Below are 57,671 nucleotides of genomic sequence, written 5' to 3'. Positions count from 1 at the left end.
CGTCGCCATTTTAAATACCATCGGGTTGATGATTATGGGTATAGACTATGCATGGTTCTTTGGAACATTGGCATCGCTTCTTATGTTACTCCCTTATATCGGAATTGCCATAGGCTCGATTCTCCCTGCTTTATTTGCATTGGCTGTCAAGGACAGTGCTTGGTATGCCGTAGGGGTAATTGCTTGGTTTCAGGTTGTTCAATTTTTGGAGGGAAATATCATTACACCGAACATTGTGGGCAGCAAAGTGAGCATAAACCCATTAATGGCCATTATAGCAATTTTATTGGGGGGTATGCTTTTTGGATTACCTGGATTAATTCTAGCGCTACCACTTACGGCTACCATCAAGGTCATATTTGACGCTATCCCTTCTATGCAGGCTTTTGGCTTTTTGATTGGTGAGCCGGAAAAAGAGCACCTGAAGATTAATGCAACACAAGAGCTACTGATCAAATGGGGCATTGTCCGAAAGCCAAAAATGGAGAAGAAAGTGAAGATCGATATTGAAATCGATAACGATGAGCCTGCACCGACAACAACTGTGCGCTATAAGGAGATTCATGAGGCGGAGAACAACCCCTATGAAAACCTACCGCAGCAAGATGTACCTAAGAAAAATAGAGACAATAATTAGTTAAGAATTTTATAAACCAGTTCGCGGAGGATATCGGCGCTGTCCGTATACGGCCCAATATCCATCCCTTTGGTTTTTAAATCATACGCGCTTAAATGATGGATGATATCAAACGTCTTTTTCCGATTGAAGTTTCGAGCCGCCGCTTCATATTCCTTTAAAAAGAACGTGTGCACCCCGAGCTGCTTGGCCGCAACCTGTGGCGCTTTGTCGGGCAGATAATGATACTTCAGGATCTTTGTAAAATAGGTACCCAAATTTCCGATCACCATAGGTAAAGGATTGGACTTGGGGTTGGCAACAAAATAGTCGACGATCTGTATCGCTTTCAAGGCATTGCGTTTGGCCAAAGCTGATTGGAGTTCAAACACATTAAAATCCTTGCTTATTCCAATGTTTTGCTCAATGTGAATAGCTTGGATCTCCTCTTCTTTGGGCACGTTCAGCAGCAGCTTGTCAATCTCATTGGCTACTTTCGCAAGATCTGTCCCCAAATAATCCCCCATCATCGCTGCAGCCTGTGGATGTATACTTCGATGCGCCGCGCGAAACTGATCCATAATCCATTCACCCACCTTATTTTCATACAACTTGGCAGATTCAACGACCGTCCCCACCTTTTCAAAGGCTTTGTATATTTTCTTCCGTTTATCAAACTTACCATACTTATAAGCGACGACCAGAATAGTGCTCGGGGTGATGTTTTCCAAATACCTCAATAACAATTCTTCCTCCGACTTCCACTTCAAATCCTGTGCCTCCTTGATCAGGATTAGCTGATGATCGCTCATCATAGGATAACGTTTAGCCGCGCTCACAATATTTACAATACTGCTATCCTTACCGTAAAGAACGGTTTGGTCAAACCCTTTTTGTGCTTCGGTTAATACCTGTTGCTCAAGGGCAGTACTAATCAGATCGATGTAGTAGGATTCGTCGCCATGCAATAGGTACACGGGACTGAATTTTCTTTTCTTGATATCGGCAAGGATCGTACTCACATTCATAGCATACGAAAGTACAATTTTTCCGTTGTACTTACACGGATGAACAAATTTTGTTAGCACACCTAATTATCGTATTTTTGTACATGTTTGAGCCATTTCCGTTAAACTTACCCCCCTATCTAACGAAAATTACCCAAAAAGCAGACAAGCTCTTTATTTTCGACGAATTGAGAAAGAAAGACTTGGTACTGACACCAGAAGAGTGGGTGAGGCAGCATTGGGTGCATTACCTGCACACCCATAAACAATATCCGAAAGCATTGATGCAAATCGAAGGAGGGTTGAAATTAAACACCTTAAGGAAGCGTAGCGACTTATTGATTTACAACAACGGAGGGGAAAAGATACTTTTGGCAGAGTTCAAGGCACCAACTGTCAAAATTACCGAAAGTGTTTTCCATCAAATCGCGAACTACAATAGTATCCACAAAATACCATTGCTTTTGGTTAGTAACGGTATGGAGCACTATTACTGCAAAATCGACTTTGTAAAAAGCAGCTTTTATTTTTTAAAGGAACTGCCAAATTACAATTCGGCAGTTAATTTGTAGGTTAGATTGAAATTATAATTTTATATTAGTCTTTTAGAAAACTGAAAAACAACAGCGATGAACATAGATAAAAACGAATTCAGAAAATATGCCATTCAACATCACCGTATTGGCAGCCAGCACGTAGATAGTTATATTTCCCGTGTTCAACGAAATATGCCAACAAACCTGACGCCCTACATTATCGAAGAGCGCCAAATGAATGTGGCGCAAATGGACGTTTTTTCGCGGTTGATGATGGATCGTATCATTTTCTTGGGTGACGGCATCAATGATCAAGTTGCAAACATTGTGCAGGCGCAGCTTCTTTTTTTGCAATCCACGGACGCGCAACGCGATATACAGATTTACATAAATTCGCCAGGAGGAAGTGTTTACGCCGGTTTGGGTATCTATGACACGATGCAGTACATATCACCGGATGTGGCAACGATCTGTACGGGGATGGCTGCTTCAATGGGTGCTGTCCTTTTAGTTGCCGGAGCGAAAGGGAAACGCGCGGCGTTAAGACATTCTCGCGTCATGATCCACCAACCTTCCGGCGGTGCACAGGGTGTAGCGTCCGATATGGAGATCAACTTGAGAGAGATGCTGAAACTAAAAGAGGAATTATATAGCATCATTTCCGCACACTCCGGACAGTCGTACGAGTGGGTAGAAAAGTCATCCGATCGAGATTATTGGATGAAAGCGGCTGAAGCAAAAGAGTTTGGTATGATTGATGAGGTATTATTGCCGAAAAAAGATGTAAAATAACAAATTAATCAATGAGTAAGATTAATAACAGAGACATCCGTTGCTCATTCTGCGGCATCAGTAAGAATGATGCGCAGATGCTTATCGCGGGCGATGGGGCTCATATTTGCGACCGATGTGTGACGCAAGCCGGTGAGATTTTAGCAGAGGAGCTGAAACAACGCAAAAGCAAGTCACTACAAACTACGTTGAAACTTGTGCGTCCGATGGAGATCAAGCAGCATCTAGACCAATACGTTATCGGTCAGGATGACGCAAAGAAGGTCATATCGGTGTCTGTATACAACCACTATAAACGGTTGAACCAAAAAGTCGACAAAGATGAAATCGAGATTGAAAAATCAAATTTAATTATCGTTGGTGAAACCGGTACGGGCAAGACCTTACTGGCGAAAACGGTAGCGAAGATCCTTAATGTCCCTTTTTGTATTGTCGACGCCACGGTGCTAACGGAGGCGGGATACGTTGGTGAAGATGTGGAGAGTATTCTTACCCGCCTACTACAGGCTGCCGACTATGATGTTGCAGCAGCTGAACGTGGGATCATATATATCGACGAAATTGACAAGATTGCACGCAAGAGCGATAATCCTTCCATAACACGCGATGTATCAGGCGAAGGGGTGCAACAGGCGCTGCTAAAGATCTTGGAAGGAACCAATGTAAATGTGCCGCCACAGGGAGGACGTAAACATCCGGACCAAAAGATGATATCCGTAAACACCAGCAATATTCTATTTATATGTGGTGGCGCTTTTGACGGCATACAGAAAAAGATCGCGAATCGCTTGCGCACGCAAACGGTAGGATATAAAATGAAGGAAGATGATGAGGAAATCGATTTAACCAATCTGTATAAGTACATCACGCCGCAAGACCTTAAGAACTTCGGCCTTATCCCCGAATTGATTGGTCGTTTACCCGTACTTACCTATTTAAATCCTTTGGATAAAGGCACATTGCTGAACATATTGACAGAACCAAAGAACGCTTTGGTTAAACAATATATGAAGTTGTTTCAGTATGAAGGTGTCGAACTTGTTTTCGACAAGGATGTATACGGATTTATCGTAGACAAAGCTTGGGAATTTAAATTAGGTGCCCGTGGCTTGCGCAGTATTTGTGAGGCCATTATGTTGGATGCCATGTTCGAGATACCGACGACGAAGGATGAGGACGGTGATAAAGTACTGCATATTAATTTGGAATATGCCAAGAAGAAGTTCGCAAAATCAGATATTAAGAAGCTCCAAGTAGCTTAGTACAATCCCTCAGCGCGCTGAGGGATTTTTTGTATCGTAGCAAATGGAATACGCGCTTGGGCTATTCCGAAGGTTTAACATAAACAAGTCTGTATGACAAAAAAGAAAACTGTAGAAACTCCCATTACACCGGGGTTAAAGTCTAAAAAGGACATTGTGAACAATTGGCTACCCCGCTATACGGGATGCCCGCTGGAAGAATTCGAACCCTATATCTTGCTCACCAACTTCTCAAAGTATGTCAAGATGTTTTCTGAAATGAATGAGCATGCCCCAATTTATGGCGAGGATAAAGCCATGCAGGCCTGTACGGCTGGTGGTATAACCATAATCAACTTTGGCATGGGCAGCCCGATGGCGGCAACCGTCATGGATCTCCTTTCGGCAATCAATCCAGAGGCTGTTCTGTTTTTAGGGAAAACCGGCGGACTGAAAAAAAAGATTCCTGTTGGCGAACTGATTCTCCCCATTGCAGCCATCCGTGGAGAAGGGACATCAAACGATTATTTTCCTCAAGAAGTCCCCTCTTTACCGTCCTTTGCTTTACAGAAGGCAATTTCAACAACGATACGTGATTATTCAAGGGATTATTGGACAGGAACGGTATATACCACCAATAGACGCGTTTGGGAACACGACAAAGCTTTTAAAAAATACTTAAAGTCTATACGCGCAATGGCGGTGGATATGGAAACCGCAACGATCTTTAGCGTGGGCTTTGCAAACAAAATACCCACCGGTGCGTTACTACTGGTATCTGATCAACCCATGGTGCCGGAGGGCGTAAAAACTTCGGAGAGTGATCTGGCAGTTACTGCAAAATATGTAGAAACACACCTCAACATCGGTATCGATGCGCTCAAACAACTCATTAATAATGGGTTGACGGTAAAACATCTTAAATTTTAACAAGAAAACAGCGTGTTGCGTTTGTCATGATGCAACCTTCTTTCATGGTATGTGGTACAACAACATTTTGGAAACGATAGGCGATACGCCTTTGGTTAAGCTAAACAAAGTAACAAGGCATCTGCAAGGTACCATCCTTGCAAAGATAGAAACGACCAACCCTGGAAATTCCATCAAGGATAGAATGGCGGTCAAAATGATCGAAGATGCGGAGAAATCGGGGTTACTCAAACCTGGAGGAACCATTATTGAGGGCACATCCGGAAATACCGGCATGGGTTTGGCTATGGCTGCAGTCGTGAAAGGCTACCGCTGTATTTTCACTACAACGGACAAACAGTCCAAAGAAAAAATCGACGCATTGCGTGCGTTTGGTGCTGAGGTGATCGTATGTCCCACCAATGTTGCGCCAGATGATCCCCGCTCCTATTATGCTGTTTCCAGCAGATTAGCAGAAGAGGTGCCAAATGCATGGAAAGCAAATCAATATGACAATCCTTCGAATGCACAGGCACACTACGAGCAGACAGGACCCGAAATATGGGAGCAAACAGCAGGTAAAATTACGCATTTGGTCGTAGGCGTGGGCACAGGCGGTACAATATCGGGTGCAGCGCGTTATCTACGCGAGAAAAATCCACATATCAAGGTATGGGGAATTGACACCTACGGCTCTGTATTTAAAAAATATAAAGAAACAGGGATATTGGATAAGGATGAGATATATCCCTATATTACCGAAGGGATTGGCGAAGATTTCCTACCGGCAAATGTTGATTTTTCGGTAATCGACCTATTCGAAAAAGTAACGGATAAAGATGCCGCGCTCATGACACGCGAGCTTGCTCGGCAAGAGGGGATCTTTGCCGGCAATTCCGCTGGATCGGCTGTAGCTGGATTACTCCAATTGGGTCATTCCTTAACCAAGGACGACGTGGTGGTGGTTATATTCCATGACCATGGTTCGCGCTATATGGGGAAGATGTACAATGAAGACTGGCTTCGGGAACGGGGATTCCTCCAAGATAAAAAACTGACTGCCCAAACGATCCTCAACAAGCGCGGGAAGCAGGAAACGGTTACAGCTGATGTACAACAATCTATCATGGAGACATTCAACATGATGAAAACCTTGAATATATCCCAAATCCCCATAACGCAACAGGGCATGGTCATCAGCAAAGTAACAGAATCTGATATCTTAAATGCATTGTTAGAGAATGCAGCGTTAAAATCCGCTCCCGTGGAAACCATCGCCAGCAAAAGTTTTCCCTTCGTTGACCTAAAAACTTCCATTGATAAGATTTCTACCTTAATTGACAAGGACAACCAGGCGGTACTCGTAGAGGATACATCCGGAAAAATAAATATCATCACGCAATACGATATTATCAACGCAATTTCCGAGATTTAGCCATAATAAGATAAACAGAATACGCATACCAGATTTATCCGAATTTATGGAAAGAAACAGTAAACTGAAGCGATTTGAATATTGGATTAAAGCACGAATTGGCAAGATAGCGTTTATCGATATTGAATATCGCCTAGCTAAAAAATGGTATGGCAGCGACTATGGGGGGTTTTATGTACATCCCGACGTGCTCGATCAGCATGCCATCGTATACTCTTTTGGGATAGGCCAAGACATTTCTTTTGATAATGCGATGATACAGGCACACCAATGTCAAGTTTATGGTTTTGACCCCACGCCGAAGTCTATCGAATGGGTAGGCGGACAGTCAACCCCTGCGCAATTCCACTTTTATCCTTACGGTCTGGGAACTAAAACAGAAACCGTGAAATTTCATTTACCGAAAAACAAAGAGCATGTTTCAGGTAGTGTATTTGATCATAATCTGGTGAGTGAAGATGACTATGTCGAGGTTCCGCTGAAAAGTTTTGCTGATATTCTCAAAGAGACTGGACATACGCACATTGATGTATTAAAAATGGATATCGAGGGTTCGGAATATGTCGTTATCGATAGCATATTGAACGCAGGAATCTCAATCAAGCAGTTGCTTTTGGAGACACACGAACGTTTTTTTGATGATGGAAAAGAAAAAGGTAGACTTTTTTTTCAAAAGCTATATGATCGGGGTTACCGAATATTTGCCATTTCGGACACCTACCAAGAAATTTCGTTAATTAAGGTAGCTGAGTAGGGTATCGGGCTGGGATATATTGAAAAGTATCCATTTTCGATATCGCATTTAATTTTCTTTCGGTTCTAATTCTTGGATAACGTAAACATCTTCGTTATCCTTTTTCATTTTGTAGCGCTCCCGTGCTATTCGTTGGATTTCACTTGGATTATACTGTACGTCCTTGATGGACTTTGTCATTTGTTCGATCTCGGTTTCGTAAAAAGCCTTTTCTACTTCTAGCTTATTCTTCTCCTGTTGATAGGCAAATTGCGTACTGACGTCGTAGCGATCGAAGAAACACATCCACACCAAGAATGCAACACCTGCGATCAGATACTTATTTCGGATAAGTGACAAAAATCTCTCCATATAACAAAGTTAAACATATCTTTTGGAAGTTGAACAGAATTTTGCATGGTTTCTTCGACATGCCAAGCATGGAGATAAAAAAGAAAAGCGTCCCCAGCACCTGCTGCTAAATGAGCAGCTACTAGGGACGCCTGCTAAGCGCGTTAAATTGTGCGCGGGTAAATTACTTTTTGATCGCGTACTTAAAGTTTTTACCAATGAAACGAGCATTCCCGCCCAATTCCTCTTCGATACGCAACAACTGGTTGTATTTTGCCATACGGTCAGAGCGCGACGCAGATCCGGTTTTGATCTGTCCGCAGTTTAACGCAACAGCTAGGTCAGCAATAGTAGCATCCTCTGTTTCGCCGGAACGGTGAGACATCACCGAGGTATAACCAGAGTTCTGTGCTAGTGTTACGGCGTTAATTGTTTCTGTCAAGGAGCCAATTTGATTCACTTTTACTAAAATAGAGTTAGCAGTATCGTCATCGATCCCCTGTTGAAGACGTTTTGTGTTCGTCACAAATAAGTCATCACCTACCAGCTGAACACGATCACCTATCTTTTCAGTCAATGTTTTCCAACCGGCCCAATCATCTTCTGCCATACCATCTTCAATAGAGATGATTGGATATTTTTCCGTCAGTTCAGCAAGATAAGAAGCTTGCTCTTCACTTGAACGAATAGCACCTTTGTCCCCTTCAAACTTCGCATAATTGTACTTACCATCTTTGTAAAACTCCGACGATGCACAATCTAACGCCAAACATATATCTTGACCAGGAGTATAACCTGCTGTTTCGATAGCTTTCAATACGGTATCCAACGCATCCTCGGTACCATCGAAAGTCGGTGCAAAACCACCTTCGTCACCCACGGCTGTAGACAAATTTCTGTCGTGGAGAAGCTTTTTCAACGTATGGAAGACCTCTGTACCCCAGCGTAACGCTTCGGAAAATGAAGGTGCGCCCACAGGCATAATCATAAATTCTTGGAAAGCGATGGGCGCATCGGAGTGCGAGCCGCCATTGATGATGTTCATCATCGGAATAGGCAACGTGTTCGCGTTTACCCCACCAATGTAACGATAAAGTGGTTGATGTGACTCTTGGGCTGCCGCTTTAGCCACAGCCAAAGAAACGCCAAGAATCGCGTTGGCTCCCAATACACCCTTATTCTCCGATCCGTCCAGATCAATCATCATCTTATCGATTGTATTTTGCTCGAACACATCCACACCCTTCAACGCGTCCGCGATTGTGGTATTTACGTTGTCAACGGCTTTCAAAACACCTTTACCGAGGTATTTGCCTTTGTCGCCATCGCGCAATTCAACTGCCTCGTGGATGCCCGTTGAAGCTCCGGAAGGAACGGCTGCACGTCCAACAAATCCATTTTGAGTGGTTACATCTACTTCGATCGTAGGATTACCGCGCGAATCAAGAATCTGACGCGCATGAACATCAATAATTAAACTCATTTTTTTATATTGTCTTTTTCAATTTCCCAACTTAGTGTATAATCAACACTAAGATAACATTTATACTTAGTATATTCAAACTTACCGAAAATTTAGCTACAATTATATGATTCCCTGCAAATTTGTAAAGCCGTAGGTACTTACCGTTTTCGGCTGGCGTACTGCATCGGTTTTCTGATAATTTCCGGCGGCTAAAAAAAAGCTAAACATTGATGTTCAGCTTTTTTACAAATTGCTATGCCTTGATCATAGCTATAAAATCGTCAAATAAATAGCGTGAGTCGTGTGGACCGGGCGAAGATTCGGGATGGTATTGCACAGAGAACGCTTTCTTACCTTTTAAACGGATCCCCTCAATCGAATTGTCATTGAGGTTGATGTGCGTTATCTCAACTTTGTCGGAGTTTTTGATATCTTCGGCGACTACACTAAAACCGTGATTTTGGGAAGTGATCTCGCAGCGATTAGAAATCACGTTTTTCACAGGGTGATTTATACCACGATGACCATTGTGCATTTTCTGCGTTCGGATCCCGTTTGCCAACGCAAGCATTTGGTGACCTAAACAGATTCCAAACATTGGTTTCTCTGCATCTACAATTTCTTTAATTGTCTCGATGGCATAGTCGATTGCCGCCGGATCCCCAGGTCCATTGGAGATAAAGTAACCATCCGGATTCCACGCTTCCATTTCCTGAAACGTTGTCTTCGCTGGAAATACCTTAGCATATACTTGACGCGCATCGAAATTGCGTAAAATGTTCTTTTTGATACCCAAATCTAGCACTGCAACCCGTGTGGGAGCACTTTCTTCACCATAAAAATAGGGTGCTTTTGTAGATACGACGGATGACAGCTCTAGACCTTCCATTGATGGAACCTTGGCCAATTGGGCCTTAAGTTCTTCCACATCTAGGTTTTCGGAAGAAATGATAGCATTCATAGCTCCTTTATCACGGATATGACGCACTAAAGATCTGGTGTCTATATCGGATATACCAACGAGATTTTGCTCTTCGAAATAAGTCTGAATCGATGAATCCGCCATTTGCCGGCTATAGTTGATATTATAGTTTTTGCACACCAAACCGGCAATCTGAATCTTTTCCGATTCTGTATCATCTTCGTCGATACCATAATTACCGATATGCGCATTGGTGGTCACCATAATCTGTCCGTAATAGGACGGATCTGTGAAAATTTCCTGATAACCTGTCGTACCTGTATTGTAACAGATCTCCCCTGTTGTCGTACCAATTTTTCCGGCGGCTTTGCCGTGATAAACTGTTCCGTCTTCAAGTACCAAAATAGCCGGTAATTTACTGTAGTTGGTCATTCTTGTATGTTAAAATAATGTGTTTCTAATGCTAAAATATCTAGATATAAAAAAAGCCCAACTGGGCTAAAATAATATCAAATATCCTGTATACCAATGCTTGCATTGGATCTTTGCTTCGTTGCAACGAGATATGTTACCCCATTTTTCACGAGAGACAAAGGTAGATATTAAATGTATAAAGGCAAAATTAAATAGTAAAAAAGTAGCGGGTCGACACATTAATTTTGCCGGCCCGCTTCGCATGTTTTCTACGCGCTTTCAGAAGTCATCTTCTACAATTTCTTGCACTCGACCAATCTGCCCGTCCTGCAGCCGCACCTTAATACCACGATGGTGAAAGGCTGCGGAGGTCAGCAGATCTTTAACAATACCTTCCGTTAATGTACCACTGCGTTGATCCTTCTTCAACACAATGTTGACCAACATTCCCGGCTTTATATTTGCCCTTGTTTTTCCGTCCATATCATTAAGTCATACTAAGGGACACTTCCATAGTCCCGTTACCAAGTTTTACCATTTAAGAATATCATTACCCAAGGTAAAGAGAATGAGCGCAATAAGAATAAAAAAGCCTATCATTTGCGCTTTTTCCAAAAAGTTATCGCTTAGGGGCTTTCCCTGTATCATTTCGACAAGCAAGAATATTACGTGACCGCCGTCTAGCGCAGGGATAGGCAGCAGGTTCATAAATGCGAGTGCCATGGACAACATGCCCACTAAACTCCAAAACTTGATCCAATTCACTTCGGCACCAAACATTTTGGCTATTCCGACAGGACCGGAGATTGCCTTGTCGGCTCTTACATCTCCTTTAAAAATCTTACCAAAACCTTTGATGTTGTCCGTCACTACCGAAAACGCCTTATTTGCTCCTACCGGCAACGACTCAAAAAAACCATACTGTTGTACGATAACCGGAAAATCTGGCGCACCGAGATTCAGGCCAATAGCGGCAGTTGAGTCAATATTACCCGTCAATTCGAGCGGCTTGCCCTGCCGAACTAGTGACAACGCCACAGTTTTGCCAATGTTGCTGCGCAATGCGCCTGTAAATTCATCATAAAACCTCGTTGGGGTTCCATTTACAGCGGTGATACTGTCGCCTACCAAGATTTTCATCCGCTCCGCTTCCGATCCCTTATCTACCTCCTTGACACTATTCAAGGTATGACGCGGGCTAACGAATTCATTTTTCTTATGTTCCGCCACGGCATTTAGAATATCTGCAGGGACCTTCAGTTCCTGTTTGCTTCCATCGCGTTCGATCGTTAAAACCGCGTCGCCCATCAGCACTTCAGAGCTCATCACATCCCCCAAAAATTTAACTGCCGGCTTACCGTTGACCGCCAAGATCTTGTCGCCAGCTTGTATGCCAATTTCTTTACCAATAATACCTGGAACCACTCCATATGGCAATTTCGAGTTATCGATATCGTTTTCACCATAGCGAAACGTCATCATCCAAAAGATAAAAATACCTAAGATAACATTGACGATAATACCGCCCAACATCACAATAAGACGTTGCCAAGCAGGTTTCGAGCGAAACTCCCAAGGCTGTGGCTCTTGCTTCAACTGCTCCGTGTCCATAGACTCGTCGATCATCCCAGCTATCTTCACATACCCGCCCAAAGGCAACCAACCGATACCGTATTCGCAATCCTTGTAGGTAAACTTAAACAGCTTAACGCCCCATGCATCAAAAAAAAGGTAGAACTTCTCTACTTTGATACCGAAGGCCCTTGCTGCAAGAAAATGTCCCAATTCATGCAGTATGATTAAAATTGACAGGCCCAAAACTACCTGCCCGATCATCACTAATGTTCCCATTAAAAGTCAAAATTAAAAGTAAAAAGTCAAAATTTGCATATCGACTTATATTTAAAAGCCAAAATTAAAAAACAAAATCCAAAAGTTAAAACTTCGATATATTACAATTGCCTAGATCAACAACAATCAACCGAATAACGTCTGTTGTCTTAACCTATTAAATTCTGTGCCACGAGGCGAGCTTGCTGATCAATTGCCAACAGCTCGCTTAACGAAGGCTTTTGGATCCAATTTTGCTGACGCAATGTCGCTTCAATCAGTTCACTCATCTCCAAAAAGGAAATACGGTCTGCCAAAAATGCGGCTACTGCCACTTCGTTCGCCGCGTTCAGCACACAAGGTCGGTCTCCCCCTTCTTGTAAAGCCCGATAGGCCAAATTCAAATTTCGGAAGGTTTGGCTATCTGCCTGTTCGAAGGTAAGCGATGGATAGTCCAAAAAGTTAAAGCGCTCGAAATCGTTCGCTTTGCGAAGCGGATACGTGAGCGCATGCTGAATCGGCAGTTTCATATCAGGCAGTCCCATCTGCGCTTTCATGGATCCATCCAAAAACTGTACGATAGAATGGATGATGGATTGCGGATGAACTATTACATCAATCTGTTCTGCTGCAAGATCAAAGAGCCATTTTGCCTCAATCACCTCCAACCCCTTATTCATTAACGAGGCCGAATCAATTGTAATTTTGGCTCCCATAACCCAATTGGGGTGTTTTAGGGCCTGACTTTTCGTGACCGTTGATAAGAACGCACGGTCTTTTCCACGGAACGGGCCGCCAGACGCCGTTAAGTAAATTTTCTCGACAGGATTCTGTTCCTCGCCCATCAAACACTGAAAGATTGCAGCATGCTCAGAATCTACCGGCAGCATGGATACGTCGTGCTTTTTGACCAGGTCCATAATCAACTCTCCTGCCACGACTAACGTTTCCTTATTGGCCAACGCGATATCCTTGCGTTGTTGGATTGCGGCTACAGTAGGCTTTAATCCAGCAGCGCCCACTATGGCATTTAAAACGATGTCTATGCGGGGCAACTGAACCACTTCTTGAAGCGCTTCTTCTCCAGCAAAAACCTTTATACCAGCTGGCTTCAAGGCGTCCTGGACTTTACGAAATCCACTCTCGTGGACGATAACGACCATCGCGGGTTTGAACTCCAGTGCTTGGGCGATCAATAAATCTGCGTTGCTGCTCGCTGTCAGTACAGAAACCTCAAGAAAATCGGGAAAGGCCCTTACCACGTCTAATGCCTGTGTTCCTATGCTACCTGTAGCGCCCAGGATGGCGATATTTCTTTTTTTCAAATTTTATACTCTTAAATAATATTCTTTAGCAGTTCCGGGTCGTCACCGCCTCTATAATCTTTCATCATGTCATGATATGCTACAGCCATGACTAAACTGACAGATGGTATGACAACAAAGGTGTTGATGAAACTAAAGACTTTGGCAATGATAAAATATCCAAAATAATCAAAAGAGACCTGCATAATATAAGCCATGCCCATCGCCAAAACGAGTAGAATCAATCTGAACATATTCCCGCGCGTGAGCGCGACGCTCAACTTAAACGAACGAAAAAGGTGAAATTCTTTGTCCACAATGAAATAGGGAAAGAACGTTATTCTTGTCAATACAAATAGCATGATGACACCGGTTAGAAAAGGGTTTATCTCATAACTTAACGTTTCCATTTCGACGCCCAGATATAGAAATGGAAAAGTGATGACGGACGTAAGCAAGTAAAATAAGCCTACTAAGACGGAATAGCATACCAATCCTAAAAGAAAATTAAAAAACTGCTTTGCTGATGGTATGTAATCCGTAAAAGCCGCATGTTCAATACCGCGCGCCAAGAGTAGCGAGCGTTTAATAAGCACCAACTGCGTACCAAAAAACAAGATCGGAAAAACCATACACAATAATACCTTAACAAAATAGATACGGCTATCATATAACGTAAGTGCTAAATACGAAGATAAGTTAGAGGTTACGAAAAGCAGAAAGCATAGCCCTGCCATAGAAAAATAATGGCTCCTCAATAGTGAAAATGCGCGTAGCACGACGTCGTTCGCTTTAAATGTGCTCTCCTTTAGATACTGTAACATGTTGACAATAATTATGCAAATATGAGATTATTTTTGGTAGCCGCCGAAAATAATCGTTCTATCCTATTTAAATGTTGCAGGCACAGGTTTCTCCAAAAGATATTGGTAGTAAAAACGCACACGCTCTTTAAAATCGTAAGCTGATTTAGACCTTGCAAACCCATGTCTACTACCTGGATAGATCATCAATTCAAAGGGAACATCACGATCCGTTAGGGCGTCGACAAGCTGTGTGGTGTTCTGCAAATGCACATTATCGTCCAGATCACCGTGCATGATCCGCAACCTTCCCTTGTATTGATCGACATAAGTCAATACAGATCCGGCTCGATATCCCTCTGGGTTATCCTGTGGTGTATCCATCCAGCGCTCGGTATAATGCGTATCGTACAGCTCCCAACTTGTCACTGGTGCACCTGCGATTCCGTAATCAAAGTAGTCTGCTCCCTTTGTCAAGGCCAAACAGGTCATGTATCCGCCGTAACTATGCCCTGTGATGAGTAGCTTGTTTTTTGCTACCCAAGGCTTTGCCTTGAGCCATTTTGCAATAGTCGTATAATCTATCATCTCCCACTTTCCCAAATTTCGATGCATAAGTGCAACACCTTGCTTGCCAAAATGTCCGGAAGCACGGTGATCGCACGTTATCTGTATAATGCCGGCTTGTGCCCAGTACTGATTTCCTGTACCTTTCCACGTGTTGCGTACACTCCCGGCATCAGGCCCACCATATATGCTCATCACTACCGGATAAACTTTGCTTTCATCAAAATCGACTGGATAGGTGACGACTACTGGCAATTGGTACTGACCATCTTCCGAGGGAATAGTAAAATATTCCGTTTTTCCAAAATTATATTGGTCAAATTCAACAGCCTTACTGTCAGCCAATGTCTTCAACAATCGTCCATTATTATCCACTAAGGCTACTTGAGGTGGGGTATACACATTAGCATATGTGGTAAGAAAGTGCTTACCGTCTGGGGATACCTTTACCTGATGGGAAAAATCTCCAAACGTCAAACGCTTTAAATTTTTTCCGCTGTAATCCACCCGGTATAAGTCGACCGTAGCGGAATTTTCTTTCCGTGCAGTGAAGTAGACCTTTTTATTTTTTTCATCAACGAGCTCTAAGGAATTTACCTGCCATTCGCCCTGCGTAATGGCATTTATCATCTTCCCGTTAAGGCTATATAAATAATAATGAGCCCATCCACTACGATCCGATTTTAGGATATAATGTTTGTTATCGGCCAAATAAGTAATACGCTCATCGTGATCCAAATTGATCCAGCTATCTTGATGCTCATCATAGGTTTCCTGCTTGCTCCCATTTGATGGATCAACAGCATAGAACTTTAAGTTATTCTGGTCTCTATTCATCCACTGCACCATGATCGATTGGCTATCAAAGCTCCAATATGGCTGACCGAAATACTGGTCGTCATCCGCATTAAAATCTGCCCAAACGATCGGCGACCCACTGACGGATACAAAACCAATTTTTACGGTTGGATTGGGATCTCCCGCTTTTGGGTAGCGTGTTTCTTCGAGATATCCGTGTTGACCACTAGAAACATAGATGGGAAACATCGGCACCTTTGTGTCATCAAAGCGCATAAAAGCAATTCGCTTGCTGTCTGGTGACCACCAAAAAGCTTTATAATTGGTCGATCGTCCCAATATCTCTTCGTAATATACCCAAGAAGACCAGCCGTTGTATATGACGTCTGTCCCATCACTGGTGTGGCGTATTTCTTCACCGGTTTGTATATCTATGCTATACAGGTCATTTTTCCTCGTGAAGGCAACAAATTTACCGTCTGGGGACAACGTCGGATTGTTCTCTTCCACATCCGGAGATTGCGTCAGCTGCTTCGTTCCCTGTTCCCCATAGCGAATGAAGACATCCTTATCCTTTACAAAAACAGCGACGTCAGCTTTTGGGGGCGGTGTATAGGGACGTCTCGCGTAAGTATTGATGTTTACCGCATAAAGCATTCCATCTACGGCATCCTTTTCGATATAGTGCACATTATCAGCCCAGCCAACGTACTGGTTGATAGGCCTGGTGAGCGAAGCTTCCTGTCCCCAAGCTTGCGCAAATGAAAGCGCTTTTTGTTGTGCGTGTAATTGTGCGATAAACAACGTCGCCAGCAGCGAACTTGCTAAAATTCTATTCATAAAAGCTAATTGATAAAGCCACGAAATTAACAATATTTAGATGATTGATAAGCGGTAATCTGTAACATATTTAATAAAAAAAGCCACTTCGTAGTGGCTTTGATATCTTTTGATTTAGAATACCCTAGAAAGTGAAATCGTCTTTTCTTGCATACGCATTGCTCTCATAGGCAGAATCCTCTTGATTAGGCTCATACCGTTTTTCCACGACGTCTTGATTGGCTTTAATGTAATCAACCACCTCTGTCAACCCTTCAGCAAACTTCTCAAAATCTTCCTTGTACAAAAAAATCTTGTGTTTGATAAACTGACCATCCTCAAAACGTTTTTTGCTTTCCGTGATGGTCACATAGTAATCGTTCGAACGAGTTGCTTTCACATCAAAAAAATAAGTACGTTTGCCCGCTCTCACCTTTTTTGAAAATACTTCTTCGCGCTCTTTGTTTTCAAAATCTCCCATTAGTATTGTAAGTATTTAAGTTTAAATCCTTTTTCAGTTATAAATATATAATTATTTAATTCAATAGCCCAAATTTTTATAAAAAAAGTTTTTTTTTGACTTGCCATTTTATAAGCTGTATCTCAGATAGTTTGGGCAAAGCGTTATATAGGGCAGAATTTTCACCGAAAAATTAGTGGCATTTACCGAAAAAGTGCGATGTATTACCTATTTTGGCTTATTGATTTTGATGTATTGCGCTACTTTTGAATCAAATAAATAAATACACATCGTAATGGAAAGAGAAAGAGAATATAAAGCAACAACACCACCACCCATTCCGCCTAGAAATAACAAAAGCGCGAACATTGTCGGAGCGGTGATCGTTTTCTTAGGTTTGGCTTTGCTGTTAAAAAACCTTAACCTAGGTATTTGGTTTCCGCGTTGGATATTTGGTTGGGAGATGATCCTTATTATTATAGGTCTAGTTATCGGCGTTAATTCGCAATTTAAGAAAAAGTCATCCATTATTTTGATCTGTTTGGGTAGTTTGTTCTTGCTAAAAGACTTAATGGATCTTTCTTTAGGACGCGTCATTATTCCATTAGGTGCGATTATTTTAGGCATTTACTTAATTATGCGTAATCGCAGCCATACGCCGCCGCCAATTTCACCGGATTTTACACCAAAACCCGAGAAAGATGAATATGATTGGGATGCCCGTGTGGATACGGAAGCGGAATCAGCAACTACTTTTCAATCACCATTCGATCGTCCCGAAGCTACTTCCTCGCAGCAATCATCCTACGGTGCTTACCAAAACAAGGGCTATTCCTACGAAGGTGAAAACTACATTAAAGTAGACTCTGTATTCGGCAATGCCAAAAAGATTATTTTTTCAAAAAACTTCCTTGGTGGAACGATGACCAATGTGTTCGGCAGTACAGAAATAAACCTATTACAGGCTGATATGCAACAGCCTATTGCGTTGGATGTTTTCCAGCTGTTTGGCAGCACAAAGATTATTGTTCCTCCGCATTGGGTAGTAGCGACGACCGTTTCTTCTATTTTGAGTGAAAACGACGATCGGCGGGTCATACTGACGAACATTATCGACCAAAGTAAGTGCCTGTATATCACCGGGACATCCATTTTCGGAAATATTACCATCAAGAATAGCTAAGTACGGCGTACATGATATTTAAATTGACTTCTAAAAACCGGCTGATCCACGTGACAACGTGGACCATTTGCGTTTTATACTTTTTTCTTTCCTATTTCTTGCTGTGGTGGGACTGCCGACCAAAACCTGTGACACCATACGAACCTATTATTGGCTCCCTATCTATCACCATTTGCTGTTACCTGATTTATAGTACGCTGCAATATTATCTACCACGTAAGAATCAATATCTCAAAATAACATTGATCTGCATCGTTCTGACCATCATGAGCGTTGGGCTATCCATATTTCTATTGAATCAATTCTTTGACGATTTTTCATTGACGCATTTCTATGAAGTGCTGCCCTATCGATTTATCATCAACTTTTTGTTGCTGCTCTGTGTTATCATCATTAACATTTTTTGGAATATCCAAGAAGAATACCAAGAAAATAAACGTCGTAAAGAGGAGTCAGAACGGATATTACGCGATGCAGAGCTTTATAATTTACGGCAGCAGCTGCAGCCCCACTTTTTGTTCAACAGCTTAAATTCCATTATCGCCCTTATCGGTATCAAGCCGGATGAAGCGCGCAACATGACTTTCCAACTATCGGATTTCCTACGGGGAACCATGCGTAAGGACGACAAACAATTGATACCCCTCGCCGATGAAATAGCCCATTTGCGGTTGTATCTGGACATTGAAAAAGTGCGCTTTGGACATCGCCTATCGACGACCTTTGCCCAACAAGAAGAATCTAGCCGAGCGAAAGTTCCCTCCATGATTATACAGCCTTTGTTAGAAAATGCGATCAAATTCGGTCTTTACAACGTGGTTGGCAATGTGGAAATAACGATTGATATCCGCATGGTTAACTATATGCTTCATATCACGATTACGAATCCATTTGATTCCGACCAATTCGAAACGAAAAAAGGGACCGGTTTTGGGTTGTCCAGCATAAAACGACGTTTATTCCTGCTCTATAGCCGTACTGATCTTTTGGATACTTCAATAAAAGACAATATATTTACATCCACCTTAAAGATCCCGCAATATGATTAAAACCATTGTTATTGACGATGAACCGTTGGCACGCATGATTATCATGGAATATCTGAAGCAACATTCCGACATACAAATTGTTGCGGAATGCGGAGATGGTTTTGAAGGCGCAAAGGCGATTCAGCAGCATGAACCTGATCTCGTGTTCTTGGATATTCAGATGCCAAAGTTGACCGGGTTTGAGATGCTGGAAATTGTTGATGAAATGCCAAACGTGATCTTTACGACTGCCTTTGATGAATTTGCGATCAAGGCTTTTGAAAAGAACGCGATCGATTACCTGCTAAAGCCGATCAGCAAAGATCGTTTCGAACAGGGACTGGCCAAATTCCGGAATAGCTTTGTGAGCAACGCTGCTCCGCTATCGGCAGAACAAACATCAGGCAAGATCGCGGCAATCACGGAAGCAGAATCACTCGAGCGTATTGTCGTAAAAAACGGTACGCAAATCAAAATTATTCCTGTACAGCAGGTTAATTTTTTAGAGGCGTATGACGATTATGTAAAGATCCATACGAAAGATGGTGTATTTTTGAAAAATAAAACGATGAGTTCGTTCGAAAAACAGCTTGACCAAAAGCAGTTTGTGCGTGTGCATCGCTCGTTCATTGCGAAGGTCGATCAGTTGGCTAAAATAGAACCTATGGAAAAAGAGAGTTATATTGCAACCCTGCTAACCGGGCAAAAAATCAACATCAGTAAATCGGGCTATGCCAGATTGAAACAAATAATTGGCTTATAAGTATTTGTTTCTGTAATTTTGCGGACATGAGTCGCAATTTATTATGGATGCTGTCCATGCTTTTCGCCGTGCAAGCTGTGGCGCAGAGCAAACCAGAGATGGTAAACAAAGCCCTTTTCAATAAGTTAGAGTTTTTCATTAACACGCAGATGACCGACTCTATTTACAGCCTAGCTTCCGAGACATTCAAAGCGCAAATTCCCCAAGAACAACTTGCTTTCGTGCTGAACAACCTATATCAACTCGGGCAGATTCAGCAGGTTGACGTGGTAAACTTTAGCCAAAATACGGCAACGTATCGGTTGCAGTTCGATAAACATGCATTACATGCCAGGTTAGCTGTAGATAGCACGCTGCACTATGAACTGTTAGCCTTCACAGCAGCAGAAAAACCAGCGCTTCAGAAAAAAGAAAAAACGGAAGTGATCAGTCAGGCGGACAACGTGTCGCCCTTGGATTTTTATATTGATTCGCTTGCAAATAGGTATGTTAAAAAAGGTAATACACAATCTCTGGCCATTGGCATATTCCATCAAAACAACTACAAAACATTTTTCTATGGCGAAACAGCGCCAGGAAACCAAACGCTGCCCACCGAGGCGACATTGTATGAAATAGGATCTTTAACAAAGGTCTTCACAGCAGTGCTCTTGGCAGATTTAGTAACCAAAAACATTATACAGCTCGACGATTCTATTGCAAAATTTCTCCCCGACTCCGTTGCATCGAATCCGGCGATCCAGGGTATCACCTTCAAGGAATTGGCCAACCACAGTTCCGGCCTTCCTCGCATGGCCGATAACTGGAACAGCATCGCTGGCTTTCAGGCTAAGGATCCCTACGCGGCCTACGATCGCAGTGCATTGTTTGCTTACCTCAAGGCCTTTAAAGCTACACGGGAGCCTGGCGAAAGCTATGAATACAGCAACATTGGTTTTGGTTTGCTCGGTGAGTTAATCAGCATCATCACGAAAAAGCCCTACATGCAATATCTTCAAGAAACGATTTTAACACCGCTACAGCTGGTGAACACCACCGAAAAACCGGACGCAAAAAAACAACAGGTTCTAGTGAGCGGATATGATGAAGATGGGAACGACACCCCTAGGTGGAATTGGAAAGCATTGGCAGCTGCTGGCGGACTGAAATCGACGGTCAAGGACCTTACCTTATTTGCCACTGCGCAATTTAAGATGCCACAGGATGAACTTCAATACGCCATGGCGCTCACCCGTCAATTTACCTTTTTTACGCCAGAGAATATGGATATTGGCCTCGCGTGGCACATGAGCATGCTGGATGGATTAATTTATTTCCACCACACGGGTGGAACGGGTGGTAGCAGTTCTTTCATTGGAATTTCTCCAGACACCAAAACAGCTGTTGTGGTGCTGTCCAACGCGGCGGAAAGCGTAGGAAAAATGAGCACAGCGATCATGGAAAAGCTGCTGCAACAACAATAATTTTTGAAAATTCTGCAGTGAACCTTGCGGATAATAGCGGTTTCGATCGGCTGAAAGCTGGTGCCAGGCTTACTTACTGCTGTTGGATAAATGGCATAATCTTGGTTATATCACTTTCGCCCTGAAATGACTTGATCATTTTTTTCGTACGCCCATCATAAATATAGCTTGCGGGATAGTTTTCAGGCACCATCTTTTCTATAAATTCGACGCCATGATCCTTCCAGAACGATACGTTTTTCTTACCCTTTAAGCCTTTTGCAAACATATTGATGAACCCGTCCACATACTCTTTATCATGCATACTGATAAAGAAAAATGAAGCGTCTTTGAGCTTATCTACATATTTACTGACCCCAGCTCCCAATTGTTGGCAATGTCCACAACCTGGGTCATAAAATATGAGCACGATCTTTCCTTTGCTGGGCAACTGTTCTTGTAGGATTAGCTTGTCATCGTAGACCGGATAAATCGATGAAAACGAAGGCAAGCTGGAAGGCATCTGCTGGGCGTTGCAGCAGTTGAATAAGGCTATAAAAAATGTAATAAATCCTATTTTTGTCATTATTTACTTCTTGATATTATATTTGAGGTCAACAAGTCCGCAAAAGCGCGGAGATATCCGAAAAATACCATATATTTGGTTACAAATCAATATTTAAAAGACAAAAGATTCAATATTGTGAAAAAACGCATCGCTATCTTTGCTTCAGGCTCGGGTTCAAATGCACAGAAAATCATGGAACACTTCAAGTATTCCAGCTTGGCCGAAGTGGCATTGGTGTTGAGTAACAACGTCGACGCCTATGTTTTGCAGCGAGCAGACAACTTTGAAATTCCATCCCATGTATTTGATCGCAAGACGTTTTACGAATCAGAGGAAATTATCGATATCCTGAAACGTTTGGAAATTGACTTAATTGTATTGGCAGGCTTCTTATGGCTTGTACCAGAAAACCTACTTAAAGCCTTCCCAAATAAGATTATCAATATCCATCCCGCACTATTGCCTAAATTTGGTGGCAAAGGGATGTACGGCGATCGCGTGCATAAGGCCGTCTTGGAAGCCGGAGTAGAGGAACACGGCATTACCATCCATTTTGTCAATGAAAATTTCGACGAGGGCGAAATCATCCAGCAAGCAAAATTCAAGGTCGAAGCCGAAGATACATTGGAAACGATTAAATTTAAAGGGCAACAATTGGAACATCAATATTTCCCGAAAGTAATCGAAAACCTCCTAAAGAAATACAACTAACGAAAAGGGAAATCCTAGATCTCCCTTTGGATTAGATATCACGAGGCTAGTTGTTGCGAAAAAGCTTCGGTAAAAACTCCGTCAAGTACAGTCGCCAGTTTGACCAAGTATGGCCTCCTTCACTTTCATAATACGTGTATTTCATCTGTTTGTCGTCCAACAATTCACGATACTGCTCGCCTGTTTTGTATAAAAAATCTTTTTTGCCCATTCCGATCCAGTAAAGCTTATAGCCATCGTCTCGCTGTCGAACTAGATTTTTTTCAAAATCACGAAAGACTGGATTCTCCGCATTGTCGTTCATTTTAAAAGCGGCAGAGAAAAGACCAATGTAGTCAAATGTCTGGGGCAGATAAGACGAGATAAACAATGTGTGCGAACCTCCCATGGACAGTCCTGCAATAGCCCTAGCAGCTTTCTGTTTTTTCACGCGATAATTACGTTCGATAAAATCTATGATATCGGAGAATGACTCTTCCATTTTTCCACTTCCCACATCGGGGGTGAAGAAGTCTATTGGGTATTGCCCTCTCGACGATTCGCCGGGTGCAGCAGTATTCGAAACGTGTCCATTGGGCATGACCACCAGCATAGGCTTAACCTTCGCGGAGGCGATCATATTATCGAGGATCTGCCCCACTCTTCCCAAAGACGGCCAAGCTTCTTCATCGCCGCCCATGCCGTGCAATAAATAAAGTACGGGGTATTTTCCCTTTCCAGCTTCGTAATTGGGAGGCGTGTATACCGTCAAACGCCGCGTCTTATCCAACGTAGGTGATTTGTACCATCGTGTCGACATGGTTCCGTGCGGAACATCGTACACTTTGTACCAGGCAGCTTGTTCGCCTCCCGTCAAGAAATAATTGAATGTATTGTTAACGTCCCTTATTTGATAGACATTCAATGGATCATTAAACACAGCGCCATCCACGTCAATTTGATACAGGAATAGATCCGAAGGCAACGCTCCTGTTGTGTAAGACCAATAGCTTCCCTCCTTTTGCATAGCTTGCTTTCCGGCTCCTGCTGTGGCATTGCGATCCATCCAATTACCAACAACGGACAATCGCTGCGCATGGGGCGCATAGACGCGAAATGTTACGCTATTGTTGGCATGAACCTCCGGTGATATCATGCGTTTCTTTTCTGTGGGGTGAATGTTTTCCTGCGCTGCAATGTGCTGCAAGCCGAGACTGCCTAACCATAGGCTTATAATTATTATGTTTTTCAGCATATAACATGAGTTATTGGTCGTTATTAAAGATACGCAAATATCGTGTGCAACTACCCCTATTAAAAAACGAAAAAGTGAATTTTATTTCGCCCAATATTTGTATCTTTGCCGCTCCAAACATCATACAATGAATCATCCTGTTAAGATTAAAAATGCTTTGGTGTCAGTATATTACAAAGACAACCTAGCGCCACTCATTCAATTGTTAAACAAATACGGAGTTACTTTCTACTCTACAGGCGGTACGGAAGCGTTCATCCGTGAACAAGGCGTTGACGTCGTACCTGTAGAAGACCTGACAAGTTATCCTTCTATACTGGGAGGGCGAGTAAAAACCCTGCATCCAAAGGTTTTCGGCGGTATATTGGCACGCCGTCCGCTAGAAGATGATCAACAGCAACTGAACCAATATGAAATTCCAGAAATCGATTTAGTTATTGTGGATTTATATCCTTTTGAAGAAACAGTAGCATCTGGAGCGGCATCGCAAGATATCATCGAAAAAATCGATATTGGCGGTATCTCATTGATCCGTGCAGCTGCGAAAAACTTCAATGATGTCGTCATTATTTCTTCAAAGAATGACTACAAGGAGCTTGAAACGTTACTAATAGAACAGGAAGGACAAACAACACTCGAACAGCGGAAGGAATTTGCAAGACGTGCATTCAATACATCTTCACATTACGATACAGCTATCTTTCATTACTTCAATCAAGACGCTGAAGTACCGGTATTTAAGCAGTCTGTCCAACAATCTCAACCCCTACGTTATGGTGAAAACCCGCATCAGAAAGGCACGTTCTTTGGCGATTTGGAAGTCATGTTTGACAAGCTAAACGGCAAAGAACTATCTTACAATAATTTAGTTGATGTCGATGCGGCGGTAGCCATTATTGACGAGTTTTCTGATCCAACGTTTGCGATCCTGAAACATACCAATGCCTGTGGCGTTGCCTCAAGACCAACAGTAAAGCAGGCTTGGATCGATGCATTGGCTTGTGACCCTGTTTCGGCATTTGGAGGTGTCTTAATCACCAATGGCGAAGTGGATAGCGAAACTGCTGAGGAGATCAACAGCTTATTTTTTGAAGTGCTTATCGCTCCTTCTTATACAGAAGATGCCCTAACGGTACTTACTGCGAAGAAAAACCGCATTATATTAAAGCGTAATCCCGTCCAACTTCCAGGCACGCAGTTCAAAACCTTATTAAACGGTGTCATTATGCAGGACAAGGATAATACGGTTGAGGGGCCCGAAGCAATGACAACAGTAACTGCCGTTAAACCAACTGCTGAGCAGCTAAATGATCTATGTTTCGCAAATAAGATCGTTAAACATACCAAATCGAACACCATTGTGTTTGCAAAAAACAATACGTTAATAGCATCGGGTGTGGGCCAAACATCTCGCGTGGATGCGTTGAGACAGGCGATTGAAAAAGCGCAGTCGTTTGGTTTTGACGTAAAAGGCAGCGTGATGGCTTCAGATGCATTTTTTCCGTTTCCGGACTGCGTGGAAATTGCGGGAGACGCAGGCGTTGCGGCTGTTCTGCAGCCCGGCGGATCAATCAAAGATCAATTATCGACCGATATGGCCAACGAAAAAGGCATAGCTATGGTCGTCACCGGCGTAAGACATTTCAAGCATTAATTGTAAGTGCTTGCCGCTTAAATATGAAAAGGAGCCGATTGTGTACGATCGGCTCCTTTTTTATTCGCCGTAAATTTTGTTTGGCCGGCCAGCATCGCTAACACTCGTTAGCGGCTCTAAAAGAAGCCTAGCAACCAATAGATAATAATAAATGCGATCACTGTCCCCAGGCATCCGAAACCTAACTTTCTCGCGCCCCAACCAGCGATCAAAACTTTGAAAAACTTGTTCATATCCCTTATTTATGCTCCTTAAAAACATGCTTGTGCATATCCAACATTCGCTCTGCAAGAACAGTGCCGAGCATTAACCGTTAGCCGTTAAAATATCGCGAACCAGCAACCTTTCAGCAAAATGTCGTTGCAAAAGACGCCCGTCTCCGTGAACAGTCCATACCTGCCGAGGTTGCACCTTATCGATAAAGTGAAGGAGATCTTTCCAATCGACGTGATCGGATATATAAAGTTCGATATCGTTTTGACGCTGCAATCGTTCCCAACCTGATGCGAACGCCTTGAGGACATTTTTTGCTTTGAAATAACTGTTGAAGGTCAACGGGGGAACCAAATAAATCTTATTGGCGGGACCTTCCTTCATGGCTTTGCGGTTATACAGCTTGTATGTCAGACGAGCCGGCCCAAACTCTTCATATAGCCGGTGTACAGCATACATCTTGTGGTGCACCAACACCTCACACTCTGGCAGATACGTGTTGATTAGCGCAGTCAAGCGCTGGGCCTTACCAAGTATGTAACACCCGAGCATAATGTTGCTCGATCGATTTTTCAATTGCAGAATCTCTTTCTCTGCTTCCGGATGCTGTATCGCGGGGTTGGCAAAGGTTGATTCTGTAATCAAGACATCTGCCGGCACAATCTTAAGCGGTTCACAAGTTGGATCCAACTGCAGTTTAAAATCGCCGGTATATAGGTATGCCACCCCCTGATATTTCATCAGTACCTGAGCAGATCCGAGCATATGGCCAGCGGCAATGAAGGTGATTTCAACATCTCCAATCAGGAAGGCCTCTTGCAAAGCGACGATATGCGTACTATCTGATCGCATCTTCGGAAATTTGTGTCGCATAAAAGCCAGCGTTGCAGCTGTGGCGTAGATGCGCTGGTGTCCACTTGTTGCATGGTCGCCGTGAGCATGTGAAATCAAATTGCATGCGACCGGCATGCGAGCGTCAATAAAAAATTTGCCATACCTGCAGTAATAGCCTTCGTCGGTTTTTACCAAAAAGTCTTCTAGAATCATAGGCTGTCTGCGGACGCTTTCAAAAAATAATTGTGTAATTGTAAAATCTGTGGCAACAGCGGCTGGCTTTCGTCGTTGATAATCACAAAGTCTGCCAGCCGACACTTTTCATCATCGGACATTTGCTTGTCTATTCTTTCCACTACCTGCTGTTCGGACAAACCATCGCGTCCCGTCACCCGCTTTATACGAACCGCCATTGGTGCTGTCACCAACAGCGTATAATCTAATGTTTTATACGAACCACTTTCGAAAAGTAAAGCAGCCTCTTTGAGCGAATAGGCAGACGTTTGCTGGTTTGCCCAATCGGAAGCATGTTTAATAACAACGGGGTGCACGATAGCGTTCAGCTGTGCCAACCTTTCTTTATCTTTGAACACCAATGCAGATAAATAAGCTCGATCAAGTACACCATCCACATCGTATACTGATGGCCCAAAGGCCTCCACAAGTGCTCCACGAATACCGGTACTCGTGTTCATCAAATCTTTCGCCTCCTTATCGGCGTTGTAGAATGGAACACCCAGTGCTTGAAAGATCTTGGCTACATAGCTTTTACCTGCTCCAATACCGCCCGTAATTCCTACTTTAATCCCCATAGTATAACCTTCATCGTCTAACAAAAAAATCTACATTCTGTGGTTCAACACTGATCACTTTACTATATTCCGGACTTTTCGTCAAGATCACAGGGAGACTTTGCACCTTGTTCTTTTCCCAGTTTTCCATATCGACAATAGCTTCAAAGTCGCGTGACGACCATTTATTATAGTCTTTCAGGGATACTAAAAAAACAATTTTCACCTTACTTGGCAATGTTCTAACGGATGTATACCGAGACGCATTCTCCACTTTCAAAGGAACTTCCACCACTTTCTCCGTAATCTCGCCTACGGGAATACTTATCTCCGAAAACGTTGGGTATATAGCTATATTATTTTTTTGGTGCTTATTGAGGTAGGCCACTGTACGGATGTCTGCTCCAACATTTATGCCCTTGATGGTGTCTGTTTCTAAAAAGTCAATGTTGGCCACGTCTTCCAAAGGACCGGTTACGGTAACATACTCTGGATTGGAACGTGTATCGCCTATAATACCATACTGCTTTTTAAATTGAATATTATGTAGCGGACGTACAGGAACCTTACGCTGCGTTTGCTTGGAAAAATCAAAAAACAAGGTATCTGGGCTCACCGCAACCACCTGGTTATCTACAGGAAACTGCCTATTGATATAGCCTAGCTGATTTGTAAAGACAATAAAATTTCTGGTTTTCAATCCACTTAAATCTACTTGGATATGCGGCGTATCGGGGTGTAGACGCTTCATGAAAATCTTCCACCCACTTACTTTCATCTTAATGGCTACGGTATCCGATTGCAAAGGGTGAAAGGCTTTCTTTTCGGGAATGTTGACATATGAAATGCCAGCATTGATGGTGTAATTCTGAACCGTAGATATGGCAAACAACAACCACGCGACAAAGGATATACCCATGCAACGCAAAAAAATTGCTATTTTCCGTCGCTTTGCTTTGCTGATCCGTGGTTGCGCCATAGAGACAAAGGTAAATGTTTCAAATAAATATACACAAGCTTTTTTGCCATAGCATTTATTGTTGATGTCGATTACCTTTCTTAATCCAAATAAAAAAAGCAACATGTTAAACGATGCAGAAATGCGCAATATTTTCTGACAAAAAACTTCTTTTGCAGTTGCATATACCCCGTAAAAAAAGGAAGGCGTCGGAACAAATGTTTGACGCCTTAACCCACAAGTGCTACTGTCCTAAAGCAAGATTTTTTATTTTCGTCCGCGCTAATCAAATGCATCCAATTCACCAAACCCGGCCGCATATTCTCCATAGTTTGTTATGATGAAGCGAAAATAGCGGGCGCGCACCGCAGCAAAGAAACTGATATTCTTATAATCCGGATCAGCGGCGGCACCGCCGGGCATACTACCTACATAGGATCCCTGAGAAACCCAATTCACACCATCATCACTACTTTCTACGCGCATGCCGGTTACGGCAGAGATAAAGCTTTCGCCATAGTAATCCCAATATTTAGGCGTAAATGTAAAACCACGTACCGCGTGCTGCCGCTGCATATCTATGGTCAACGTAACCGTGGGCAACGCTTCCTCGACGAGTTCCGAATGCCATCCAGTTGCGGGGTCATTGTCGAAAATCAAGGCCGGGCTGCCCATAGGAGCAAATTCGCTATCCGTAGAACTTGCCACTGCTGTCCAAGCTGTACGATCGATGCGATTGCCCATTGGTTTGGGATTGGCGGGATCGATATTCTGCAGCTGCACCTCCACTGAAAAATAAGCTAAGCCGCGAAGTTCATGTGGTGCTATTGGCCCCTCGTCAACGATCTCCACAGGCAACAGGTAACTATTGCCAGGTAAAAAACCGCTTGTATTGCGCAGTGCCAAAGCAAAGGGTGTTGCCGCACGAAGGCTTCCGCTGGCAATAGAAACGCTTGCCGGATTGAACGTATAGCTGTTTGCGGGGAAAGCTACATAACGCGTCCCGTTTGCTTGGTTATACCGATCCAAAAGATCGGGAGCGTCTCTCAGCGCTACCGTCAGACTTTGAGCAAAGGGAATATTTAAAGCTGCTGCCAGGTTTACATTCCCATTGACCACATCGCCAGTAGAAGTCCTGTTGATCAAAATTGGTATTATGCGGTTGGTCGGCACTCCATTGAATTGGGTGTTAATCGGGTTAAAGGTTACGCGCACATACATGACCGATCGATTGCTGCTGAGGGGCACATCGGAATCTGTACTGCTCAGACGTATTGGAACAATATAGGTCTTGCTGAAATCCAGTTCCGAAACCTGTCCCAATCCGATGCGGAGTGAATCAGCGGAACGCAACTCCCCTGCAGGAATGAACACCTGACCATTATTTTCCAGGGAAAAAGCCGCTAGTGGAAACCTTTCAGAAACGGTGTTATTCGTTCTGTCATACACGGCGAGTAATGTCGTGTCTATAGTCGCCATAATTTGTACATTGCGGTTAACAGGACGGGTCAGCAATACCGGGATTGATGTGCCCGACGCCGAAAACACGTTACTCCGCGCCGTAACAAAACTAGCTTCCCCGCTGTTGTAGTTCAATGAACCTGCAGGTAGGTAGATGGTTAAATTCTCCACATCAAGGCGATCTTTGGAACAGGATGACAACAGGGACAACAATCCCACTAGCAAAGAAAAGAGTCCTTGCAAACAGGCGGATTTGGTAAAAACGGGAAATATTTTCATTTTTTGGTTGTTAACAAACAGATGGATTAATTACTAATAGACGGCCGGATTTTGAATCTGAATGCCGCGACGCAAGTAATAATAGGATTGCGGTGGACGCGATTTGGCATCAGCCTCGATAATATACCCCCCAAAACCGCCCTTCCTACCCTGTGTGGGATTCCAATAGGCCATTCCCAACACACTTCCAATATTCTCCCCATTCAACATAAATTGGGCGCCGCTAGGGCCAAATTGTTGCATATTTTCCGTTACCACAAACTTTTCTGGCGGCAGTTCGCCCAAGCCAAATCGCAGGAAGCGGCTCTGCAGGCTTGCAAAATTTCTTGTACCATACGCTTGTTGCACTAAATAGTCAACATATCCTGAAACCCCGGGTTCATTGTACCCATCGATAATAAGTAGTCTTCCTGTTCCGGACTGCGGCCCGAGATATTTCCCCAATTGCTGAAACAGCCGGAGAACATTTGGATTTCTGCCGTCTACAGCGTGGGAATTTCCAAATATAGTAGCGCGTTCCCCTCCTTCTCCCGGTTCGTAATCCAAATCAAAACCATCCAAACCATATTTACTAACCGTATCTGCAATGGATTTGGCCACGCTGTCTATGCTTTGCAACACCTCCATACCGGGAAAATTCCTTTGTCTCAATCTATCGACGCCCGATCCAAACATTACGGACACAAAACGCGTACCTTTCACACGCTGGCAATAACGCAGCTCTTCCCAGTTGGCCTCATCTTTAGGCATTCCGCCCCAAAGGCTAACAATATCCATGCTATCGGGAAGCCCCAGATATCGAGGCGCCATGTCAGGGCCAATGCCCGCTGCACCACTGGCCCCCCACCAACCAAAACATATGGCATGATCGCTTTTTTTATAGGCCCGTAGGGCTTCATAGTAAGCATCGCTGCCAATGATTGGTTGTGTTTCGGGAAATACCAAGGGCTCAGCTATATTCTGTTTGCTGCATTGCTGAAAAAACAGAAAGCACAAAAGTGACAATACAAGCGATTTAATACATTTTTTCATTTCACATTTTTTAATTATTATCCATTTCCTACTGCGGACAACGCACGCCCGGTACCCATGATACATTGGTTGACGAGGTCAGATTATTGTTTTTTCCCGAACTGTCCATTGCCTGATTTCCGTTTCCATCATTCAGCTTCCAGTAACCTAGGAGATCAGGGTCAGACGGGTTTACGGCACAGACGAAAGTTCGCAGTTGCCGTGGTGTCCGCAAGCTTTTCCATATCCGAAATTCGCTGACTGTCGCACCGGTTCCTGTTGCATATGGTGTAATACCGCAACTACTGAGTGTCAGCCCCGCATAAGGAGTCTGCCCCACCAGTTCACCATTGATATAAAGTGTAACCACACCATTGGCGTAGGTGATAGCAAAATGGTACCAGGTATTCAACGAGGCATTGGCAGTGGGGCCCATGAATGCCGAATTTGGGAAGCGAATGTTAATCGCGCCTGCGGTATTGACCAGGAACTGCAATCCACAGCCGTTGAAGATATCTGAACGCCAGTTTCCTGCAACACCAAACCTTCTTGTCATATTAAAACGGCCTTCAAACGTGAAGTTATTGTAAGGTTCACCATTGGCATCCGGCCCGAATACCGTTACGGGAATGGGAAAAGAAGCATTTTGTGCGGCAAATGCTACCGTTGTCTTTGTGACCAGCACCAACGCGACATCAGACCCAGACAACACGGGGCTGCGAGCTGGCGCAATTTTTACCGGGACAACATACTGTATACCTTCAACATATTCGGGCCATTCTCTCACCGTTACCGTAATATTTTCTTGTCCCAATGCCGTACCGGCCGCGATGGCTACAGCGCGGTCAGAGAGCGTAACGGCAGATGGTGGCACCAACTGATATTCCGTAACATTCCGGCGGTTAAAGTCATTCAGATAATCCTGTCCCAGGATGTCCACTCGTACATCTTCTGTTGTAGCCATGGTGTAGGAAGAGCCGATGGTCAGTGCCGTAGCACCGGTACCGCCATCCAGGGCCAAGGTCACGACTGGATTGTTTGCCGTTTGCCTTATAAATACTAAGTTGTCAAAGTCTTGCTGCTGCTTACAACCTGCAACAAAGCCGATAATTGTCCCAACGAATACCGCCCAATAGGACGTTGTCCATATATATGGATAAATTCTGTTCATCATTTTATCATATTTAATTCAACAATAGCGCAGTTTAGTTTTGCTTACGATCCCACCAGAGTCTTGTACCACCGTGGTCAGGCCCGCCCAACAACACAATCCCCCGCGTTACATTGGCCTGATTGAGCTGATATTCACTGGCCGGATACGGTAAACGTCTTACCTGAATGCTGCTACTGACCGTGCCGTTGCTTTGATTGACCACAATAGGAAATAGCTTTGGATAACCTGTACGTCGGAACTCAGACCAGGCCTCCTGTCCATTTGGATACATGGCAATCCACTTTTGGGTGATAATCCGCTCAAGCTTCAGCTCATCACTCACACCTTCTTCCCAGCGGATGGTCATGGTAGGCAAAAGTTGCGATCCTGCACCGATACTGTTGCTTCCTACAGGATCTTGATAAGGGGCAGGTCGGCGATCACTGTTCTGTAGGTAGGAATCTGCACCCGATACACCCCATTGCGCAAAAGACATTCGGACTCCAGTTTCATAAAGCTCCTGCACCGTGCCGCCCATATTCCAACCGCGCAAAGTTCCTTCGGCACGTAAAAAATATACTTCCGCCGCAGGCATCCAAATTACGTTAAAGTCAGATCGAAGTACCGAAAAAGGTCTGTAAAGCGAATTGTCCGGCATGTTGATACCCAAGCGGATACCGCGGTAACGCCCTGCAGGATCCGCGGCACGGGTAGATGGCATGAACAGCCGCGGCAATCTGGGATCCGCATAACCAGTCAGATAGGATTCCATAATGGCACTGAGCCTTGTTTCATTATACGCTTCGGACAGGGTTTGCAAGGGATTGTTGTAGGTGATTCCCTCGACCCCCTGCATCGTAGCATTATCGGAATTATCCATCATTACACCGTAACTGTCCTGTATGGCCTCTTCGGCATATTTCCTTGCATTGACGGGATCCACATAAGCCATTCGCATAGCCAAACGAAGTTTCAGCGAATTGGCAAAACGGATCCATTGCCTATAATTTCCTCGGTAAACAGCATCAAAGTATCGCAAGGGCGTCGCGCCGATCTCCGCAAAAGGTTTTAAGGCAACGACAGCTGAATCCAGATCGGTAAAAAACGACTGGTAAATTTTGTCCATCGGGTCGTAGGGCGAACCCAACTGCCCTAGTACGGTTCCTGTTTTAAAATAAGGGATTGGCCCGAACATATCCACCGTGCGGTGCGCGGCCTGTACTTTTATAATTTTCGCTACCGCAAGAATATCCGGACTTGCTGCCGCGTAACGGGCGATGGTATCATAGTTGCGCACAATATTGGTATAATATTGATTAAATGGTACGCTATTCCAAGTCACGGCGTTAAAATTATACGTGGTATGATCACCAGCAGCATTCCAACGGTTGGCCATACCATGGTAGCCTCCAAAGATATCGCCGACGAGGTTTTCAACCAGTTGATATGCATTTGCGGCGTTGGTGCCAGTGCCACCTACGGGAAAGACACTTTCCTCCATCTGCCTAAAAAAGCCGCCCAGATAAACATTGTCTTGATTGATCCGATCTGCTGGCAAGGCATTTGGATCGGTGTTATACTTTTCAAAGTTTTTAGTACAGGAACAAAGAAATACACTTATAATCCCGAGTGATATAAGCTGGACTATATTCCACGAGAATCTTCGATTCTCCGTTTTGTTAAAATATGTTTTCATCATCGTATTAGTATTAGAATTGTGCCCGAATACTGAAACCTAGACTTCGTAGGCTAGGCTGCCTGAAATAATCGAATCCTTGAAAGTACGTCCCCGAAGAAGGAGTACTCTCAGGGTCGAATGGCGCTTTATTGTAAAACATGAATAGGTTATTGCCAATGATGGAGGCATTGATACTTTTAATCCATTTACCCAAAAACTCCTGCGGAATGGTGTAGCCAAAAGCCAGTTCGCGTAGGCGTATATTCGTAGCGCTATAGACATAATAGGCTAGGACACCGTTTGTACCGCTACCCATTTGGGTGTAGTACTGTTCAACATTCGGATAAGGCGCACCGTTGACAGTGACATATCCTAGATCACGGGCTTCTGCCGTAGTCTGTGACACCCCATAGGCGTCTAACATAGCTTGGGTTGCCGATACGCCGACACCGCCAAAACGTCCAAATACCAAAAAGCTTAAATTGAAATTTTTATAGCGGAAGCTGTTGTTGAAGCCTACAGTGTAATCAGGGTCTGCATTGCCCGCGTAGAAATATTCCCGATTATCGACAGAAACACCGGGATTTATGGATACATACCCGTTCTGATCGCGAGCCAATCGTGAGGTGATGTAAATAGCGCTCATGTTTCCTCCTACCGCTACTTTCTGCTGGTAACTGCCGCCTCCGGCAATGTCGATCGTATCCGTTGCCACGCGCGTGCCATCCGGTCCAATAGTTGAATAGAGATCTTTGGCAGTATTCCTATTCAGTGTAAAAGCGGCATTGCTATTCCAGTTGACAGCGCCGAGCGTGCCGTTGTAGCCAAGATTCGCCTCTATACCTCTATTGTTTACCCGTCCTGCATTCAGCAAGAAGGATTGGTTTCCGCCGCTGGTAGCAGACTGCCTGATGGTAAAAATCTGGTCATAGGTGTCGGTATTGTAGAGGGTCACGTCTAAATTGATCTTGTCTCTCAAAAATTTAATGTTTAGTCCACTTTCCCAAGCATCGGTACGTTCCGGCCTCAACGGATAACGCAGCGGGGTATTCTGGTTAATACTACCGGTGGCGAGCAGGTACACCTGTGGACCACCTTCGTAAAGACGCGGCGGATTGCCCACCTGCGAGAAGTTTGCCCGGACTTTCAGGTAAGACAGTGCGTTGGATTTGATTTTTGGGAAGGCATCTGTCAATATCGCCGATACTCCGACCGAAGGGTAAGTCAGGTACAAACGGGAATCGCTGTTGAAATAAAGCTGCGAATACCAGTCGGAACGATAAGAACCGTCGAGGAACAACATATTTTTATAGGCGAGACTAAAGTTTCCGAGTAGCGACTGAAAGCTTGTCCTATCGGGTTGACGAGCCGTCCCTGCCCCTGCTCCCGTCCCGGTCGAACCACTGATATTGTCTGTAGTGAAGACATTGGGTGGCGAACCTTGTGCGATGCCACCACCGGCAGCCAATAAGCGGGAGGAAGATTCTACCCGTGAACCACCGAAATTGGCCGTCAGCGTAAAATTTCCAAAGCTTTTATTGATATTTGCTAAAAGGTCACCGTAAAGAGCCTGCGTATTGTTCTCATTGATGAAAAAAGAGCCGCCATAACCAGCAAAAAGCATATCCGTACTGGCATACATCTTCCTGTCAGATGTCAGTTTCGTATGATCTAGCTTGGCTCTTCCTGTAACGTTTAGCCACTCGTTGACCTTATACTTTAAAGATCCGCCAAGTAGCAGCCTTGTGGTATTATTTTCCAAAGGAACACGGTAGGCCGTCCAGTAGGGATTTTGCATCTGAAAAGGTGCGCCACCAAATGGCCAATACTGCGTGGCAAACAGACGATCCGGATTATACCGTTCAAATGCCTTGATGGCTTCAAAATTTCCACCTGGCGGAAAGAGGTACACGGGGACAAGAGGATTATGATACAGACCCTGTGCCACCATATTCCGCTCCAGCTGCGACAGGTACATACCATTCAGATCCAGCTGCAACTTATCGTCCCAAAAACTTGAGGTATTGCGAAACGAGAAGTTATAGCGATTAAGATTGTTATTCGGAATGATCCCTTGTCCTTGTGTCATACCTCCTGAGAAAAAGGTCTGGTTATTTTCTTTACCCGTATCAAATGTAAAACCTGTCATGGCTGTCGCTCCCGTTTGAAAAAAATCTGCAGGGCGGTAGTTGGAAGGTTCGCTCAATTTTGGTCCCCAACTAAAATAACTTCCCTCATCGCTACGGCCGTAGGTGTTTTGGAATTTGGGCATAACCAGCGGCGACATAAAATTGGTATTGTTCATCAGGCTAAGACTAGTTCTTCCCTTTTGTCCCGATTTGGTATTAATGAGAATCACACCATTTTGTCCTTGGCTTCCATAAAGTGCCGCAGCAGCAGCGCCAGTCAAGGTAGAGATACTTTCTATGTCATCCGGATTTATTAGGGAAATGATATCACTGCTCGTATTCGCCGAAAAGATATCGTTTATCTGACCTGCCGGCATATTCGTTCGTAAATTTGTCGTATTAAGTACGGGAATACCGTCAATAACGTATAGCGCGTTATTATTACCAGTAATCGATTTGGTACCTCGCATGACGACACGGGTGGCACCACCGATACCCGATGAACTCGCATTAATCGTTACGCCGGCAATTTTACCTGTCAAGCTATTAACGAAATTCGGATCGCGATTGCGAGTAAGCTCTTCACCTTTTACGTCTTGCACATTGTAAGTTAACGCTTTTACAGATTGCCGAATCCCCAGTGCTGTTACGACCACTGCATCCATTGCTGTTTCTTCCTGTTGGAGCACAATTTGCAGATTGCTCTCCACGCCAATGCGCAGCTCTTGCCGCACATAGCCCACCGAAGAAAAAACAAGTACATCTCCGACTTTTGCATCCAATTGGAATCGGCCTTCCGCATCGGTAGAGGTACTCAGTCCAGTAGTTCGGTTTAAGACAGAAACGCCCGCAATAGTTTCCCCCGCATCATCACGTACTTTACCTTCTACAGGAGTATGAATCAGAATATTAGAAGAATTATTAATCTGCTTTCGATGTAGAATCACCCTGTTATCATGGATACTATAGGTTACCGGCAATCCACGGAGCAGCACTTCCAATGCTTCTACCACCGTAGCATGACTAATACTGATGTCTACCTTGTGGTTTTTGGGAAAGATCTTTCCGTCATAGAACAGGTCATATCCGCTTTGTTTCCGGATTTCTTTCAAGACGGATTCTAACGGGGCGTTTCGTTGATGCAATGTTACTCGTTGCGCCATGGTTACGGCACTCACTTGTAAGAAGGAGGCGATAAGAAAAATAATGGTGAGCCGTATAATGAGCGCAATTTTATGGTATACGGCTCTTACCATACCAATTTTACTTGTATATTTTTTATACATTTGTTTAGTTTGGTTTATGCACACGATGCCTCAACTTTCCACGGCAAAGGCATCTGTGGATTAAACATTCATTTTAAAGATGGTTCCAAACTCTGGTCAGAGGCGTGTACGCGTACTTCTGACCTTTGTTTTCTGTTATTTCCGTATACTATCCAAATTCTTCTTTCATCGTTATTTCATTTTAGGGTTTTTAATTTATCATTAGTTTCATTTTCCTATCGTGCCGCAGACCTTAGGGATATACATACACTTTTCGCCCTTGGATTTTGAAATGTACAAGCCCCGATGATTCGATGGTTTCTAACACCGAGGAAAGCTTATTCTTTCGAGCTATCCATCCTCCGGCTTCAATATCGTCCCGGAAGCTGGGATCGTAGATAATATCGACGTCATACCAACGTGCTATTTTATTCATAGCCGTCTTAAAATCAACGTGATTGAAGTAAAAGTCTCCCTGCGTCCAATCAACCACGGCCTCCAAATCTACCTGTTTGATGATTAATCCATCAGCACTGTTTAAGGCTTGTTCTCCTGGGTGAAGAATCGCAGACGAACCATCCGAAAGCACCTTCACTGATCCTTCTACCAGCGTTGTCGCTATCGCATCTTCTTCTTCATACCCATTGATATTAAAGTGGGTGCCCAACACGTGTACCGTCTGTTTGCCCGTTTGCACGACAAAAGGCCGTTTCGCATCTTTCTCTACCTCAAAATATGCTTCACCACGTAGCGAGACCTTGCGTTGCATCCCCTTGTTTAACGAGGCGCTATATGTCAGGCTGGATGCGGCATTTAACCGCACTTTAGTTTTATCGGGCAAAATGAGCACATAGGTCTGTCCCTTATCGGTAGCTAGCATATTGATCTGATCTGCATCGCCATAGCTTCCGTCCATTTCGTACACAAGCTGGCCGTCGGCAGTCTTCGTTACACAAACGCCTGCTTGCCGAGCTACCTCTCCATCGGTGATATCATTTAAGTCAATAGTTGTACCATTGGCTAACGTAAGCGTTGCGCCCACAACCCCGGGTTCGACATCATGAGATTCCGACGACAGCTTAACGCGATCCCGATGGGTACTATTATAAAAAAGAATTGAACTGATCCCTACCGCTAGGACTATAGACGACGCGACGGCAAGACGCTTCCACAGTGGCCAAATCCTGACGCTATATCCGGGCAGCTGTTTTCGGATGTGTGCTAACTGTTGCTTACGCTGCTCGGCTGTCATGTTTGAGGCATCTGCAACATCAAGCTCTGCATACCACTTTTCGAGAACGGCACGCTGTTGCTCATTTGCTGTTCCTTCGATATAGTCTCGTAACAGTTCTTCTGATTTTCTCATTCGGTTATACAAGATATAGTTAGCCTTATATACCTATGACAAACAAATACAGCAGAACAAGTATCGCCATGATAAAAAAAATTAAAAATCGAATAGGAAATCGATTTAATTATCAAAAAATCAGATAGATAATAAAATACAAAGGCCCAAGTTTCTCCCGTAACGTTTTCAGCGCGTTCGTGATCTGTTTAGAAATTGTATGCTCTGAGGTACCGAGACGCTCAGCAATCTGCTTGTGAGAGAGCCCCTCGTCCCTGCTAAGTTTGAAGACCTCTTGCATGCGCGCCGGAAGGTTAGCGATTTCTTTACGTATGCGTTCCTCAAATTCCTTTTCCCGGATCTGCAGATCGACAAGATAATTTCCTTCGCGAATAAATTCGTCCAAGGAGTCTAGGTAATGGCTCTCTTTGCGCCTTTTATAGATTAGATTTAGGGATCGATTTCGTACGGCACGGAATAAATAGTTTGCTAATCCGGTATGCAGCACTAAATCTTTCCGTCGTAGCCATAACTCGGTAAACATCTCTTGGATAACGTCCTGAACGTCCTGTGCCTGTCCAAGTTTTTTCCAAGCGTGCTGTTGCAAGGGCGCTTTGTATCGGTCATAAATCTCGAGATAGGCCGTATGATCCCCTTGGCTCATGCGTTGCACCAATTCAGCATCGCGATAGTGACTATACTTGGTCATAAACTACCGATAGATGGCTGTTGTTTACTTTATAAATATTCCAAGCAACAGATTTCATACGTTTATAATTTACTTCAAAATTAAATAATATTTATGAATATCCAATGGAGGCCCAAAACCAAAATTATTTTTTAACTGTACACACACAAATTCAGATTATACGACCAGTCTCGGAATAGTTGCCATGAGCAAGCCTAGCTGTAGAACATAAAAATCTTGGTACGGAGACACAAATCGTTTAAAACAGAAAAAGGTGCCCAAGGCACCTTTTAGAACATTGCAAACGTATATTTGCTTATTTCTTTACCGTCTCGCCGTTGGCCGCTTTCGAAGCATCCAATGCGATGGCTGTTTTGTCGAAGCGCATCTTCACACCCGAGCCAACGTCCAGCAAGAATGTGGTCTCGCTCACTTCAACAATACGACCATGTATACCGGCAGTGGTCACTACCTTGGAATTAACACCAAGTTCTTCGATATATTTCTTGTGATCTTTCTGTTTTTTCATCTGCGGTCTAATCATGAAGAAATAAAACACCACAATGATCAAAATCATCGGTAAGAAGCTCATCAAGTTGCTACCGCCCGGCGCTGCTTGTAATAAAGTTGTCATCATATTTTAACGTAAAAATTTAAAAATTAAAAATAAACAATTTGCAGAAGATACGACAACTATTTTGCCAATACCTCGCCCCTCAATTGTATGGTTGTTACACTATTCTCGGCGTTAGAGACGACCGTTACGATCTTTTGCTGTTTTCCCACCTGCCCATTACTATCAAAGCTTACCTTAATCTCGCCAGCTTTACCGGGCAAGATTGGCGTCTGCGTATAGGATGGCGTGGTACAACCGCAAGAGGCTGACACCCGTGACAGTATAACCGGCGATGTACCGGTGTTGGTAAATGCGTATACGTGTTCCACCACTTCCCCTTCTTTTACTTGTCCAAAATCAAAAGCGGATTCAGCAAACGCAATTTCGCCTGTCCCTACCGTAGCACCGGTGCTATCATGCGCCGTACTGTCTGCAGTCGTTGTCTCGCTGTTTCCTGCATTGCCACAGGCTGAAAATGTAGCTAGTAAAAAGCCAAAAAAAACTGTTTTTAATGTGTTCATAGCATGCTGTTATTTAAAGTACATTATCCACTTTCTTCTATAATAAATTAGTCAATCAATCCTCTACCCTGCTTTTGGATACGGCCCTCCTGCGTTAAATCTGCAAGAATTTTATCCAAAATACCATTGATAAAGGAATTACTTTTATTCGTGCTAAATGCTTTCGATAGTTCGATGTATTCGTTAATTGTTACTTTAACGGGAATCGTAGGAAAATTGACCAATTCGCAAATGGCCATGCGCATCAGCAACGTATCCACGAGAGCAATACGATCCGACTCCCAATTTTTGGTTTTTAGCGAAATAAGTTCTTGGTACTCGTTTCCATAACGAATAGTCTGTTGTAGCAGCTCCGCTATAAACTCACTATCTTCATCCCAATTTGGCGTCAGGTCGGCAAGCTTGTTATGTACTGGATTCTCGCTAGCAAAGTTTTTAAACGTCTTCGCAATCATGGCCTGCAGAACTTCTTTGTCCACGGTCCAATTGATAAATTTAGTATCAAAAACTTGCTCCACCTCTGTCGACTTCAACACAATTTTCTTGAAAATGAATTTGATAATGTCTTTCTCTGCTGCGATTGATCGATCATCTTGCTTCAAGTAAGTCAAGTATTCTTCGGACTCCTTCAGCTTGGCAAAACTGGAACGTACGATCTCAGGGTCAAAGGTCCAAGAAACTCCATACTTTTTTACATATGCCAAATAGTCTCGGTTTTGGCGCAGCGATTCGATGAAACTGTTATTGTTCAGCTTGGTCGTGTAGACCTTATCCTTCTCGGTAGGCAGAAATTTATTAGCTCTTCCCTCTGCATCGATGAGCACGTATTCCGCAATTTCATCAAGCAGATTGAGCGTCCAAATGTACATTTGATTTACTTCATCCACACTTGTAAAAAGTGCCTTTTCAAAATCTCTCAGCTGTTTATCTTCTGACAAGCTGAACGCATATAGCGTTTGCATTACTTTCACCCGAAGGTGCCTTCTATTAAGCATAATTTAATTTAAAGAACGATTGTATATAAATAAGAACGTATTATACTTGTATGTGCTGCCAGAAAGTCTAGGCGAGCAATTTTCTATCTCTTTATTTTTTTGACATCAAAGATACGCTTTTCCGCCAATTGTTTGGCAGCATCAAAGGTCGTAATTTGATCTTCCCGGGATTTTTGGATAACGTGTCGGGTAGCGTTGTATATATTTTTCACCAATGCCTCAGTCCGATCGTTTCCATAGCCCTCTAATTCCGAATAGCAGCTGATCAATGCTCCAGAATTAATTAGAAAGTCAGGCGTATATAAAATCTGATGCTCTTTCAGCAGTTTATTGGTCAGCTCTTCATCCTTGAGCTGGTTATTCGCAGAGCCCGCTATGATCTTGCAACGCATGCGCGGCACTGTTTCAGGGTTCACCGTGCCACCCAAGGCGCAGGGTGCGTAAACGTCTGCATCCAGCTCAAAGCTCGTCGCATACGTAATGGGTTCTGCCTTGTATTTGGCAGCGATTTTCATTTTGCGTTCTTCCGTCATATCGGATACATACACCCGCGCATTTTCGGCACGCAACATGCCTACTAACTGTTCGCCAATACTACCAACGCCCTGCACCGCGACTTTACGGCCAGCTAGACTATCGTCACCGTACAGCTCTTTTATGGCCGCCTTGATGCCATAGAAGACACCTCGTGCAGCAAAAACCGTTGTATCGCCTCCTCCATTCAGCGAAGCTGGTAAACCGGCTACATATCCTGTTTCTGACAGCATATATTCTAAATCTTTTTGCGTTGTACCAATGTCGGTGGACGCCACAAAATTTCCATTCAGCCCCTCGACAAACTGTCCAAAACGCCGCATCAACATCTCGCTTTTGTCGGTACGGTTGTTACCGATGATGATCGCACTACCGCCTCCTAAATTTAACCCGGCCAACGAAGCCTTATACGTGATCGCCTCCGAAAGTCGGAGGGCATCGTCAACCGCATCAGGCAGCGATTCATAAGGAAGCATACGTACGCCCCCGATTGCTGGTCCAAGCGTGGTATCGTGGATCGCTATGATTGCCTGCAAACCCACCGCTTTATCGTGGCAAAAGAACAAATTTTGATGATCCGAAATGGCCATCTTTTCAAATACAGAGGAATTGTTTGTTTCCATACCTTAAATAATGCGTCTCCTGAAGAATAACTCCCGCAAAAATAGGAATAATTTCCGGCACCCTATTTCGATCACACCGATTATTTACACAATTGCAAAAGACTGACAGAAGCGAACTTCTTTCCACAGTCAAAATTAAAATTTTAGCCTTACATTTGCCTTTGATGAAAGAGCTGGCATATCTTAATAAATACTTTTACAAATACCGCTGGAAACTGATTCCTGGGGTATTATTCGTTATCATTTCCAATTATTTTGGTATACTGCCAGCGAAGGTAATTCGCGAAGCCTTCGATTTGGTCAAAGAAAATATTGATCTTTTCCGCTTGTATGATGGTTTCGATAGGCAGGCTTTGGTTTACCAAGTGTTCGGAAGCAGCCTTCTGTTTTTCGGTTTTGTTGTATTGGTTTTAGCTTTGCTACGTGGAATATTTTTGTTCTTCATGCGGCAAACCATTATCCTTACGTCTAGGCATATCGAGTACGATTTGAAAAACGAGATCTACCAGCACTACCAGCAATTGGATTTTGCATTTTTTAGACGAAACAATACGGGGGATATGATGAATCGCGCGACAGAAGATGTCAATCAGGTGCGCAACTATCTTGGTCCCGCCATTATGTATGCCATCAATACGCTGGTATTATCAATTATGGTGATCTATGCGATGTATGATGTGAACCCTAGGCTGGCTACCTATTCGCTCTTGCCTATCCCTGTTCTGTCGGTCGTGATCCTCTATGTCAACAAAATTATTAACCAACGAAGCGAGCGCATCCAGCGACAGTTGTCTACCTTATCATCTTTCGTACAAGAGACATTTTCTGGCATCCGGGTCGTAAAGACCTACACACGCGAGCAACAGAAAATGGATGTATTTGCGCAGGAAAGCAATGTCTACAACAAAGTATCCCTCGATTTAGTTAGGGTGCAGGCAATTTTTTTCCCATTGATCATTTTCCTTATCGGGTTTAGTACGATCATTACCGTTTACGTGGGCGGGATAGAGGTGAACAACGGCACCATCACCGCCGGTAATATTGCTGAATTCATTCTATATGTTAATCAGCTAACGTTTCCGGCTATGTCGCTAGCTTGGGTCACCTCACTTTTTCAACGAGCGGCGGCATCGCAAAAGCGAATCAATGAATTTTTAAAAACGAAATCTGAAATAGCCGACGGTGCTGTTACGGCCTCTTTGAAAGGGACCATCACAGTAGAAAACCTCAGTTTCACCTATCCTGAAACTGGCATCAAGGCTATTGACAACCTTTCATTCCATATCCCGCAAGGGAAAACACTGGCCATTATTGGTAAAACGGGTTCTGGCAAATCCACTTTGGCCAACCTGCTATTACGGATGTACGAAGCTGATAGCGGCAGTATCCAATATGATGGTACAGCTATTGAAGAGTTCAAAACGGAAAGCCTCCGCGCCCAAATCGGGTTTGTCCCTCAACAGGTATTTCTGTTTTCGGACACCATCGCAAATAACATTGCCTTTGGAAAAGATGTTTTGGAATTGGATAAAGCAGAGCAGGCGGCGAGGGATGCTGCTGTCTATGAAAATATCATGGGCTTCGATGATGGTTTCCAAACCGCAATCGGAGAGCGCGGAATCACGTTGTCCGGTGGACAGAAGCAACGGGTATCCATAGCGAGGGCGCTTATAAAAGACCCTCAGATATTAATCTTCGACGACTGTCTATCAGCTGTAGACACCAAAACGGAAGAGGAAATCCTGCATAATCTGGGACGGATTATGAAGGATAAAACGACTATTTTCATTGCACATCGTATATCGACCATAAAAAATGCAGACCACATCTTGGTATTGGATCAGGGCAAAATCGTGGAACAAGGCACGCATCACGATTTGATGTCCGCAGGGGGTGAATACTTCGACCTCCACGAGAAGCAGTTATTGGAAGCCGAATGATTTTTTTTCTTGAATAATTCTACATAATAGGTATATTGCAGGACAATTAGCCCCTGTTATGCGCCTTTTATTAGCCACTATTTTTATCTTCGTTTCGAGCAAGGTGCTTGGACAAGCATCGGATTTCCCGCCCGTCAACTTACCTTATTTCATGGCCCCTACACCCGATATCGGGCATGACAAAACAGCCCTAGTTATTGCAGAAGTGGGCAAAACACAACTAGAAATTGTCGAATCCGAGCATGCATTACTGGTTGTACATGATTATAAAGCACGTATCAAAATATTAAAGAAAGAAGGTGTAGACCAAGCCAACTTCGAAATCCCATTATATGCTTTTGGGAATACATTGGAAAAAGCGGTGGAAATTAAAGGGAAAACCTACAATATCAAAGACAATCGCATCACCGAAACAGAGATGCAAAGCAAAGCAATTTTCCTAGATAAGGTATCACCTTACCGACATACCGCACGTTTTACCCTGCCGCAGGTGGAAGAAGGATCGATCATAGACATCCAATACCGCATCCTTTCCCCCGATATTCTCAATTTCCGTTCTTGGCAATTTCAACAGGATATCCCGAAGCTTTATAGCGCATATACCGCCATTATGCCTGCTACCTACCAATATCAGGTAACTCTACGTGGACCATACCCATTAAAGGATACGAAAAGCGAATTACTTCGCGAATATTTCCTGCTAAATGGTGTGCGCAACGACTGCTCAAAAATAACCTACACCATGGCAGATATACCCGCTTTTGAAGAAGAGGATTTTATGCTTGCGGCAAAAAATTACAAATCGGCTATCAGTTTTGAATTGGAGCAATACTACCTCACCAACGGCTCCAAAGTGCGGGTAACCAAAGAATGGCGAGACGTTGATCGGGAGCTGTTGAACGAAAAATCTTTTGGTGGACAACTTAAAAAAGAAGATGTATTTGCCGACGTTCTGCCGTCCATCCTAAAAGACAAAATTAATGTAGAGGAGAAAGCACGGGCTATCTACAGCTACATACAGAAAAACATCAAATGGAACGATGTTTACGGGAAATATGCGCAGTTTGGCGTCCGGGAAAGTTTAGCACAACATCGAGGTAATACAGGAGATATAAATCTCGCGCTGATCACGGCCTTGAATGCAGCGGGTATACCGGCCTATCCCGTTCTCGTTTCCACCCGACAAAATGGGATTCCAAACAATCTACATCCTGTCATATCGGACTTCAACTACGTGGTCGGCGGAGCCGAAATCGGCAACAAGACCGTCTTGCTAGATGCAACAGACCCCTTCACGGCCTTCGGCGAGCTCCCCTTGCGTTGTGTGAATGAAAGGGGGCGCATCATTTATTCAAAAAAATCGTCAGAATGGATCCCGTTGGTTAACGAACAACCTGCCTTAACCACTTTTACCCTATTAGGTACGATCGATAGCACAGAAAATATCGTTGGCAAATTGAGTATAAGCTATAAAGGTCTCGATGCACTGCGCAAGCGACATGAAATTAGCTCTTTCAACACGGAAGAAGAATACTTGGAAGAGTTAGCATTAACCATGTCTAACATGGGTCTGCAAAATGGGTCCCTATCTCATGTACACGATATCGATGAATTTCTGATAGAGCAATTTGATATCAAGCTCACTCTTAGCGACTTCCTCCAAGATGGGATACTAAGATTCAACCCTATATTCTTGAACCGAATAACGAAAAATCCGTTTAATTTAAACGAACGGCTCTATCAAGTCGATCTAGGCGCCAAGCGCCATGTGACACATCATGTGAACCTTGAGTTGCCCGCCTCCTACGATGTGAAGTCGCTACCCAAGAACATGAACATGAAGCTACCTGAAGATGCTGCCCGGTATAGCTATCAAACCACCCTTGACAATAGACACTTGATCTTTAAACAGATAGTTTCGCTGAACAAGCCGATTTACTCTGTGGACGAGTATTTCCATCTTAAAGAGTTCTATTCTAGAATCATCCAACAGCAGCAGCTGGAATTTGAACTGAAGAAATTACCATAGCTTCTTGGACAAAGAACGATTAAAATGCTATATTCGCGAACAAGCGTATTGCACCATGCTTTATGGTGATGCAAACAAATTCACATTCATGCGAAGTTATTTCATTGTCCTGTTGTCCTTGATCGTTTTACATTCCGCTTCTGCCCAAAACATTATTCTAAAGGATACCATAACCAATCAGGCTAAAGATACCGTTGCAATCACCCTCGATCATTTGTATGACATCAGTGACGCTTTCAAGGACATTGCACGCTTCGTCCGGCGAGATACATCTAAGAAAGTTCAACGTAAACCTTCGGGGATTTCCATTCTTCCCAATATCAACTACAATCCGAGTATAGGTTTTCAGATGGGGGCTAAGATTGTTGGTGGCCTGTATCTCGGAGAGCGAGAAAATACAGCTATGTCGACTTTTGCGACCGCGCTAAGCTACACCACTCGTGGCATTATGGTAGGCTATCTTGCCCATGACACGTATACGAGCCGTAATAAATGGAACATAAAAGGGGGCATAGTGATTGCGAGAATGGTTGCGCTCGATTACGGTATGGGCATGGGACATAATATTCCCACGGACATCCCGGAGGAGGAAGTGCTGAATAATCCGGCTCGCAATAGGTACGTCAACCAATACACGGTTTATGGATTTAATGAGCGGCTCTACAAACAACTGTCTCCCGGCATGTTTATCGGCGCTGGCGTATTTGTAGAATTAAAGCGTAATATCCATACTATAGGAGACTTTGATACAACGCCGTTAAACGTGTACAGCACGTTAACTGCTTATAATCCGTCACGATACAACAACAACGGACTCCAATTTAACTGGCAATATATGACCCGCGATAATCCCAATAGCGCCTACAAAGGAATTTATGCGGATATTGTGCTCCGTATGAGCCAAACTTGGATGGGTAGTGAACAGGCATCGTATCAATTGCAAACCGATTTTCGTAAATACTGGCCGCTCTCGACCGATCGCCCAAACCATGTATTGGCTTTTTGGCATTGGGGTTCTTACAATGTGGCAGGTCGTTTAGGTTATCTTGATCTTCCCGGAACTGGCCGCGATACCTACGCACGGCTCGGTCGCGGATACACAGCCGGCTATTTTAAAGGCAATTCGTTTTTTTACTCTGAAGTAGAATACCGTTTCCCGCTACTACGCAATCAGTTTTTAAGCGGTGTAGTTTTCGCTAATATGCAGACCGCAGATGATAGGCTAGGCACCACTTTATTCGAAAAATGGCAACCAGCCGCCGGCACGGGTTTACGCTTGTTGTTCAACAAAGCAACCCGCACCAACCTATGTATCGACTATGCAGTCGGTAGATTTGGGCAGCGCGGTTTATTTCTAGGGCTAAACGAAGCTTTTTAAACGTGATCGGAAAATCGCAAATCTGCTAATAAGAACTAAAAAAAATAGCTGCAACCATACAATCCTTGATCCATCCAAATTAAAGAAGATGCACAATTACGCCTTTATATCAACACTATTCTACATAATTATCAGCTCGCCATGGAGGTTGTACAGTCAGGAAATACAGGATACCACAACACTGAAACCTGTCACCATCCAAGCCTATTTTCGGGAGCAACCTCTTTTAGGTCTTACAACGGCGGGTCACACCCTCGGCGGGTCCGAATTGCAAAACCAGCAAACGACAACGCTACTCCCCTCAATTAATATGATCGCTGGCCTTCGGATGGAAGAACGTTCGCCAGGCAGCTATCGACTCGCTATGCGTGGTAGCTTAATACGCTCGCCCTTTGGTATCAGGAATACAAAAATTTACATAGGCGAATTTCCGCTAACCGACGCAGGCGGCAATACCTACCTGAATTTAATTGATCCGGCGGCCGTGGCATCGGTGCATGTCTTAAAAGGTCCTGATGGATCCCTGTACGGAGCAAATTCGGGAGGGGTCATACGCGTAGAGCCCAAAGGTTTTGGCCATACCGATACGCATCGGGAGCTCTTGCTATCCGGCGGATCCTTTGGTCTGTTTCAAGAACAGCTTTCTTTACAGCAACAGGTAACGGATAACTATTCGTTTTCCTTCGATCAATCGTTTACTCGATCCGATGGCTATCGAGACCATACGGCACTCGATAAAAAGACTTTCCAGACCGCGCATCAGTGGGATTATAATCCCAACAACAGCGTGCAGGTATTGCTGTTGTATGCGGATCTAGGCTATCAAACACCCGGTGGATTAACTGAAGAGCAGATGCTGAAAAACCCACAGCAGGCTCGACCAGCAGCAGGACCAAATCCCGGAGCAGCAGAACAGCAGGCTGGCATTTACAATAAAACTTTTTATGGCGGAATCGCCCATCGCGCAAAATTAAACAAGCAACTCGCTCATTCCATCAGCATATTCGGCTCTAATACGGATCTGCAAAATCCTTTTATCACTAATTATGAAATCCGATCCGAAAAAAATTTGGGACTTAGAACATTCATCTCTTTTATTGAAAATCAAAATGATGTTTTTGCTTGGCAGATGCAACTGGGCTTCGAGGGACAAAAAGGATGGAATAAAATCAATAATTTCGATAACATAGGCGGCCAAGCAGCGGACGTCCAATATAGAGACGATTTAGCCAATCTACAAACGAGTGTTTTCTACCGCGCTTCCGCCACGATTTTGCGCGAGCTAACAATTGAGACATCGCTCGGCCTTAACCGCGCTACAATAGACGTTACCCGTCTGTATCCTGCAATTGAGAACAACATTGGCAGGATCGATTTTGGCAACATTTGGATGCCACGAGTCGCCATGTCCTACCGGATACAGAATCAAATAGCTTTCCGCGGATCGATATCAAAGGGCTATTCGGCGCCTACGTTAGCTGAAGTCAGGTCGTCGGACAACAGCATAAACCTTGATCTTGATGCCGAGACCGGCACAAACTATGAAATAGGATTCCGTTGGGAAAGTAGCAATAGGCGTTTTGTTGCTGATCTATCAAGATATATTTACCGGATGAAGAACGGTATTGTCCGGCAGCTGCGGGAAAATGGAGCGGAATATTATGTCAACGCCGGAGAGATGAACCAAAAAGGTATTGAAGTTAGTTTACTAACATACATTATCCCCATTAATTCCACGAACTTTCTTCGCAGCCTTAGTTATCAAGGAGCACTCACACGCAGTTTTTATACTTTCGGACAGTACACAAGTGGGGAGGCTGATTTTTCGGGCAATGATATGACAGCCGTTCCCAAATGGACAGTAGCCAACACCCTGAATGTACAATTTCCCCAAGACGTATTTCTAAATATCTTCCACCATTACGTAGCTAGAATGCCATTGAACGATGCCAATACCGCATTTGCCAATAAGTACAATCTGGTGCAAGTGAAATCGGGCATTCGACTCCCCGTTCGGAAGCAACTTTCCGTGCAGCTTTTCCTTGGTGTAGATAATTTGCTAGGTGAACAGTACAGTCTAGGCAATGACATCAATGCTTTTGGCAACCGTTTTTTTAATCCTGCTCCGCCACGAAATTACTATACTGGAATAAAACTTAATTTTTAAAAACCCTATCGCTTCACCCTATGGAAATTATTGAACATCAAGTAAACGGAAAAAATATTGCAACGTTAACGAATGATCTTCCCGTTATCCGGGATGTGGAATCGGCCACTGATTTAATCGGGAATCTGTATTACTTGGGCTACGATGCACTGGTATTGCAGCAGTCCGATCTGATACTGGATTTTTTTGATCTCAAGACCAAGCTGGCGGGTGAAGTGCTGCAGAAGTTCAGTAACTATCGTATACGCTTGGCCATCGTAGGCGACTGGTCTCAGATAGATTCCAAGAGTCTTCTAGAATTTATCCGTGAGAGCAACGCTGGAAGCCTGATTTTCTTTGCCAACAACGATAAAGAAGCCATGGACAAACTGAGTGAATGACCCACGCGGGTGGTAATGTTGGATATTCCTCTTGTGTAATCAACGTTCTCCGTCAATCGCCAAAGAAACGCTCCCTTAACCTAGCTCTAGCAAGCGCTCCAGCTGATGGTAAGCTATCCCGAAATAGGATTTACTAGTTTCGATCGTTGCCTTTATTTCCGCCTTACGCGCAGCATCCACACCCTTTTTAACACCTACCACCAATACATTCTTGGGAGTGTGCGCATCGGACACAAATTGAAACACCTTGGTTTGATATCCATAATATTCCATAATCAACGCCCGCAGTCCATCGGTCAACATTTCTGCTTGTCTTTCAAGGAATATACCATGTTTCAGCATAAAATCGAGCTCATTTTTCGACTTTGATTTTTCCATCTCGCGTCTAATCTGCTTGTGGCAACATGGCGCTACCACAATCAGGTCGGCATCGTTCTTTATACCCTTTGCGATGGCATCATCTGTAGCCGTATCACAGGCATGCAAGGCAATCAACACATTTAATGCATGCGTAGGTTCATATGATTCAATACTTCCTTCCACGAAAGACAAATCGTTAAAATCCGCTCGCTTTGCAACCTGATTGCAAAAGTCGACCAAATCTTTACGATACTCTACCCCGGTAACCGTAACGTCGCGCTTTAGTATGTTCTTCAAATAGTCGTATAGTGCAAAAGTTAGGTAACCTTTTCCAGCGCCCATATCAACGACCTGCAATGTTGCTGTGGCAGGCAAATTCTGCAGCATATTACTTAATATTTCGATGTAATGGTTGATTTGCTTCCACTTGTCTTGGGCGTTCTTGTATACCTTGCCCTGCTCATCTGTAAGACGAAGCTCTTGCAAGTACCTCTTACTTCCGTGCTGTAATTTTCGTTCCTTGGCGATATCATGTGTTAAAGACGGCACCTTTGCAGCAGTAGGTTTTTCCCGGCTGATCAACCACCGCCCGCGCTTCCCGTACTGACAGCGCACATTGGCGTTAGACGTAAAGAGAGTGGCTGCGCGAAAACGATTTTCCGCTAATAGCTTGTGCATATGGGCAATGCCTTCATCAGTATTGAAATTCTTGGTGATATCGCGTGTCTGATAGCGATAAGTGAAAGACAGCATCAGCACACGTTTAATCAAAGCGGGTTTGACGTATACATTTCTCAATGTCGCATCTTCACCCTTATAGTCTCCAAAAGAAATCTTGATAAACTCCCCTGCATTGATGGTCTGCTGAAGAGTTTCAATAAAAGCGAGCTGTATATCCATTGCACAAATAAATTGGGGAGCAAATATACGTATTTGTCAAGAAAGTCTTGGCGTAAGCATTTCACAATCCCTTCAGGCACACGAATTTTACATTCCTCAACAGCTTTGCGGTTGTCTAGTCGGGTCTATTTAGTTAGATTTGTGTATGCAGCATCACACAATCAAAGCCGTATTTTTTGATATTGACGGTACCTTATTGAGCTTCACAACACATGAAGTTCCAGAGTCTACCAAAGAAGCGATAAAGCAACTTCAAGCTAAGGGAATAAAAGTCATCGTTTCTACAGGCCGATCCATCAATAGCATTGACCATCTCAAGTATCTCGACTTTGATGGTTTTATTACATTTAATGGGGGTTACTGCATAACGATAGATGGCGAGGTATTATTCAAACAAACTTTGCATCCTGGTGATGTAAAGGCTGTATTGGCCTATGCAAAGCAGAATCCGCTAAGCTTCTCCTTTATGTCTGAGCAGGAAATAAGCATTTATGACGTGACACCGGAAATTGCAGGTATGTATGCGCATTTAAACTTACCGATCCCGCCTTTGGTAGATTTAGAACAAGTAGATGTGCATAGCGTATTACAGACCAATATATTTTTAGGCCCCGAAGATGAACAAGCGTTCATGGAGACTGTTATGCCCAATTCGGTCGCCTCCCGATGGACGCCGCTATTTGCCGACGTTAATCCGCACGGTTTAAGTAAACAGGTAGGGATTGATATTTTTTGTAAACATTTCGGCATCGATATCTCGGAAACTATGGCTTTTGGAGATGGTGGGAATGACATCACCATGCTCAAGCATGTGGCAATAGGTGTTGCCATGGGCAATGCTAATCCGGAAGTCAAAACCATTGCAGATTACGTTACTACAGATGTAGATGAGGATGGTATTTGGCACGCATTAAAACATTTTCAAGTATTGTAAAAACAAGTGCGCCCTCAGGAATCTGAAGGCGCACTTGTTTTGAAGTCAGCGGTCTATATTATTCTCCACTTTCCTTCGCAGCGAGGTAGCGCTCTGCTTCCAATGCGGCCATACAGCCTGTTCCTGCTGCAGTGATCGCTTGGCGGTAAACATGATCTTGCACATCACCACAGGCAAAAACCCCAGGAATATTGGTTGCTGTACTATCGGCTTTTGTAATGAGGTATCCCGTCTCATCCATCTGCAATACACCTTGAAACAGTTCCGTATTAGGTTTGTGTCCTATGGCCACAAAAAATCCTGTAACATCCAAAATACGTTTTTCGTTTGTTTCGTTATTTATCACACGCACGCCGTTTACCCCTTGCTCATTTCCAAGAATCTCCTCGGTTTCCGTATTATAGAGCACCTCGATATTTGCCATGTTGTTGACGCGGTGTACCATGGCTTTAGATGCTCGAAACTCGTCGCGACGGACTAACATATACACTTTACGGCATAATTTAGCAAGATATGTCGCTTCCTCGGCAGCCGTGTCCCCCGCGCCTACAATGGCCACATCTTGACCTTTAAAAAAGAATCCATCGCAAACGGCGCATGCCGAAACGCCAAAGCCATTATACTTTTCTTCGGAAGGAAGTCCCAACCACTTCGCAGTTGCTCCTGTGGCGATAATCACCGTATCTGCGGTCAACCAGGTATGCCCATCGATTTGTACTTTGTGAATTCCGCCTTCTGCGGCGAGCTCCACCTTCGTCGCATAACCAAAGCGTACATCTGTCCCAAACCTTTCTGCCTGTGCTTTCAAATCTTCCATCATCACGGGCCCAGTTATACCCTGCGGATAGCCCGGGAAGTTGTCGACCTCCGTCGTTTGCGTCAATTGTCCGCCGGGAACGATACCCGTATAGACCACTGGCTTTAAATCAGCACGAGCAGCGTATATTGCCGCCGTGTATCCTGCCGGACCAGAGCCTATAATCAAACACTTCATGTGTTCTATTTCTGCTGTATTTGTCATGTTTATTATCTATGTTATTTTACTTACCAAATTTTCCCTGCAGTTGCTTTAACATATCCGATGTTATGGGTTTTGCAGGTTGTGCAGGCTTTGCCTGCTGTGGCTTAGGTGTGTCCTTTTTTCTATCTGTCGTCGTAGCTGCAGCATCACGCTGCTCTTTGCGGTTGTTGCGAAAAGTATTCCATAGACCTTCCAAAACCTTTTTTGTATACAAAGGGAAGTCTCCATTTTGCATCCAAGCATAGTAACTTGGTTCCGACTCGAAAACCTGCGTGACCTTTTTGCCCTTATGTTTGCCGAAATTTATGCATGGATCACCATCCTCATCATATACCAAACGACCGGCGAAGTCCACCGGATTGGTCAGGTTGGTAAACTTATGTAATGCGGGAACATCGTTTACTACTGGTCTTGATAAATTCCCATGTTTGTCCTCGTAGGTTGCCCCCTCATATCTTGAAAGTTGTGCTTTCAAGACCTCATAAGTGGCGCGGACATCCGCCTCCGCGGTGTGCGCGTTATCGAGATTGGTGTCACAATAAAACTTATAAGCCGCCTTCAGCGTACGTTGTTCCATTTGATGAAAGATATTCTGCACATCAACAAAGGCACGTCCCTGTAGTGAAAAATCAACCCCAGCCCGCAGGAATTCCTCCATAAGCATTGGCACGTCAAACTTGTTCGAATTGTAGCCTGCTAGGTCGGCGTCACCTAAAAAGGCTCGCACTTCTTCAGCGCGTTGCCGAAACGGTGGAAGGTCTTTTACATCTTCATCGTAAATTCCATGAAATAAAGAAGACTCAGCCGGAATGGGCATACCTGGATTTATCCGCATCGTCAATACTTCCTCCTCCCCCCCAGGCGATACTTTCAAAATGCATAATTCGACAATACGATCCACCGCAATATTGACGCCCGTTGTTTCCAAATCGAAAAAGGCCAACGGCCGTTTTAGTTGTAATTCCATCCAATAAAGATTGATAAAAAACTTAAACAACAAAAATACAAAACTCTTTTGGTGTTCCCTTATCTACGCGAAATTAATGACACTATGACCGCAAATGATCTATATCTGACCGATCAGCTTGCAAGAAAGTCGACCCAAATAACCATAAAGCACGGCGACTTCTAAAAAAAATGCCGTAATCCAACAGATTACGGCTTTATATTATTCGAAGGGCGCGCTATGCTAGCCCAATGTGCTTTTTAAGGTAGCTACTTGGTGATCGACCAATTTTTGTAACGGACCCGATGCCATCATTTTCATCATCATATTCAGCTCTGCTTCAATCATGAAGGTAGCCTTAGTTTGATTATCCGACAGGGCATCCAACTTCCAGCGCAGCGTCATCGCGAACGGTGTTTCTGTTGAAGGAACACAAACCAACTCCTTATTTTCTACCCGCTGACTTATTTTCAACGCGAGCTTAGCCATATTTTTTATAGTAAAACTGGCTTCATCAGCTGTAGACGACCAATTGTAGATATTATCAGGCATCAGCTGTTCGTGGTTGTTCAAATCTGCTAAGAATACATAAACTTCTGCAACGGGTTTGTCGATATTAATGTGATTCTGAATGATAGTCATAAGTAGTGCTTTTAATTATTATTCGCCGGTCCAGCTAGAGGGATCACGTCTCCATTGCTCTAAGAGTGCCACATCCGACTCCAGAACGTAGCTATTTGTTACGGCTACCTTGATCAGGGCATCATAATCGCATAGACTGAAGAATGGGCATTTGGCTTCTGCGAAGTTATGCACCGCAGCATCGAAGCCATATGTGAAAATTGAAACCAACCCCACCACATTGCATCCTGCTTCACGCAAGGCTTCAACAGCTTGCAAGCTACTTTTTCCAGTGGATATCAGATCTTCGATAACCACGACACGTTGCCCGCCCACAACTTCCCCTTCAATCAAATTTTGACGGCCATGCGCTTTTGCACTACTGCGCACATAGGTAAAAGGCAGACCTAAATCCTGAGCGACCAACACCCCTTGCGGAATGCCTGCAGTAGCCACACCGGAGATCATCTCCACGGTTCCAAATTCTTCCTGTATAAGCTGGGAAAGCTTCTGGCGAATGTAAGTTCGGATAGCTGGGTGGGATAAGGTAATACGATTATCGCAATAAATTGGAGACTTCCAACCTGAGGCCCATGTAAAAGGGTTTTTAGGTTGTAATTTTATTGCTTTAATTTGCAATAAGGATTCAGCAATTTTTTGTTCAACCTCATTTAAATTATTCATGGCACAAATTTATAAAATTTATATGAACGAATCTCAGCTAATTTTGGCTGATTTCGTACCTAAAAAACTAACTATTGTTCAAACAATTGGTTTACAAGATATTGACCTGGAAAAACTTTTCCAGGCGTCGAAAAATAAGGCGACCAAGGAGACCACCTACCTTTACGTACACCCTGATGCTGAGAAGGTTTTTAGAAGTTTGCTGCAAAAAAACAATATTATCAAAGCCGCCGGCGGCATTGTCAAAAACGGGGAGGGTGAATACTTGTTCATACATCGATTGGGAAAATGGGACCTGCCGAAAGGGAAAGTGGAAGAAAACGAGAAAATGAGAGATGCCGCGGTTCGGGAAGTAGAAGAAGAATGTGGCATCAAAATAAACTACCTCGGAGCGAAATTACATACGACTTACCACACTTATGTCATGCGGGGCAAATTTGTGCTCAAACAAACTAACTGGTATGATATGGGCGCCAATAAATCGCCTAAACTAATCCCACAGTTGGAAGAAGATATAACGGATGCCCGCTGGATAAGCCGTGACGATCTGGAAATTGTAAAGGAAAATACCTATCCGCTGATCGCACAGCTTATAAAAGCACTGTAGGAGCATAGAAAAAAACGGCAACCAACTGGCTGCCGTTTCCATCAAAACTTAAAACATAAAAAACAAATCACTTTCGATATTAACCTGCTACATCGATATCTCTTTGCACCTCGCCATTAGTATTGTTCCTCCCTTTAAAACCACCTGGCTTTCGCATCATCCTATCTTTCCTTTCTCCAGCAAATTTTTCCTTCAACACGTTCTGCTGTTCGGCAGTAAGGATCTGCGCAAGTTCCTGCTTCGTTCCTTTCGCCTCTTGACGCCACTTTTTCTGCAGCGCACTTATTTCTGTGCGATACGCTATCTGACGCTTTGCCTGATCCAACTGAACCGCAAAAACGGCCGCGCGCTGTTCGTCTGTAAAATTTAAGTGCTTGTCAAGACGATCCGTCTTCAACTTGGCGACTTCTTCCGGACTTCTATGCTCCACGCGACGTTCTTGACGCGGGTGCTTACGCTCGCGATTTGCTTTGGAATCCACAGTCGGTTGCTCCTGAGCGAATGTAGTCAAACCGATGCCTGCAAACAGAATGACTAAGGATAAAATCTTTTTCATATCATACTTTTTTAATGAACGGATATTAATTACTTGTTTAGGAGATAGAGTGCCTTGCGCAGCGAACGTTTAATAAGTCGCCCGTTAAATAATGTTAAGGCCAGTCTAAGGTGTAGTTTCTTTAGGGTAGCGCGAAGTGAAAATAAAGAACTTAAAAATCAGCACGTTTACAAAAACATCGAAAATATATTTTGGAATACATAAAACAACTTCTATATTTGCATCGTCAAACAAGGATAACAGCATGCCCAGCTGGCGGAATTGGTAGACGCGTTGGTCTCAAACACCAATATCTTCGGATGTGCCGGTTCGACTCCGGCGCTGGGTACAGAATCCTTCGATACACCGTTATCGAAGGATTTTTGATTTAAGCGTGCTAGGTAGACGGCATTAGACAAAAAGAGGCCGTCTCATAAGTAATTATGGGACGGTTTTTTTTACTTGTTTACCTCGCGCTATTTTCTATCTT

The 57,671-nt window shown here is 43.8% G+C and carries 52 protein-coding genes and 1 tRNA gene (1 of these 53 running past the window's edge); 21 read left to right on the top strand and 32 right to left on the bottom strand.

From position 1 onward, the window contains the following. A protein-coding gene (locus IE165_RS17825) for an AI-2E family transporter (protein WP_189628014.1) crosses the window boundary here: on the top strand, positions 1–637 show its final stretch. It extends 641 nt beyond the left edge of the window; the window shows 637 of its 1,278 coding nt (coding positions 642–1,278); the start codon falls outside the window, past its left edge; it ends in the stop codon at positions 635–637. On the opposite strand, the gene holA is transcribed toward IE165_RS17825, so the two are convergent. Then, positions 634–1,644 carry a DNA polymerase III subunit delta gene (gene holA, locus IE165_RS17820; RefSeq protein ID WP_189628013.1) on the bottom strand — a complete coding sequence of 337 codons (1,011 nt, stop codon included), beginning with the start codon at positions 1,642–1,644 and terminating at the stop codon, positions 634–636. The two genes, IE165_RS17825 and holA, sit on opposite strands and share 4 nt — an antisense overlap. An 83-nt stretch (positions 1,645–1,727) precedes the next feature. Here holA and IE165_RS17815 point away from each other — a divergent pair, with 83 nt between their 5' ends. The 6 genes from IE165_RS17815 (at position 1,728) to IE165_RS17790 (ending at position 7,290) form a co-directional block, all read left to right on the top strand. Beyond that, positions 1,728–2,195, top strand: a complete 468-nt coding sequence (locus tag IE165_RS17815) for a type I restriction enzyme HsdR N-terminal domain-containing protein (RefSeq protein ID WP_189628012.1) — start codon at positions 1,728–1,730, stop codon at positions 2,193–2,195. Between the two features lie 57 nt (positions 2,196–2,252). Continuing rightward, positions 2,253–2,951, top strand: a complete 699-nt coding sequence (clpP, locus tag IE165_RS17810) for an ATP-dependent Clp endopeptidase proteolytic subunit ClpP (RefSeq protein WP_189628011.1) — start codon at positions 2,253–2,255, stop codon at positions 2,949–2,951. Between the two features lie 11 nt (positions 2,952–2,962). Further along, positions 2,963–4,213, top strand: coding sequence for an ATP-dependent Clp protease ATP-binding subunit ClpX (clpX, locus tag IE165_RS17805; protein WP_189628010.1), 1,251 nt, complete (start codon positions 2,963–2,965; stop codon positions 4,211–4,213). A gap of 93 nt (positions 4,214–4,306) precedes the next feature. Next, complete coding sequence (locus IE165_RS17800; protein ID WP_189628009.1) at positions 4,307–5,122, top strand: AMP nucleosidase; 816 nt, start codon at positions 4,307–4,309, stop codon at positions 5,120–5,122. Positions 5,123–5,171: 49 nt separating this feature from the next. Then, positions 5,172–6,536, top strand: coding sequence for a pyridoxal-phosphate dependent enzyme (locus tag IE165_RS17795; RefSeq protein WP_189628008.1), 1,365 nt, complete (start codon positions 5,172–5,174; stop codon positions 6,534–6,536). 46 nt (positions 6,537–6,582) lie between these two features. Further along, positions 6,583–7,290 (top strand): FkbM family methyltransferase, encoded by a 708-nt coding sequence (locus IE165_RS17790; RefSeq protein WP_189628007.1) that lies wholly within the window; start codon positions 6,583–6,585, stop codon positions 7,288–7,290. Between the two features lie 48 nt (positions 7,291–7,338). Here the strand turns inward: IE165_RS17790 and IE165_RS17785 are convergent, their stop codons facing one another. The 9 genes from IE165_RS17785 to IE165_RS17745 all read right to left on the bottom strand — a co-directional run bounded on the left by IE165_RS17785 (position 7,339) and on the right by IE165_RS17745 (position 17,023). After that, positions 7,339–7,641, bottom strand: coding sequence for an FtsB family cell division protein (locus tag IE165_RS17785; protein WP_189628006.1), 303 nt, complete (start codon positions 7,639–7,641; stop codon positions 7,339–7,341). Between the two features lie 163 nt (positions 7,642–7,804). Continuing rightward, complete coding sequence (gene eno, locus IE165_RS17780) at positions 7,805–9,103, bottom strand: phosphopyruvate hydratase (protein WP_189628005.1); 1,299 nt, start codon at positions 9,101–9,103, stop codon at positions 7,805–7,807. A 235-nt stretch (positions 9,104–9,338) separates the two neighbouring features. After that, entirely contained in the window at positions 9,339–10,439 is a 1,101-nt protein-coding gene (gene carA / locus IE165_RS17775) for a glutamine-hydrolyzing carbamoyl-phosphate synthase small subunit (protein ID WP_189628004.1), read from the bottom strand. 261 nt (positions 10,440–10,700) lie between these two features. Then, complete coding sequence (locus IE165_RS17770) at positions 10,701–10,904, bottom strand: YwbE family protein (RefSeq protein ID WP_189628003.1); 204 nt, start codon at positions 10,902–10,904, stop codon at positions 10,701–10,703. Between the two features lie 48 nt (positions 10,905–10,952). Then, positions 10,953–12,272 (bottom strand): RIP metalloprotease RseP, encoded by a 1,320-nt coding sequence (gene rseP / locus IE165_RS17765; RefSeq protein WP_189628002.1) that lies wholly within the window; start codon positions 12,270–12,272, stop codon positions 10,953–10,955. 149 nt (positions 12,273–12,421) lie between these two features. Further along, the gene (locus IE165_RS17760) at positions 12,422–13,576 is read right to left on the bottom strand and encodes a 1-deoxy-D-xylulose-5-phosphate reductoisomerase (protein WP_189628001.1); all 1,155 of its coding nucleotides are present in this window, start codon (positions 13,574–13,576) and stop codon (positions 12,422–12,424) included. 11 nt (positions 13,577–13,587) lie between these two features. Then, complete coding sequence (locus IE165_RS17755; RefSeq protein WP_189628000.1) at positions 13,588–14,379, bottom strand: hypothetical protein; 792 nt, start codon at positions 14,377–14,379, stop codon at positions 13,588–13,590. Between the two features lie 63 nt (positions 14,380–14,442). After that, positions 14,443–16,563: a S9 family peptidase gene (locus IE165_RS17750; protein WP_189627999.1), complete on the bottom strand. Its 2,121-nt coding sequence runs from the start codon at positions 16,561–16,563 to the stop codon at positions 14,443–14,445. Between the two features lie 124 nt (positions 16,564–16,687). Beyond that, positions 16,688–17,023 carry a DUF3276 family protein gene (locus IE165_RS17745; protein WP_189627998.1) on the bottom strand — a complete coding sequence of 112 codons (336 nt, stop codon included), beginning with the start codon at positions 17,021–17,023 and terminating at the stop codon, positions 16,688–16,690. 274 nt (positions 17,024–17,297) lie between these two features. Here IE165_RS17745 and IE165_RS17740 point away from each other — a divergent pair, with 274 nt between their 5' ends. From IE165_RS17740 to IE165_RS17725, 4 genes are all read left to right on the top strand, one after another. Beyond that, positions 17,298–18,185 carry a LiaF transmembrane domain-containing protein gene (locus IE165_RS17740; RefSeq protein ID WP_189627997.1) on the top strand — a complete coding sequence of 296 codons (888 nt, stop codon included), beginning with the start codon at positions 17,298–17,300 and terminating at the stop codon, positions 18,183–18,185. A gap of 128 nt (positions 18,186–18,313) precedes the next feature. After that, complete coding sequence (locus IE165_RS17735; RefSeq protein WP_229826636.1) at positions 18,314–19,234, top strand: sensor histidine kinase; 921 nt, start codon at positions 18,314–18,316, stop codon at positions 19,232–19,234. Beyond that, complete coding sequence (locus tag IE165_RS17730) at positions 19,227–19,976, top strand: LytR/AlgR family response regulator transcription factor (protein WP_189627995.1); 750 nt, start codon at positions 19,227–19,229, stop codon at positions 19,974–19,976. Before IE165_RS17735 ends, IE165_RS17730 begins: the two co-directional genes overlap by 8 nt. Before the next feature lie 26 nt (positions 19,977–20,002). Next, positions 20,003–21,439, top strand: a complete 1,437-nt coding sequence (locus IE165_RS17725; RefSeq protein ID WP_189627994.1) for a serine hydrolase domain-containing protein — start codon at positions 20,003–20,005, stop codon at positions 21,437–21,439. A gap of 73 nt (positions 21,440–21,512) precedes the next feature. Here the strand turns inward: IE165_RS17725 and IE165_RS17720 are convergent, their stop codons facing one another. Beyond that, a complete protein-coding gene (locus IE165_RS17720; RefSeq protein ID WP_189627993.1) occupies positions 21,513–22,004 on the bottom strand; it encodes a redoxin in 492 nt (163 codons plus the stop codon). Between the two features lie 117 nt (positions 22,005–22,121). Between IE165_RS17720 and purN the strand changes: the two genes are divergently transcribed. After that, the gene (purN, locus tag IE165_RS17715; RefSeq protein WP_189627992.1) at positions 22,122–22,697 is read left to right on the top strand and encodes a phosphoribosylglycinamide formyltransferase; all 576 of its coding nucleotides are present in this window, start codon (positions 22,122–22,124) and stop codon (positions 22,695–22,697) included. 46 nt (positions 22,698–22,743) lie between these two features. Here the strand turns inward: purN and IE165_RS17710 are convergent, their stop codons facing one another. Then, positions 22,744–23,931 carry an esterase gene (locus tag IE165_RS17710; protein WP_189627991.1) on the bottom strand — a complete coding sequence of 396 codons (1,188 nt, stop codon included), beginning with the start codon at positions 23,929–23,931 and terminating at the stop codon, positions 22,744–22,746. Between the two features lie 127 nt (positions 23,932–24,058). On the opposite strand from IE165_RS17710, the gene purH reads away from it, so the two are divergent. Continuing rightward, positions 24,059–25,585 carry a bifunctional phosphoribosylaminoimidazolecarboxamide formyltransferase/IMP cyclohydrolase gene (gene purH, locus IE165_RS17705; RefSeq protein WP_189627990.1) on the top strand — a complete coding sequence of 509 codons (1,527 nt, stop codon included), beginning with the start codon at positions 24,059–24,061 and terminating at the stop codon, positions 25,583–25,585. Between the two features lie 306 nt (positions 25,586–25,891). Here purH and IE165_RS17700 read toward each other — a convergent pair whose 3' ends face one another. The 14 genes from IE165_RS17700 to IE165_RS17635 all read right to left on the bottom strand — a co-directional run bounded on the left by IE165_RS17700 (position 25,892) and on the right by IE165_RS17635 (position 42,679). Then, positions 25,892–26,845: an MBL fold metallo-hydrolase gene (locus IE165_RS17700; protein ID WP_189627989.1), complete on the bottom strand. Its 954-nt coding sequence runs from the start codon at positions 26,843–26,845 to the stop codon at positions 25,892–25,894. Continuing rightward, a complete protein-coding gene (gene coaE, locus IE165_RS17695; protein WP_189627988.1) occupies positions 26,842–27,444 on the bottom strand; it encodes a dephospho-CoA kinase in 603 nt (200 codons plus the stop codon). Before coaE ends, IE165_RS17700 begins: the two co-directional genes overlap by 4 nt. 10 nt (positions 27,445–27,454) lie before the next feature. Continuing rightward, on the bottom strand, positions 27,455–28,342 hold the full coding sequence (locus IE165_RS17690; RefSeq protein ID WP_229826635.1) for a YbbR-like domain-containing protein: 888 nt from the start codon (positions 28,340–28,342) through the stop codon (positions 27,455–27,457). Positions 28,343–28,663: 321 nt separating this feature from the next. Next, entirely contained in the window at positions 28,664–30,121 is a 1,458-nt protein-coding gene (locus IE165_RS17685) for a BT_3987 domain-containing protein (RefSeq protein ID WP_189627986.1), read from the bottom strand. A gap of 33 nt (positions 30,122–30,154) precedes the next feature. Next, positions 30,155–31,153 carry a glycoside hydrolase family 18 gene (locus tag IE165_RS17680; protein ID WP_189627985.1) on the bottom strand — a complete coding sequence of 333 codons (999 nt, stop codon included), beginning with the start codon at positions 31,151–31,153 and terminating at the stop codon, positions 30,155–30,157. A 28-nt stretch (positions 31,154–31,181) separates the two neighbouring features. Beyond that, entirely contained in the window at positions 31,182–32,306 is a 1,125-nt protein-coding gene (locus tag IE165_RS17675; RefSeq protein WP_189627984.1) for a BT_3987 domain-containing protein, read from the bottom strand. Between the two features lie 31 nt (positions 32,307–32,337). Beyond that, on the bottom strand, positions 32,338–33,984 hold the full coding sequence (locus tag IE165_RS17670; RefSeq protein ID WP_189627983.1) for a RagB/SusD family nutrient uptake outer membrane protein: 1,647 nt from the start codon (positions 33,982–33,984) through the stop codon (positions 32,338–32,340). Positions 33,985–33,994: 10 nt separating this feature from the next. Further along, a complete protein-coding gene (locus IE165_RS17665) occupies positions 33,995–37,378 on the bottom strand; it encodes a SusC/RagA family TonB-linked outer membrane protein (protein ID WP_189627982.1) in 3,384 nt (1,127 codons plus the stop codon). Positions 37,379–37,610: 232 nt separating this feature from the next. Continuing rightward, on the bottom strand, positions 37,611–38,723 hold the full coding sequence (locus IE165_RS17660) for a FecR family protein (RefSeq protein WP_189627981.1): 1,113 nt from the start codon (positions 38,721–38,723) through the stop codon (positions 37,611–37,613). A gap of 112 nt (positions 38,724–38,835) precedes the next feature. After that, positions 38,836–39,411, bottom strand: coding sequence for an RNA polymerase sigma factor (locus tag IE165_RS17655; protein ID WP_189627980.1), 576 nt, complete (start codon positions 39,409–39,411; stop codon positions 38,836–38,838). Positions 39,412–39,706: 295 nt separating this feature from the next. After that, positions 39,707–40,027 (bottom strand): preprotein translocase subunit YajC, encoded by a 321-nt coding sequence (gene yajC / locus IE165_RS17650; protein ID WP_189627979.1) that lies wholly within the window; start codon positions 40,025–40,027, stop codon positions 39,707–39,709. Positions 40,028–40,083: 56 nt separating this feature from the next. Then, a complete protein-coding gene (locus IE165_RS17645) occupies positions 40,084–40,527 on the bottom strand; it encodes a DUF1573 domain-containing protein (protein ID WP_189627978.1) in 444 nt (147 codons plus the stop codon). 47 nt (positions 40,528–40,574) lie between these two features. After that, the gene (gene nusB / locus IE165_RS17640) at positions 40,575–41,522 is read right to left on the bottom strand and encodes a transcription antitermination factor NusB (protein ID WP_189627977.1); all 948 of its coding nucleotides are present in this window, start codon (positions 41,520–41,522) and stop codon (positions 40,575–40,577) included. 83 nt (positions 41,523–41,605) lie between these two features. Further along, positions 41,606–42,679 carry a Leu/Phe/Val dehydrogenase gene (locus IE165_RS17635; RefSeq protein ID WP_189627976.1) on the bottom strand — a complete coding sequence of 358 codons (1,074 nt, stop codon included), beginning with the start codon at positions 42,677–42,679 and terminating at the stop codon, positions 41,606–41,608. Positions 42,680–42,843: 164 nt separating this feature from the next. On the opposite strand from IE165_RS17635, the gene IE165_RS17630 reads away from it, so the two are divergent. From IE165_RS17630 to IE165_RS17610, 5 genes are all read left to right on the top strand, one after another. Then, a complete protein-coding gene (locus IE165_RS17630) occupies positions 42,844–44,619 on the top strand; it encodes an ABC transporter ATP-binding protein (protein ID WP_189627975.1) in 1,776 nt (591 codons plus the stop codon). 58 nt (positions 44,620–44,677) lie between these two features. Next, positions 44,678–46,648, top strand: a complete 1,971-nt coding sequence (locus tag IE165_RS17625) for a transglutaminase family protein (protein WP_189627974.1) — start codon at positions 44,678–44,680, stop codon at positions 46,646–46,648. A gap of 88 nt (positions 46,649–46,736) precedes the next feature. Then, a complete protein-coding gene (locus tag IE165_RS17620) occupies positions 46,737–48,026 on the top strand; it encodes a BamA/TamA family outer membrane protein (RefSeq protein WP_189627973.1) in 1,290 nt (429 codons plus the stop codon). An 88-nt stretch (positions 48,027–48,114) separates the two neighbouring features. After that, a complete protein-coding gene (locus IE165_RS17615; protein WP_189627972.1) occupies positions 48,115–50,193 on the top strand; it encodes a TonB-dependent receptor in 2,079 nt (692 codons plus the stop codon). A 20-nt stretch (positions 50,194–50,213) separates the two neighbouring features. Beyond that, the gene (locus IE165_RS17610; RefSeq protein WP_189627971.1) at positions 50,214–50,573 is read left to right on the top strand and encodes a DUF4180 domain-containing protein; all 360 of its coding nucleotides are present in this window, start codon (positions 50,214–50,216) and stop codon (positions 50,571–50,573) included. Between the two features lie 75 nt (positions 50,574–50,648). On the opposite strand, the gene IE165_RS17605 is transcribed toward IE165_RS17610, so the two are convergent. Further along, entirely contained in the window at positions 50,649–51,833 is a 1,185-nt protein-coding gene (locus IE165_RS17605; protein ID WP_189627970.1) for a class I SAM-dependent methyltransferase, read from the bottom strand. A 145-nt stretch (positions 51,834–51,978) separates the two neighbouring features. On the opposite strand from IE165_RS17605, the gene IE165_RS17600 reads away from it, so the two are divergent. Beyond that, positions 51,979–52,767, top strand: coding sequence for a Cof-type HAD-IIB family hydrolase (locus tag IE165_RS17600; protein WP_189627969.1), 789 nt, complete (start codon positions 51,979–51,981; stop codon positions 52,765–52,767). A gap of 58 nt (positions 52,768–52,825) precedes the next feature. Here IE165_RS17600 and trxB read toward each other — a convergent pair whose 3' ends face one another. From trxB to pyrE, 4 genes are all read right to left on the bottom strand, one after another. Further along, positions 52,826–53,788 carry a thioredoxin-disulfide reductase gene (gene trxB / locus IE165_RS17595; RefSeq protein WP_189627968.1) on the bottom strand — a complete coding sequence of 321 codons (963 nt, stop codon included), beginning with the start codon at positions 53,786–53,788 and terminating at the stop codon, positions 52,826–52,828. Positions 53,789–53,807: 19 nt separating this feature from the next. Then, the gene (locus IE165_RS17590; RefSeq protein ID WP_189627967.1) at positions 53,808–54,755 is read right to left on the bottom strand and encodes a 3'-5' exonuclease; all 948 of its coding nucleotides are present in this window, start codon (positions 54,753–54,755) and stop codon (positions 53,808–53,810) included. Positions 54,756–54,977: 222 nt separating this feature from the next. After that, complete coding sequence (locus IE165_RS17585) at positions 54,978–55,376, bottom strand: SRPBCC family protein (RefSeq protein ID WP_189627966.1); 399 nt, start codon at positions 55,374–55,376, stop codon at positions 54,978–54,980. An 18-nt stretch (positions 55,377–55,394) separates the two neighbouring features. Then, positions 55,395–56,039, bottom strand: coding sequence for an orotate phosphoribosyltransferase (gene pyrE, locus IE165_RS17580; protein ID WP_189627965.1), 645 nt, complete (start codon positions 56,037–56,039; stop codon positions 55,395–55,397). A gap of 22 nt (positions 56,040–56,061) precedes the next feature. Between pyrE and IE165_RS17575 the strand changes: the two genes are divergently transcribed. After that, a complete protein-coding gene (locus tag IE165_RS17575; protein ID WP_229826634.1) occupies positions 56,062–56,646 on the top strand; it encodes an NUDIX hydrolase in 585 nt (194 codons plus the stop codon). A 79-nt stretch (positions 56,647–56,725) separates the two neighbouring features. On the opposite strand, the gene IE165_RS17570 is transcribed toward IE165_RS17575, so the two are convergent. Next, positions 56,726–57,202, bottom strand: coding sequence for a hypothetical protein (locus IE165_RS17570; RefSeq protein ID WP_189627963.1), 477 nt, complete (start codon positions 57,200–57,202; stop codon positions 56,726–56,728). Positions 57,203–57,448: 246 nt separating this feature from the next. Between IE165_RS17570 and IE165_RS17565 the strand changes: the two genes are divergently transcribed. Further along, positions 57,449–57,530, top strand: a tRNA-Leu gene (locus tag IE165_RS17565). The last annotated feature ends 141 nt before the right edge of the window (positions 57,531–57,671 follow it).

It is taken from the genome of Sphingobacterium griseoflavum, assembly GCF_014653155.1.
Lineage (GTDB): Bacteria > Bacteroidota > Bacteroidia > Sphingobacteriales > Sphingobacteriaceae > Sphingobacterium > Sphingobacterium griseoflavum.
The sequence above is the reverse complement of the archived record's forward strand: the minus strand, read 5'-3'. Positions and strand labels throughout refer to the sequence as shown.

Excerpts from the sequence above, each read along its gene's own strand:
- holA (WP_189628013.1), bottom strand. The coding sequence starts at position 1,644 with ATGAATGTGAGTACGATCCTTGCCGATATCAAGAAAAGAAAATTCAGT.
- IE165_RS17815 (WP_189628012.1), top strand. The coding sequence starts at position 1,728 with ATGTTTGAGCCATTTCCGTTAAACTTACCCCCCTATCTAACGAAAATT.
- clpP (WP_189628011.1), top strand. The coding sequence starts at position 2,253 with ATGAACATAGATAAAAACGAATTCAGAAAATATGCCATTCAACATCAC.
- clpX (WP_189628010.1), top strand. The coding sequence starts at position 2,963 with ATGAGTAAGATTAATAACAGAGACATCCGTTGCTCATTCTGCGGCATC.
- IE165_RS17800 (WP_189628009.1), top strand. The coding sequence starts at position 4,307 with ATGACAAAAAAGAAAACTGTAGAAACTCCCATTACACCGGGGTTAAAG.
- IE165_RS17795 (WP_189628008.1), top strand. The coding sequence starts at position 5,172 with ATGTGGTACAACAACATTTTGGAAACGATAGGCGATACGCCTTTGGTT.
- IE165_RS17790 (WP_189628007.1), top strand. The coding sequence starts at position 6,583 with ATGGAAAGAAACAGTAAACTGAAGCGATTTGAATATTGGATTAAAGCA.
- IE165_RS17785 (WP_189628006.1), bottom strand. The coding sequence starts at position 7,641 with ATGGAGAGATTTTTGTCACTTATCCGAAATAAGTATCTGATCGCAGGT.
- eno (WP_189628005.1), bottom strand. The coding sequence starts at position 9,103 with ATGAGTTTAATTATTGATGTTCATGCGCGTCAGATTCTTGATTCGCGC.
- carA (WP_189628004.1), bottom strand. The coding sequence starts at position 10,439 with ATGACCAACTACAGTAAATTACCGGCTATTTTGGTACTTGAAGACGGA.
- IE165_RS17770 (WP_189628003.1), bottom strand. The coding sequence starts at position 10,904 with ATGGACGGAAAAACAAGGGCAAATATAAAGCCGGGAATGTTGGTCAAC.
- rseP (WP_189628002.1), bottom strand. The coding sequence starts at position 12,272 with ATGGGAACATTAGTGATGATCGGGCAGGTAGTTTTGGGCCTGTCAATT.
- IE165_RS17755 (WP_189628000.1), bottom strand. The coding sequence starts at position 14,379 with ATGTTACAGTATCTAAAGGAGAGCACATTTAAAGCGAACGACGTCGTG.
- IE165_RS17750 (WP_189627999.1), bottom strand. The coding sequence starts at position 16,563 with ATGAATAGAATTTTAGCAAGTTCGCTGCTGGCGACGTTGTTTATCGCA.
- IE165_RS17745 (WP_189627998.1), bottom strand. The coding sequence starts at position 17,023 with ATGGGAGATTTTGAAAACAAAGAGCGCGAAGAAGTATTTTCAAAAAAG.
- IE165_RS17740 (WP_189627997.1), top strand. The coding sequence starts at position 17,298 with ATGGAAAGAGAAAGAGAATATAAAGCAACAACACCACCACCCATTCCG.
- IE165_RS17730 (WP_189627995.1), top strand. The coding sequence starts at position 19,227 with ATGATTAAAACCATTGTTATTGACGATGAACCGTTGGCACGCATGATT.
- IE165_RS17725 (WP_189627994.1), top strand. The coding sequence starts at position 20,003 with ATGAGTCGCAATTTATTATGGATGCTGTCCATGCTTTTCGCCGTGCAA.
- IE165_RS17720 (WP_189627993.1), bottom strand. The coding sequence starts at position 22,004 with ATGACAAAAATAGGATTTATTACATTTTTTATAGCCTTATTCAACTGC.
- IE165_RS17710 (WP_189627991.1), bottom strand. The coding sequence starts at position 23,931 with ATGCTGAAAAACATAATAATTATAAGCCTATGGTTAGGCAGTCTCGGC.
- purH (WP_189627990.1), top strand. The coding sequence starts at position 24,059 with ATGAATCATCCTGTTAAGATTAAAAATGCTTTGGTGTCAGTATATTAC.
- IE165_RS17700 (WP_189627989.1), bottom strand. The coding sequence starts at position 26,845 with ATGATTCTAGAAGACTTTTTGGTAAAAACCGACGAAGGCTATTACTGC.
- coaE (WP_189627988.1), bottom strand. The coding sequence starts at position 27,444 with ATGGGGATTAAAGTAGGAATTACGGGCGGTATTGGAGCAGGTAAAAGC.
- IE165_RS17690 (WP_229826635.1), bottom strand. The coding sequence starts at position 28,342 with ATGGGTATATCCTTTGTCGCGTGGTTGTTGTTTGCCATATCTACGGTT.
- IE165_RS17685 (WP_189627986.1), bottom strand. The coding sequence starts at position 30,121 with ATGAAAATATTTCCCGTTTTTACCAAATCCGCCTGTTTGCAAGGACTC.
- IE165_RS17680 (WP_189627985.1), bottom strand. The coding sequence starts at position 31,153 with ATGAAAAAATGTATTAAATCGCTTGTATTGTCACTTTTGTGCTTTCTG.
- IE165_RS17675 (WP_189627984.1), bottom strand. The coding sequence starts at position 32,306 with ATGATGAACAGAATTTATCCATATATATGGACAACGTCCTATTGGGCG.
- IE165_RS17670 (WP_189627983.1), bottom strand. The coding sequence starts at position 33,984 with ATGATGAAAACATATTTTAACAAAACGGAGAATCGAAGATTCTCGTGG.
- IE165_RS17665 (WP_189627982.1), bottom strand. The coding sequence starts at position 37,378 with ATGTATAAAAAATATACAAGTAAAATTGGTATGGTAAGAGCCGTATAC.
- IE165_RS17660 (WP_189627981.1), bottom strand. The coding sequence starts at position 38,723 with ATGAGAAAATCAGAAGAACTGTTACGAGACTATATCGAAGGAACAGCA.
- IE165_RS17655 (WP_189627980.1), bottom strand. The coding sequence starts at position 39,411 with ATGACCAAGTATAGTCACTATCGCGATGCTGAATTGGTGCAACGCATG.
- yajC (WP_189627979.1), bottom strand. The coding sequence starts at position 40,027 with ATGATGACAACTTTATTACAAGCAGCGCCGGGCGGTAGCAACTTGATG.
- IE165_RS17645 (WP_189627978.1), bottom strand. The coding sequence starts at position 40,527 with ATGAACACATTAAAAACAGTTTTTTTTGGCTTTTTACTAGCTACATTT.
- nusB (WP_189627977.1), bottom strand. The coding sequence starts at position 41,522 with ATGCTTAATAGAAGGCACCTTCGGGTGAAAGTAATGCAAACGCTATAT.
- IE165_RS17635 (WP_189627976.1), bottom strand. The coding sequence starts at position 42,679 with ATGGAAACAAACAATTCCTCTGTATTTGAAAAGATGGCCATTTCGGAT.
- IE165_RS17630 (WP_189627975.1), top strand. The coding sequence starts at position 42,844 with ATGAAAGAGCTGGCATATCTTAATAAATACTTTTACAAATACCGCTGG.
- IE165_RS17625 (WP_189627974.1), top strand. The coding sequence starts at position 44,678 with ATGCGCCTTTTATTAGCCACTATTTTTATCTTCGTTTCGAGCAAGGTG.
- IE165_RS17620 (WP_189627973.1), top strand. The coding sequence starts at position 46,737 with ATGCGAAGTTATTTCATTGTCCTGTTGTCCTTGATCGTTTTACATTCC.
- IE165_RS17615 (WP_189627972.1), top strand. The coding sequence starts at position 48,115 with ATGCACAATTACGCCTTTATATCAACACTATTCTACATAATTATCAGC.
- IE165_RS17610 (WP_189627971.1), top strand. The coding sequence starts at position 50,214 with ATGGAAATTATTGAACATCAAGTAAACGGAAAAAATATTGCAACGTTA.
- IE165_RS17605 (WP_189627970.1), bottom strand. The coding sequence starts at position 51,833 with ATGGATATACAGCTCGCTTTTATTGAAACTCTTCAGCAGACCATCAAT.
- IE165_RS17600 (WP_189627969.1), top strand. The coding sequence starts at position 51,979 with ATGCAGCATCACACAATCAAAGCCGTATTTTTTGATATTGACGGTACC.
- trxB (WP_189627968.1), bottom strand. The coding sequence starts at position 53,788 with ATGACAAATACAGCAGAAATAGAACACATGAAGTGTTTGATTATAGGC.
- IE165_RS17590 (WP_189627967.1), bottom strand. The coding sequence starts at position 54,755 with ATGGAATTACAACTAAAACGGCCGTTGGCCTTTTTCGATTTGGAAACA.
- IE165_RS17585 (WP_189627966.1), bottom strand. The coding sequence starts at position 55,376 with ATGACTATCATTCAGAATCACATTAATATCGACAAACCCGTTGCAGAA.
- pyrE (WP_189627965.1), bottom strand. The coding sequence starts at position 56,039 with ATGAATAATTTAAATGAGGTTGAACAAAAAATTGCTGAATCCTTATTG.
- IE165_RS17575 (WP_229826634.1), top strand. The coding sequence starts at position 56,062 with ATGAACGAATCTCAGCTAATTTTGGCTGATTTCGTACCTAAAAAACTA.
- IE165_RS17570 (WP_189627963.1), bottom strand. The coding sequence starts at position 57,202 with ATGAAAAAGATTTTATCCTTAGTCATTCTGTTTGCAGGCATCGGTTTG.